52 protein-coding genes and 1 tRNA gene are annotated in these 55,294 nt (G+C 64.5%); 22 read left to right on the top strand and 31 right to left on the bottom strand.

Annotation, left to right across the window (positions count from 1 at the left end; translation table 11 throughout):
• Positions 1-213 precede the first annotated feature (213 nt).
• Positions 214-1,257, bottom strand: a complete 1,044-nt coding sequence (gene holA, locus FJW05_RS25145) for a DNA polymerase III subunit delta (RefSeq protein WP_140636571.1) — start codon at positions 1,255-1,257, stop codon at positions 214-216.
• A 450-nt stretch (positions 1,258-1,707) separates the two neighbouring features.
• On the opposite strand from holA, the gene FJW05_RS25150 reads away from it, so the two are divergent.
• The 4 genes from FJW05_RS25150 (at position 1,708) to lpdA (ending at position 7,005) form a co-directional block, all read left to right on the top strand.
• Positions 1,708-2,940 carry a 3-methyl-2-oxobutanoate dehydrogenase (2-methylpropanoyl-transferring) subunit alpha gene (locus tag FJW05_RS25150; RefSeq protein ID WP_140636573.1) on the top strand — a complete coding sequence of 411 codons (1,233 nt, stop codon included), beginning with the start codon at positions 1,708-1,710 and terminating at the stop codon, positions 2,938-2,940.
• Positions 2,941-2,942: 2 nt separating this feature from the next.
• Complete coding sequence (locus FJW05_RS25155) at positions 2,943-3,956, top strand: alpha-ketoacid dehydrogenase subunit beta (RefSeq protein WP_140636575.1); 1,014 nt, start codon at positions 2,943-2,945, stop codon at positions 3,954-3,956.
• Between the two features lie 17 nt (positions 3,957-3,973).
• Positions 3,974-5,350 carry a dihydrolipoamide acetyltransferase family protein gene (locus tag FJW05_RS25160; RefSeq protein WP_140636577.1) on the top strand — a complete coding sequence of 459 codons (1,377 nt, stop codon included), beginning with the start codon at positions 3,974-3,976 and terminating at the stop codon, positions 5,348-5,350.
• Positions 5,351-5,607: 257 nt separating this feature from the next.
• Complete coding sequence (gene lpdA, locus FJW05_RS25165; protein ID WP_140636579.1) at positions 5,608-7,005, top strand: dihydrolipoyl dehydrogenase; 1,398 nt, start codon at positions 5,608-5,610, stop codon at positions 7,003-7,005.
• 167 nt (positions 7,006-7,172) lie between these two features.
• Here lpdA and FJW05_RS25170 read toward each other — a convergent pair whose 3' ends face one another.
• Positions 7,173-8,276 (bottom strand): saccharopine dehydrogenase family protein, encoded by a 1,104-nt coding sequence (locus tag FJW05_RS25170; protein WP_140636581.1) that lies wholly within the window; start codon positions 8,274-8,276, stop codon positions 7,173-7,175.
• Positions 8,277-8,404: 128 nt separating this feature from the next.
• Here FJW05_RS25170 and FJW05_RS25175 point away from each other — a divergent pair, with 128 nt between their 5' ends.
• Complete coding sequence (locus FJW05_RS25175) at positions 8,405-8,833, top strand: Lrp/AsnC family transcriptional regulator (protein WP_140636583.1); 429 nt, start codon at positions 8,405-8,407, stop codon at positions 8,831-8,833.
• 215 nt (positions 8,834-9,048) lie between these two features.
• Here the strand turns inward: FJW05_RS25175 and FJW05_RS25185 are convergent, their stop codons facing one another.
• The 5 genes from FJW05_RS25185 to FJW05_RS25205 form a co-directional block, all read right to left on the bottom strand.
• Positions 9,049-11,082, bottom strand: coding sequence for an aldo/keto reductase (locus FJW05_RS25185; protein WP_140636585.1), 2,034 nt, complete (start codon positions 11,080-11,082; stop codon positions 9,049-9,051).
• A gap of 57 nt (positions 11,083-11,139) precedes the next feature.
• Positions 11,140-12,225 (bottom strand): sn-glycerol-3-phosphate ABC transporter ATP-binding protein UgpC, encoded by a 1,086-nt coding sequence (gene ugpC / locus FJW05_RS25190; protein ID WP_140636587.1) that lies wholly within the window; start codon positions 12,223-12,225, stop codon positions 11,140-11,142.
• Between the two features lie 66 nt (positions 12,226-12,291).
• Positions 12,292-13,128 carry a carbohydrate ABC transporter permease gene (locus FJW05_RS25195; RefSeq protein WP_140636589.1) on the bottom strand — a complete coding sequence of 279 codons (837 nt, stop codon included), beginning with the start codon at positions 13,126-13,128 and terminating at the stop codon, positions 12,292-12,294.
• On the bottom strand, positions 13,125-13,985 hold the full coding sequence (locus FJW05_RS25200) for a sugar ABC transporter permease (RefSeq protein ID WP_140546521.1): 861 nt from the start codon (positions 13,983-13,985) through the stop codon (positions 13,125-13,127). Before FJW05_RS25200 ends, FJW05_RS25195 begins: the two co-directional genes overlap by 4 nt.
• Positions 13,986-14,166: 181 nt before the next feature.
• Positions 14,167-15,435, bottom strand: coding sequence for an ABC transporter substrate-binding protein (locus tag FJW05_RS25205; protein ID WP_140546520.1), 1,269 nt, complete (start codon positions 15,433-15,435; stop codon positions 14,167-14,169).
• Between the two features lie 106 nt (positions 15,436-15,541).
• Between FJW05_RS25205 and FJW05_RS25210 the strand changes: the two genes are divergently transcribed.
• Positions 15,542-16,411, top strand: a complete 870-nt coding sequence (locus FJW05_RS25210) for a helix-turn-helix domain-containing protein (protein WP_140636591.1) — start codon at positions 15,542-15,544, stop codon at positions 16,409-16,411.
• Between the two features lie 196 nt (positions 16,412-16,607).
• Here the strand turns inward: FJW05_RS25210 and FJW05_RS25215 are convergent, their stop codons facing one another.
• The 5 genes from FJW05_RS25215 to FJW05_RS25235 all read right to left on the bottom strand — a co-directional run bounded on the left by FJW05_RS25215 (position 16,608) and on the right by FJW05_RS25235 (position 21,000).
• Complete coding sequence (locus FJW05_RS25215) at positions 16,608-17,996, bottom strand: HAMP domain-containing sensor histidine kinase (RefSeq protein WP_140636593.1); 1,389 nt, start codon at positions 17,994-17,996, stop codon at positions 16,608-16,610.
• A 45-nt stretch (positions 17,997-18,041) separates the two neighbouring features.
• Positions 18,042-18,719 carry a winged helix-turn-helix domain-containing protein gene (locus FJW05_RS25220; protein WP_140636595.1) on the bottom strand — a complete coding sequence of 226 codons (678 nt, stop codon included), beginning with the start codon at positions 18,717-18,719 and terminating at the stop codon, positions 18,042-18,044.
• Positions 18,720-18,870: 151 nt separating this feature from the next.
• Entirely contained in the window at positions 18,871-19,374 is a 504-nt protein-coding gene (locus FJW05_RS25225) for an SRPBCC domain-containing protein (protein WP_140546516.1), read from the bottom strand.
• Positions 19,358-19,717: a metalloregulator ArsR/SmtB family transcription factor gene (locus FJW05_RS25230; protein ID WP_140546515.1), complete on the bottom strand. Its 360-nt coding sequence runs from the start codon at positions 19,715-19,717 to the stop codon at positions 19,358-19,360. Before FJW05_RS25230 ends, FJW05_RS25225 begins: the two co-directional genes overlap by 17 nt.
• Before the next feature lie 503 nt (positions 19,718-20,220).
• A complete protein-coding gene (locus FJW05_RS25235) occupies positions 20,221-21,000 on the bottom strand; it encodes a hypothetical protein (RefSeq protein ID WP_140636597.1) in 780 nt (259 codons plus the stop codon).
• A gap of 199 nt (positions 21,001-21,199) precedes the next feature.
• On the opposite strand from FJW05_RS25235, the gene FJW05_RS25240 reads away from it, so the two are divergent.
• Positions 21,200-21,832, top strand: a complete 633-nt coding sequence (locus tag FJW05_RS25240; protein WP_140636599.1) for an isoprenylcysteine carboxylmethyltransferase family protein — start codon at positions 21,200-21,202, stop codon at positions 21,830-21,832.
• 419 nt (positions 21,833-22,251) lie between these two features.
• Here FJW05_RS25240 and FJW05_RS25245 read toward each other — a convergent pair whose 3' ends face one another.
• Together FJW05_RS25245 and FJW05_RS25250 are read right to left on the bottom strand one after the other, a co-directional pair.
• On the bottom strand, positions 22,252-22,461 hold the full coding sequence (locus FJW05_RS25245) for a hypothetical protein (RefSeq protein WP_140636601.1): 210 nt from the start codon (positions 22,459-22,461) through the stop codon (positions 22,252-22,254).
• Positions 22,458-23,213, bottom strand: a complete 756-nt coding sequence (locus FJW05_RS25250) for a COG4280 domain-containing protein (protein ID WP_140636603.1) — start codon at positions 23,211-23,213, stop codon at positions 22,458-22,460. The genes FJW05_RS25245 and FJW05_RS25250 overlap by 4 nt, the downstream gene beginning before the upstream one ends.
• 258 nt (positions 23,214-23,471) lie before the next feature.
• Between FJW05_RS25250 and FJW05_RS25255 the strand changes: the two genes are divergently transcribed.
• From FJW05_RS25255 to FJW05_RS25280, 6 genes are all read left to right on the top strand, one after another.
• Entirely contained in the window at positions 23,472-24,491 is a 1,020-nt protein-coding gene (locus tag FJW05_RS25255) for an LLM class flavin-dependent oxidoreductase (RefSeq protein ID WP_140636605.1), read from the top strand.
• A gap of 143 nt (positions 24,492-24,634) precedes the next feature.
• Positions 24,635-25,510, top strand: a complete 876-nt coding sequence (locus tag FJW05_RS25260) for an SDR family oxidoreductase (RefSeq protein ID WP_140636607.1) — start codon at positions 24,635-24,637, stop codon at positions 25,508-25,510.
• A 166-nt stretch (positions 25,511-25,676) separates the two neighbouring features.
• Entirely contained in the window at positions 25,677-26,642 is a 966-nt protein-coding gene (locus FJW05_RS25265; RefSeq protein WP_140636609.1) for a sugar ABC transporter substrate-binding protein, read from the top strand.
• Positions 26,643-26,780: 138 nt separating this feature from the next.
• On the top strand, positions 26,781-28,280 hold the full coding sequence (locus FJW05_RS25270; RefSeq protein ID WP_181165069.1) for a sugar ABC transporter ATP-binding protein: 1,500 nt from the start codon (positions 26,781-26,783) through the stop codon (positions 28,278-28,280).
• Positions 28,277-29,293, top strand: coding sequence for an ABC transporter permease (locus FJW05_RS25275; protein ID WP_140636613.1), 1,017 nt, complete (start codon positions 28,277-28,279; stop codon positions 29,291-29,293). The genes FJW05_RS25270 and FJW05_RS25275 overlap by 4 nt, the downstream gene beginning before the upstream one ends.
• A 12-nt stretch (positions 29,294-29,305) precedes the next feature.
• A complete protein-coding gene (locus FJW05_RS25280) occupies positions 29,306-30,304 on the top strand; it encodes a substrate-binding domain-containing protein (RefSeq protein ID WP_140636615.1) in 999 nt (332 codons plus the stop codon).
• Between the two features lie 539 nt (positions 30,305-30,843).
• Here the strand turns inward: FJW05_RS25280 and FJW05_RS25285 are convergent.
• Positions 30,844-31,902, bottom strand: a complete 1,059-nt coding sequence (locus tag FJW05_RS25285) for an ornithine cyclodeaminase (protein WP_140636617.1) — start codon at positions 31,900-31,902, stop codon at positions 30,844-30,846.
• 2 nt (positions 31,903-31,904) lie between these two features.
• Entirely contained in the window at positions 31,905-32,837 is a 933-nt protein-coding gene (gene rocF, locus FJW05_RS25290) for an arginase (RefSeq protein ID WP_140636618.1), read from the bottom strand.
• A 127-nt stretch (positions 32,838-32,964) separates the two neighbouring features.
• On the opposite strand from rocF, the gene FJW05_RS25295 reads away from it, so the two are divergent.
• Positions 32,965-33,405 (top strand): Lrp/AsnC family transcriptional regulator, encoded by a 441-nt coding sequence (locus FJW05_RS25295; RefSeq protein ID WP_095769871.1) that lies wholly within the window; start codon positions 32,965-32,967, stop codon positions 33,403-33,405.
• A gap of 178 nt (positions 33,406-33,583) precedes the next feature.
• Here FJW05_RS25295 and FJW05_RS25300 read toward each other — a convergent pair whose 3' ends face one another.
• The 6 genes from FJW05_RS25300 to FJW05_RS25320 all read right to left on the bottom strand — a co-directional run bounded on the left by FJW05_RS25300 (position 33,584) and on the right by FJW05_RS25320 (position 37,608).
• Positions 33,584-33,967 (bottom strand): hypothetical protein, encoded by a 384-nt coding sequence (locus FJW05_RS25300; RefSeq protein ID WP_140636619.1) that lies wholly within the window; start codon positions 33,965-33,967, stop codon positions 33,584-33,586.
• A 238-nt stretch (positions 33,968-34,205) separates the two neighbouring features.
• Positions 34,206-34,403, bottom strand: a complete 198-nt coding sequence (locus tag FJW05_RS25305) for a hypothetical protein (protein ID WP_140636620.1) — start codon at positions 34,401-34,403, stop codon at positions 34,206-34,208.
• A gap of 24 nt (positions 34,404-34,427) precedes the next feature.
• Positions 34,428-34,721: a hypothetical protein gene (locus tag FJW05_RS25310; protein ID WP_140636621.1), complete on the bottom strand. Its 294-nt coding sequence runs from the start codon at positions 34,719-34,721 to the stop codon at positions 34,428-34,430.
• A gap of 663 nt (positions 34,722-35,384) precedes the next feature.
• A complete protein-coding gene (locus tag FJW05_RS25315) occupies positions 35,385-36,992 on the bottom strand; it encodes a hypothetical protein (RefSeq protein ID WP_140636622.1) in 1,608 nt (535 codons plus the stop codon).
• A 43-nt stretch (positions 36,993-37,035) separates the two neighbouring features.
• Complete coding sequence (locus FJW05_RS27540; RefSeq protein ID WP_181165070.1) at positions 37,036-37,209, bottom strand: hypothetical protein; 174 nt, start codon at positions 37,207-37,209, stop codon at positions 37,036-37,038.
• 324 nt (positions 37,210-37,533) lie between these two features.
• Positions 37,534-37,608: transfer RNA gene (locus FJW05_RS25320), tRNA-Gly, on the bottom strand.
• A 262-nt stretch (positions 37,609-37,870) separates the two neighbouring features.
• Between FJW05_RS25320 and FJW05_RS25325 the strand changes: the two genes are divergently transcribed.
• From FJW05_RS25325 to FJW05_RS25340, 4 genes are all read left to right on the top strand, one after another.
• Positions 37,871-38,365 carry a prolyl-tRNA synthetase associated domain-containing protein gene (locus FJW05_RS25325; RefSeq protein WP_140636623.1) on the top strand — a complete coding sequence of 165 codons (495 nt, stop codon included), beginning with the start codon at positions 37,871-37,873 and terminating at the stop codon, positions 38,363-38,365.
• Between the two features lie 138 nt (positions 38,366-38,503).
• Positions 38,504-39,496, top strand: a complete 993-nt coding sequence (trxA, locus tag FJW05_RS25330) for a thioredoxin (RefSeq protein WP_140636624.1) — start codon at positions 38,504-38,506, stop codon at positions 39,494-39,496.
• A 273-nt stretch (positions 39,497-39,769) separates the two neighbouring features.
• On the top strand, positions 39,770-40,441 hold the full coding sequence (locus tag FJW05_RS25335) for an LON peptidase substrate-binding domain-containing protein (RefSeq protein WP_140544699.1): 672 nt from the start codon (positions 39,770-39,772) through the stop codon (positions 40,439-40,441).
• A 170-nt stretch (positions 40,442-40,611) separates the two neighbouring features.
• Entirely contained in the window at positions 40,612-40,857 is a 246-nt protein-coding gene (locus FJW05_RS25340; RefSeq protein WP_140636625.1) for a Trm112 family protein, read from the top strand.
• A gap of 275 nt (positions 40,858-41,132) precedes the next feature.
• Here FJW05_RS25340 and FJW05_RS25345 read toward each other — a convergent pair whose 3' ends face one another.
• The 3 genes from FJW05_RS25345 to FJW05_RS27850 are packed head-to-tail and all read right to left on the bottom strand — an operon-like array spanning position 41,133 to position 46,925.
• Positions 41,133-44,465 carry an error-prone DNA polymerase gene (locus FJW05_RS25345; RefSeq protein ID WP_140636626.1) on the bottom strand — a complete coding sequence of 1,111 codons (3,333 nt, stop codon included), beginning with the start codon at positions 44,463-44,465 and terminating at the stop codon, positions 41,133-41,135.
• Positions 44,462-45,952, bottom strand: coding sequence for a DUF6504 family protein (locus tag FJW05_RS25350; RefSeq protein ID WP_140636627.1), 1,491 nt, complete (start codon positions 45,950-45,952; stop codon positions 44,462-44,464). Before FJW05_RS25350 ends, FJW05_RS25345 begins: the two co-directional genes overlap by 4 nt.
• Positions 45,894-46,925 carry a hypothetical protein gene (locus FJW05_RS27850; protein ID WP_140636646.1) on the bottom strand — a complete coding sequence of 344 codons (1,032 nt, stop codon included), beginning with the start codon at positions 46,923-46,925 and terminating at the stop codon, positions 45,894-45,896. Before FJW05_RS27850 ends, FJW05_RS25350 begins: the two co-directional genes overlap by 59 nt.
• Before the next feature lie 184 nt (positions 46,926-47,109).
• Between FJW05_RS27850 and FJW05_RS25360 the strand changes: the two genes are divergently transcribed.
• On the top strand, positions 47,110-47,547 hold the full coding sequence (locus tag FJW05_RS25360) for a metallopeptidase family protein (protein ID WP_095769832.1): 438 nt from the start codon (positions 47,110-47,112) through the stop codon (positions 47,545-47,547).
• Between the two features lie 264 nt (positions 47,548-47,811).
• Here the strand turns inward: FJW05_RS25360 and FJW05_RS25365 are convergent, their stop codons facing one another.
• Both FJW05_RS25365 and FJW05_RS25370 read right to left on the bottom strand, forming a co-directional pair.
• Complete coding sequence (locus FJW05_RS25365; protein WP_140544689.1) at positions 47,812-48,018, bottom strand: DUF1737 domain-containing protein; 207 nt, start codon at positions 48,016-48,018, stop codon at positions 47,812-47,814.
• A gap of 29 nt (positions 48,019-48,047) precedes the next feature.
• On the bottom strand, positions 48,048-48,926 hold the full coding sequence (locus FJW05_RS25370; RefSeq protein ID WP_140636628.1) for a CoA ester lyase: 879 nt from the start codon (positions 48,924-48,926) through the stop codon (positions 48,048-48,050).
• Positions 48,927-49,613: 687 nt separating this feature from the next.
• On the opposite strand from FJW05_RS25370, the gene FJW05_RS25380 reads away from it, so the two are divergent.
• From FJW05_RS25380 to FJW05_RS25390, 3 genes are all read left to right on the top strand, one after another.
• Positions 49,614-50,312 (top strand): response regulator transcription factor, encoded by a 699-nt coding sequence (locus tag FJW05_RS25380; RefSeq protein WP_140636630.1) that lies wholly within the window; start codon positions 49,614-49,616, stop codon positions 50,310-50,312.
• Positions 50,300-51,871, top strand: a complete 1,572-nt coding sequence (locus tag FJW05_RS25385; protein WP_140636632.1) for a HAMP domain-containing sensor histidine kinase — start codon at positions 50,300-50,302, stop codon at positions 51,869-51,871. The genes FJW05_RS25380 and FJW05_RS25385 overlap by 13 nt, the downstream gene beginning before the upstream one ends.
• Positions 51,872-51,946: 75 nt before the next feature.
• Positions 51,947-53,113: an FAD-binding oxidoreductase gene (locus tag FJW05_RS25390; protein ID WP_140636634.1), complete on the top strand. Its 1,167-nt coding sequence runs from the start codon at positions 51,947-51,949 to the stop codon at positions 53,111-53,113.
• 157 nt (positions 53,114-53,270) lie between these two features.
• On the opposite strand, the gene FJW05_RS25395 is transcribed toward FJW05_RS25390, so the two are convergent.
• From FJW05_RS25395 to FJW05_RS25410, 4 genes are all read right to left on the bottom strand, one after another.
• On the bottom strand, positions 53,271-53,759 hold the full coding sequence (locus FJW05_RS25395; RefSeq protein ID WP_140636636.1) for an SRPBCC domain-containing protein: 489 nt from the start codon (positions 53,757-53,759) through the stop codon (positions 53,271-53,273).
• A 45-nt stretch (positions 53,760-53,804) separates the two neighbouring features.
• Positions 53,805-54,254: an SRPBCC family protein gene (locus tag FJW05_RS25400; protein WP_140636638.1), complete on the bottom strand. Its 450-nt coding sequence runs from the start codon at positions 54,252-54,254 to the stop codon at positions 53,805-53,807.
• Entirely contained in the window at positions 54,251-54,571 is a 321-nt protein-coding gene (locus FJW05_RS25405) for a metalloregulator ArsR/SmtB family transcription factor (RefSeq protein ID WP_095770025.1), read from the bottom strand. The genes FJW05_RS25400 and FJW05_RS25405 overlap by 4 nt, the downstream gene beginning before the upstream one ends.
• A gap of 256 nt (positions 54,572-54,827) precedes the next feature.
• Entirely contained in the window at positions 54,828-55,253 is a 426-nt protein-coding gene (locus FJW05_RS25410) for a GNAT family N-acetyltransferase (protein WP_140636639.1), read from the bottom strand.
• Between the last annotated feature and the right edge of the window lie 41 nt (positions 55,254-55,294).

The following is a 55,294-nucleotide window of genomic DNA, read 5'->3' on the forward strand; positions in this document are numbered from 1 at the left end:
TACATGACCGCTCCAGACTTACGCCGCTGCCGCCATTTTGCCTCTTGCCCAAAAGGGGCCGTCCATACATGACGAAGTCGGATCGGCGGGACAGCGCCCACTGGCCTGCCCGCCCTTCGCAGCAGCTGCGCTGCAGCTCCCGGAGGGAAGACCGGCCATCTCCTACAAGGAGGGAGGTCAGCTGTCGCCCCGGCCGTCGCCAATAGCCGGCGTTTACCTTTGCCCCAGCCTCGCGCTCTCGATCGCAATGCCAAGCAGCGCCTGCCGTGCCAGCGCTTCCGACAGGTCCGGGCGCTTGCGGGTCTGCAGCACCGCCGTCTGCAGCCGGCCGAGCGCACGTGCGAGCGCCTCGACGTTCCAGCGCTCGAGCGTCTTTTCCACCAGCTTGCGGCGCGAGAAGAACACCGGGGGGCGGGCGCCGGCGACGACCGAGGCGGCGTTGCGGCCGCCGGTCTCCATCTGAGCGCGCATCAGCTGGATCGCCTGCAATTGCCGCATCGCCGAGGACAGCACCAGGAAGGGATGGCCGCCCGATTGGCAGTGGCGGTTGAAGGCGATGTCGAAATCGCCGACCTTGCCGTCCAGCATGGCGTCGACCGCGGCATCGAAGGAAGCGCCGGAGACGTCGCCCGACAGCGCGTTGACGTCGTCGATGCCGATTTCCTTCCGGCCATGCGCATAGAGCACCAGCTTCTCGATCTCGCCGCGCGAGGCGAGGCGGTCGCCGCCGAGGTTGCGGCGCAGCGCTTGCCTGGCGTCCAAGGTCATCGACATGCCGGCCTTGCGCAATTCGTCGTCGATCACCGAATCCAGGTCGCGGGCCTCGTCGGCATAGCAAGGCAAGGCAATGGCGTTGCCGGCGGCCTCGACGATGGCCCTGAGGCCCGTGCCTTTCTTCAGGTCGCCGGCTTCGATGAGGATGATCGCGTCGCGCGCGGGCTCGGCGGTCAGCGCCTTGATGTCGTCGGCCAGCGCCTTCTGGCCGCTGGCATTGCGCACCCAAAGCAGCCGCCGGTCGGAAAACATCGGCACCGTGCGCGCTTCGTCGAGCAGGCGGCCTTCGTCGCGGTCGACTTCGGCGCCGTCCAGCCTGACGACCGAGAAGGGGTCGTCGAGCGGCAGCCCGGTTTTCGCGGCGAAGGTTTTCGCCCGCTCGGCGACAAGGCCGCGGTCGGGGCCGTAAAGCAGGACGATTCCCATGGCCGGATCCGGCTTCGCCAGCCACGAATCGACCTCGTATCCTTTCTTCTGTGCCATGCGGGGTGAGTTAGCACGGGGCGGGGTGACGGAACCAGAGTCTTCCCTTCTCCCCTTGTGGGAGAAGGTGGCCGCGAAGCGGCCGGATGAGGGGTGCTCCAGGGAAAGCCGGCGCCTCACTCCGCTGGAACACCCCTCATCCGTCTCGACGCTATCGCGCCGATCCACCTTCTCCCACAAGGGGAGAAGGGGAAGGCCGCGCCCGGGTCCGCCTCCCAATCGCATTTTCTGGCGGCAATCCCCCCGCAGACTTCCGCCAAATTGCGCGCCGCGCAAAAAGATCGACAAGAAATTTCGCCGCCATATCTGCATCTTGGCGCCTGCGTGCCGCATTGTTCAGCCGACCTGACGGCCCGGGAGGAAGGCCGTGGCCAGGCCCGGCGAATTGGCACTGGTCTGGCCGCGCGGATGTGCAAATATCGCACCGGCAACATTGGAGGATGTGAGCTCATGGCCGACGCTGGATTGTTGCGCTTCCATGTGCCCGAGCCCGAGGTGCGGCCCGGCGGCACGCCGGATTTCTCGAATGTGACCATTCCCAAGGCGGGCTCGGTGCCGCGTCCGGAGATCGAGGTCGATCCGCGCAGCATCCGCGACATGGCTTTCTCCATCATCCGGGTGCTGAACCGCGCCGGTGAAGCGGTCGGGCCTTGGGCCGGGCTGCTTTCGGACGAGGAGCTGCTCGAAGGCCTGCGCCATATGATGACGCTGAGGACCTTCGACGCGCGCATGCAGATGGCGCAGCGCCAGGGCAAGACCTCCTTCTACATGCAGCATCTGGGCGAAGAGGCGGTGAGCTGCGCTTTCCGCAAGGCGCTGGCGCCCGGCGACATGAATTTCCCGACCTATCGGCAAGCCGGCCTTTTGATCGCCGACGGCTATCCGATGGTCACCATGATGAACCAGATCTACTCCAACGAGGCCGATCCGCTGAAGGGCCGGCAGCTGCCGATCATGTATTCGTCGAAGGAGCACGGCTTCTTCTCGATCTCCGGCAATCTGGCCACACAGTATATCCAGGCGGTCGGCTGGGCGATGGCCTCGGCGATCTCCAATGATTCCAGGATTGCGGCAGCGTGGATCGGCGACGGCTCGACGGCGGAGTCCGACTTCCATTCCGCGCTGGTCTTCGCCTCGACCTACAAGGCGCCGGTCATTCTCAACGTCGTCAACAACCAGTGGGCGATCTCGACCTTCCAGGGCATCGCGCGCGGCGGCTCCGGCACATTCGCCGCGCGCGGGCTCGGCTTCGGGATTCCGTCGCTGCGCGTCGACGGCAACGACTATCTCGCCGTGCATGCCGTGGCGAAGTGGGCGGCGGAGCGGGCGCGAAAGAATCTCGGGCCGACGCTGGTCGAATATGTCACCTACCGCGCCGGCGCGCATTCGAGCTCGGACGATCCGTCTGCCTACCGGCCGAAGGCGGAATCCGATGCCTGGCCGCTCGGCGATCCGGTGATCCGGCTGAAGAACCACCTCATCCACAAGCAAGTCTGGTCGGAGGAGCGCCACACCCAGGCGGAGGCCGAGATCCTCGAAACGGTGATCGCGGCGCAGAAGGAGGCCGAAAGCCACGGCACGCTGCATGCCGGCGGCAAGCCGTCGACACGCGACATGTTCGAGGGCGTCTATGCCGAGATGCCGCCGCATCTCAGGCGCCAGCGCCAGCAGGCGGGGGTCTGACCATGCCGAGACGCACGATGATCGAGGCGATCCGTGACGCCATGGACGTGTCGATGGGGCGCGACAGCCAAGTCATCGTCTATGGCGAGGATGTCGGCTTCTTCGGCGGCGTCTTCCGCGCCACGCAGGGCCTGCAGGCCAAATACGGCAAGAGCCGCTGCTTCGACGCGCCGATCAGCGAATCCGGCATCGTCGGCTCGGCCATCGGTATGGCCGCCTATGGGCTGAAACCCTGCGTCGAAGTGCAATTCGCCGATTATGTTTATCCGGCTTACGACCAGATCGTCTCGGAGGCGGCGCGGCTGCGCTATCGCTCCAACGGCGACTTCACCTGCCCGATCGTGGTGCGCATGCCGACCGGCGGCGGCATCTTCGGCGGCCAGACGCACAGCCAGAGCCCCGAAGCGCTGTTCACGCATGTCTCGGGCCTGAAGGTGATCGTGCCGTCCAATCCGCACGACGCCAAGGGTCTGCTGATCGCGGCGATCGAGGACCCGGACCCGGTGATCTTCCTCGAGCCGAAGCGGCTCTACAACGGCCCGTTCGACGGCCACCACGACAAGCCGGTGACGCCGTGGTCGAAGCATGAGCTGGGCGAGGTCGCCGACGGCCATTACACGATCCCGCTGGGCAAGGCGGCGATCCGCAGGCCGGGATCGGCGGTCACGGTGCTTGCCTATGGCACGATGGTCTATGTCGCGCAGGCCGCGGCCGAGGAGACCGGCATCGACGCCGAGGTGATCGATCTCAGGACGCTGCTGCCGCTCGACCTGGAGGCGATCGTCGCCTCGGTGAAGAAGACCGGGCGCTGCGTCGTCGTGCACGAGGCGACGCTGACCTCCGGCTTCGGCGCCGAGCTGGCCGCGCTGGTGCAGGAGAACTGCTTCTACCATCTGGAAGCGCCGGTGGCGCGGGTCGCCGGCTGGGACACGCCCTATCCGCATGCGCAGGAATGGGACTATTTCCCCGGCCCGGCGCGGGTCGGGCGCGCGCTCGTCGAAACATTGGAAGCTTAGAGTGGGGGAGGCCTGAGATGGGCGAGCACGTTATCAAGCTTCCCGATGTCGGCGAAGGCGTCGCCGAGGCCGAGCTTGTCGAGTGGCACGTCAAGGTCGGCGACCTCGTGCGCGAGGACACGGTTCTCGCCGCCGTCATGACCGACAAGGCAACCGTCGAGATCCCCTCGCCGGTCGACGGCGAGATTCTCTGGCTCGGCGCCGAGATCGGCGACACGGTGGCGATCGGCTCGCCGATCGTGCGGCTGAAGGTGGCCGGCGAAGGCAATGTGAAGGCAGACTCGACGCTTGCGGACGTTACAGCGGAGGGTACGCCTGACGATGCGGCGGCTCGCCCGTCCTCGGGCCCGGCGCCGACATCGCCCAATCTGGCGCCGTCATCCTCGGGCTTGTCCCGAGGACCTGCCGTCCCCCATGCCGGGACCGATACCGGGAGGTCCGTAGATCCTCGGGACAAGCCCGAGGATGACGGCGCTAAAAAGGATCGCGCCATGCCCAGCCTTTCGGGCGCGCCGCGCGCGGAAGGCGAGAAGCCGCTGGCTTCGCCCGCCGTCCGCCTGCGCGCCAAGGAAGCCGGCATCGATCTTCGCCAGGTTGCGGGCAGCGGCCCGGCCGGGCGCATCAGCCATGAGGACATCGACGCGTTCGTGGCGCGCGGCCCGCAAGTCGCCCGCGCCACCGGACTTGCCCGGAAGGACGGCGTCGAGGACATCAAGGTCGTTGGTCTCAGGCGCAAGATCGCGGAAAAGATGGCGCTCGCCAAATCGCGCATCCCGCATATCACCTATGTCGAGGAGATCGACGTCACGGCATTGGAAGACTTGCGCGCCACGCTCAACAAGGAGAAGCGCGCCGATCGCCCGAAGCTGACGCTGTTGCCTTTCCTGATGCGGGCGATGGTCAAGGCGATCGGCGAGCAGCCGAACCTCAACGCCTTGTTCGACGACGATGCCGGCATCATCCACCGGCATGAAGGCATCCATATCGGCATCGCCGCGCAGACGCCCAACGGGCTGGTGGTGCCGGTGGTGAAACATGCCGAGGCGCGCGACCTGTGGGATAGTGCTGCGGAAGTCAACCGGCTGGCCGATGCGGCCAAGGCCGGCACGGCGAGCCGCGAGGAGCTTTCCGGCTCGACCATCACCATCACCTCGCTCGGTGCCATGGGCGGCGTGGCGACGACGCCGGTCATCAACTATCCGGAGGTGGCGATCGTCGGCGTCAACAAGATGATGGTGCGGCCGGTGTGGGACGGCACACAGTTCATCCCGCGCAAGATGATGAACCTGTCGTCGAGCTTCGACCATCGCGTCATCGACGGCTGGGACGCCGCGGTGTTCGTGCAGCGCATCAAGGCGCTGCTGGAGACGCCGGCGCTGATTTTCGTGGATTGAGGGGGATGGGGTTGATCTCGAACGTCGCCGCGCCGAAATGCGGGCTCCCCCTTCTCCCCTTGTGGGAGAAGGTGTCGCCGCAGGCGACGGATGAGGGGTGCTTCAGTGAATGCCGACGCTTCACTCCGCTCAAACATCAGCGTCTCACTCCGCTGGAACACCCCTCATCCGTCTCGGCGCTGACGCGCCGATCCACCTTCCCCCACAAGGGGGGGAAGGCAAGGCGCGCGCCGGCCATCGCCGAGAGGACAGCTGTCATGAAAGAAATCTCCTGCAAGCTGCTCGTCATCGGCGCGGGGCCGGGCGGTTATGTCTGCGCCATCCGTGCCGGCCAGCTTGGCGTCGATACCGTCATCGTCGAAGCCGGCAAGCCGGGCGGCACCTGTCTCAATGTCGGCTGCATCCCGTCCAAGGCGCTGATCCATGCGGCGGAGGCGTTCGAGAAGGTCGCGCATATGGCCGGCGGCAAGGATCCGCTGGGCATCAAGGTCGGCACGCCGACGCTCGATCTTGCGAAAACTGTCAGCTGGAAGGACGGGATCGTTAGCCGGCTCAACAGCGGCGTGACCGGATTGCTGAAGAAGGCCAGGGTGAAGACCGTGCATGGTTGGGCAACCTTCCGGGACGGCAAGACCGTCGAGGTCGAGACCGAGACCGGAACCCAGGTGATCCGCGCCGAGACCGTCGTCATCGCCACTGGTTCGGCGCCGGTAGAATTGCCGTTCTTCCCCTTTGGCGGGCCGGTGATCTCGTCCACCGAAGCGCTGGATCTCGGCGAAGTGCCGAAGAAGCTCGCGGTCGTCGGCGGCGGCTATATCGGGCTCGAGCTGGGCATGGCCTTCGCCAGGATGGGCGCGAAGGTCACCGTGTTCGAAGCCCTGCCGCGCGTGCTCGCGCAGTACGATGCCGAACTCACCCGGCCGGTGCTGAAGCGGCTGGGCGAGCTTGGCGTCGAGGTCATGGCAGGGGCGAAGGCCAAAGGCCTGTCGGCCAAGGGCGACGCGCTGCTGGTCGAGACGGCCGACGGCAAGAACGCCAAGATCGCCGCCGACAAGATCTTGGTCACGGTAGGCCGCAAACCGCTCACCGAGGGCTGGGGGCTGGAGCAGATCGACCTCGACAGGGCGGGAAAATTCATCCGCATCGACGACCAGTGCCGCACCTCGATGCGCGGCATTTTTGCCATCGGCGATGTCACCGGCGAGCCGATGCTGGCGCACCGCGCCATGGCGCAGGGCGAGATGGTGGCCGAGATCGTCGCTGGCCACGAAAGAAGCTGGGACAAGCGCGCCATCCCCGCGATCTGCTTCACCGATCCGGAGCTGGTCACCGCCGGCCTGTCACCCGAGGAGGCGAAGGCGCTCGCCGGCGAGATCAAGATCGGCCAGTTCCCGTTCGCCGCCAATGGCCGCGCCATGACCAGGCAGGGCGAGGACGGTTTCGTGCGGGTCGTGGCACGCGCGGACAATCATCTGGTCCTGGGCATCCAGGCGGTCGGGCAGGGCGTGTCGGAACTATCGGCGGCGTTTGGCCTGGCGCTAGAGATGGGCGCGCGGCTGGAGGACATCGCCGGCACGATCCATGCACATCCGACGCAGGGCGAAGGTTTTCAGGAAGCGGCGCTGAAGGCGCTGGGCCACGCGCTGCATGTTTGAGCGCTTCTTCCTTCTCCCCTTGTGGGAGAAGGTGGATCGGCGCGCAGCGCCGAGACGGATGAGGGGTGTTCCAGCGGAGTGAGACGCTGGCTTTCCCTGGACCACCCCTCATCCGTCGCCTTCGGCGACACCTTCCCCCACAAGGGGGGAAGGGGAGACGGCGCCCCTCAGCTCGCGAGCCGGCTTACCATCTCGTGCTGGGCATAGGCGCGGCCGAAGCGGTTGGCGAGGAAGGCGTCGAGGGCGATGTCTTCCTGGCGGACAAAACCCTTCGCCGGCAGGCTGCCGTCGGCCAGCATATCGAGCACGGCGCAGATGCCGGATGCGGTGGTGATCTGGATGGCGCTGCGCACGATGTTGCCGACGCGCTGCGAATAGATCTTGTTGGCGTAGGTCTCCTGCAGCAGGCGCCCGTTCCTGCGGCCCGAGACGGTGACGAAGACGATGACCACGTCCTGCAGCGTCGCCGGCAGGGCGCTCTCGAAAATGTCCTTGAGCACATCGCGGCGGTGGCGGAGCCCCAGATCGTTGAGCAAGGCCTTCATGATCGCGGCGTGGCCGGGATAGCGGATGGTGCGGTAGTTCAGCGTTCGCACCTTGCCCTTCAGCGTCTCGGCCAAAGTGCCCAGGCCGCCGGAGGTGTTGAAGGCCTCATAGGTGACGCCGTCGAGCGAGAATTCCTCGCGCTCCTCCAGCGGCGGCACCTCGATCAGCTCGCCCTCGACGATCGCCTCGCAGGGCTCGCAATATTCGTTGATGACGCCGTCGGTGCTCCAGGTGAGGTTGTAGTTCAGCGCGTTTGACGGATATTGCGGCAGCGCGCCGACGCGCATGCGCACGCTTTCCAGCGTGTCGAAGCGGCTGGCGAGGTCGTTGGCGACGATCGAGATGAAGCCCGGCGCCAGGCCGCATTGCGGGATGAAGGCGCTTTTGGCGTCAGGCGCCAGCTCCTTGACGCGGCGCGTCGAGACGACGTCCTCGGTGAGGTCGAGATAATGCACGCCGGTGGCGGCGGCCGCCTCGGCGATGCGGGTGGTGAGGTGGAAGGGCGCGGCGCTCAGCACGGCGAATTTGCCGGCGAGCACTTTTTCGAGCTCACCCGAGGCAGTGATGTCGAGCTCCTGCGTCGCAACGCCAGCCGGCAGTTCGGCGGCGGCAAGCTGGGCGGCCGAGCGGTCGACCAGCGTGACGCGGTAGTCGCCTGTGGCGTTCAGCATTTCAGCTATGGTCGAGCCGATCTTGCCGGCGCCGACGACAACGATGTTCTTCATGATCATATCCCCTGCCAATGCTGATTTCGATTTGGCGGGAATCTTCGCAGCTCGCCTGTCGAAAGGAAGCGTGGAATCTGGCAATATGAAGCTTAAGTTTGAGCGATATGCCGAAAGGTTTCGTCGAAATGATCAGTGAAGCCGAACAGGCGCTGCTTACACTGTTGCGCGCCAACGCCCGCGCCTCGACCGCCGAGCTGGCCAGACAGCTCGGCGTGTCGCGCACGACGGTGCAGAGCCGCATCGAGCGGCTGGAGCAGCGCGGCATCATCGCGGGCTATGGTGTGAGGCTATCGCCCGATTATGAGCAAGGGCTGGTCAAGGCGCATGTGCTGCTCACCGTGACGCCGAAGCTCGCCGACAAGGTGGTGCGCAGTCTCGCCGCGATGCCGCCGGTCCGGACAGTGCATTCGGTGAGCGGCAATTTCGACATGATCGTCATCGTCGACGCGCCATCGATCCGCGACCTCGACGCGCTGCTCGACCGGATCGGGGCGATGGAGGGCGTGGAACGGACGTCGTCGTCGATTATTCTGTCGACGCGGGTGGATCGGTGAAACTGTTGAGATGCGGGCGCGAGGCGCCCCCCTCTGTCCTGCCGGACATCTCCCCCTCAAGGGGGGAGATTAGATGTCACGCGGGATTTCGCTAATCGCCAACTTTGCATTAATGAGCAAGGCGCCGAAGCTGCCAATCTCCCCCTTTGAGGGGGAGATGCCCGGCAGGGCAGAGAGGGGGGCGAAGGAATGAGGCGTTTGTTTTTCCTCTCCGATCAAGCCCTGCGTCTCTCCGGTCCCTCGTCAAGCCACGCCACATCCTCCGGCGTCAGCTTGATATCCAGCGCCCTAAGGCTGTCCTCCAGCTCGTCCAGCGTGCGCGGGCCGATCAGCGGGACCGAGGGGAAGGGTTGCGCCAGGACATAGGCGAGCGCGACATGAATCGGGCTCTTGCCGAGTTTGCGTGCCAGTTCGATGGCGCGGTCGCGGCGGCCGAAATTCTTTTCCGAATACCAGACCCGCACCAACTCCTCATTGTCGGTGCGGTCGCGGCCGGCGCGGTCGGTGAAGAAGCCGCGGCCTTGGCTCGACCAAGCGAAGTTCGGCATCTGCCTCGCCGTCAGCCAGGCCTTCCAGTCATCCGTAGAAGAGGTGACGCAGCCGGGCCAGATCGGCTCCAGCATCTCAGCCAGCGAGAAATTGTTGGAGAGCGCGCCGGGCTTCTGCTTGCCGTTCTTTTCGGCATAGGCAATCGCTGCGTCCATGCGCTCCATCGTCCAGTTGGAGCCGCCGAACAGGCCGCGGATGCGGCCGGCCTTGGCCTCGGCGTCCATCGCATCGACGAACTCGCCGACCGGCACGTCCGGATTGTCGCGATGCATGAAATAGATGTCGACATGGTCGGTCTGCAGCCGGTCGAGCGACTGCGCCAGCTGCTTCGCAATCACATCGGGATAGCAAAGAGGCGAATGCGCGCCCTTGGCGATGATCACCGACTGCTCGCGCACGCCGCGGTTCTTCAGCCATTGGCCAAGCAGCGTCTCGGTGTAGCCGGCGCCATAGACATAGCCGGTGTCGAACAGATTGCCGCCGGCCTCGAAATAGGCGTCGAGCAGGATCGAGCCGGAGGAGAAGGTGCGGAAATCCTCGAAGCCGAGCGCCAGCAGCGACACCGCGCGCGGCAGGCCGGGAATGGCGCGCTTGCCGATGGCCTTGCCATCGGTCCGCAGCGGCCGGCCGGAGAGGGTGTTGACGCGGTTAGCCGGCGTTTCGATGTCATATTCCAGGCCGACCGCGGCACGCCATTTGTCGAGCACGCGCAGCGTGCCGAGGCTGTCGGCCCAGCCCATGCCCGGCCAGGCGAACTCCTGCCGTCCGGCCAGGATCGCTTCGCCGGCGGCATCGACCTCGAAGGAATAGACATGGCGGGTCTCGTCGAGGCTGATCACCTCGCGAGCCGCCCCGGACCGGATCACCTCGATCCGGCCCGGTCCGACGTCGCGGTTGCCACCGGCGAACCAGAAATCGGGCACCTCGATCTGACCCTTGGTGCCGAAAATGCGCAGCACATTGTCCTGGTTGAGCGAGATGCTGCAGGAGATCTCGGCGACGATGCCATTGGGGAAGGTGAGCAGGGCCGAGGCCCACTCGTCGACGCCCGATTGGCCGAGATGGGCGGCGCCGACGACCTTGTCCGGCTCGAGGAAAGGCTGCCCCGCGGCCGCACCGGCGATCAGCCGCGCCATCGACACCGGATAGCCGCCGACATCGAGGATGCCGCCGCCGGCCATGTCGTTGGCGTAGAGCCGATGTTCCGGCATGAAGCCCGGCATGGCGAAGCCGAAGCTCGACTTGATCATGCGCACCTCGCCGATGGCGCCCGACTTGATCAGCTCGACCAATTGCAGCGTCTGCGGGTGCAGCCGGTACATGAAGGCCTCGCCGAGAAACGTGCCGGCCATGCGCGCCGCATGCATCATGGCGTCGGCCTCGAAGGCGGTCAGCGCCAGCGGCTTCTCGCACAAGACGTGCTTGCCGGCTTCCGCCGCCTTGATCGCCCATTCGGCATGGCCCGGATGCGGGATCGAAATGTAGACGGCGTCGACTTGCGTGTCGGCAAGCAGCGCCTCATAGCCGTCGAGGACGCGCGTGCCCGGAAAGGTCTCGGCCAAGCCCGGCTTGGCGGGATTGCGGGCGCCGAGCGCCACCAGCTCGCCGTTGCGCGACCCCGCCACGCCGCCCGCAAAGGATTTCGCGATGCTGCCTGGTCCGAGGATGCCCCAGCGAATTCTCTTGGGTGAGGGTGTCATGTCTAATTCTCCATGGGTCGCCGCCACGCCTGGCGTGCCGGCAAAGAAATTTTCCGGTCAGCGGATCCTCGAGCCTGCCTTGTCGAAGAGCAGCGCCCGTTCCGCCTTGATCGAGACCTTGAAATGGTCGCCGCTGGCGCGCTGGCGCGAGGCCTCGCGCTCGACGATCAGCTCCTCGGGTCCGGCATTGGCGTAGACATAGCTGACGGAGCCCAGATGCTCGGCGACGTCGGCCTTGACCGGGATGTCGCAATCGCCCTCGCCGGCCTCGAAGAAATGCTCCGGCCTTACGCCGAGCACGACCTCGGCGCCGACGGCGGGAAAAGTCTCGCAAAGCGGCTTGCGCAATCTGGCGCCGCCATGATGGGCGAGCTCGATGATGGCTGCGCTGTTGGACGTTTCGACGACCTTGGCGCTGAGGAAATTCATCTTCGGCGAGCCGATGAAGCCGGCGACGAAACGGTTGGCCGGGTCGTCATAGAGATCGAGCGGTGCGCCGATCTGCTCGACATTGCCGGCTTTGAGCACGACGATGCGGTCGGCCAGTGTCATCGCCTCGGTCTGGTCATGCGTCACATAGATCATGGTGACACCGAGCTCCTTGTGCAGGCGTGAGATCTCGACCCGCATCTGGACCCTGAGCTCGGCGTCGAGGTTCGACAGCGGCTCGTCGAACAGGAAGACCTGCGGCTCGCGCACGATGGCGCGGCCGATGGCGACGCGCTGGCGCTGGCCGCCGGAGAGCTGCTTCGGCCGCCGCTGCATCAATTCGTCGATGCGCAGGATCTCGGCGGCTTTCCTGACCCGGCGCTCTGTGTCGGCCTTCGGATTGCCGTTCATCCTGAGGCCGAAGGAGAGGTTCTGCTCGACCGTCATGTGCGGGTAGAGCGCGTAGGACTGGAACACCATGGCGATGCCGCGGTCGGCCGGCTCGACGTCGTTCATCACCTTGCCGCCGATGGCGATGTCGCCGCCGCTGATGTCCTCCAGCCCGGCGATCATCCTCAGCAGCGTGGACTTGCCGCAGCCGGAGGGCCCGACGAAGACGACGAACTCGCCGTCGGCGATGTCGATGTTGGCGCCGTGGACGACTTCGAAGATGCCGAAGCGTTTGACGACATTGGTGAGGGTGACGGCCGCCATGTCAGAGCGAGATATGGCTAGGTTGGATCATTCTGTGTCCCAGTCTGCGAGGCATTTCGCGCTCTCCTATTTGACCGCGCCGGCGGCGATGCCGGCGATGAAATGGCGCTGCAAGAGCACGAAGACGATCAGCATCGGCACCGTCAGCATCACGGCGCCGGCCATGATGCCGCCCCACGAAACCTTGGTCAGGCCGATCAGCGTGCCTAACGCCACCGGCGCCGTCATCGCGCCCGGCTGGCTGTTGATCAGCAGCGGCCACAGGTAGTTGTTCCACGAGGCGAGGAAGAGGATAATCGCAAGCGCCGCCAGCATCGGGCGGGCCAGCGGCATCGCCACGAACAGGAAGATGCGCCATTCCTTGACGCCTTCGACGCGCGCCGCGTCGAACAGCTCGGCCGGCATCATCGAAAAGGCCTGGCGCATGAAGAGCACGCCCAGCGAGTTGAACAGCGGCGGCACGATCAGCGCGATCCAGGTGTTGGCCAAGGCGAAGTCGCGCGCCACCATGATGAATTGCGGGATGAGCACCACCGCGTACGGCAGCGTGATGGTGCCGAAGATGATGGCCACCACCGCGCCCTTGCCGTGGAATTCGTAGCGCGCCAGCGCCCAGCCGGCCATCGAGGTCAGCAGCACCGAAAGGATGGTGTAGGTCACCGCCACCGAGACCGAGATGCCGATGGCGCCGATGAAATTGGTGTCGCGCTGCAGGTTGGCGACATTGTCGAGGAAATTGTCATGCGGCAGGAGCTCGATGCCCGGGCTGAAGATGCCGTTGTCGGGCATGGTGGAGAACACCACCATCATCCACAGCGGGAACAGCCAGACCAGCGCCAGCGGCGTCAGGAAAAGATGCAGCGCAATGACGCGCCCGAGCCTTGCTTGCGAGCGCGAGATCATTTCGGCTCCCTCATCAGCCAGAGCTGCACCAGGGTGATGGCGATGGCCAGCCCAGCCATGGTGTAGGCGACGGCCGAGGCGTAGCCGAAATTGAGCGAGCGGAAGCCCTGGCGGTAGAGCAGCAGGCCGAGCGTCTCGGTGCCGCCGCCCGGTCCGCCGCGTTCGGTGATCAGGAACGGCTCGGTGAAGAGCTGCATGGTGCCGATGATCGACAGCACGGCGCAAAAGACGATCACCGGCTTCAGCAGCGGCAAGGTGATGTGAAAGAACTGCTTCACCCGGCTGACGCGGTCGAGCGTCGCCGCCTCGTAGACGTCTTCCGGGATCGACTGCAGGCCGGCCAGGATGATGATGGCGTTGTAGCCGGCCCAGCGCCAGGTCACCGCGATCATGATCAGCGCCATGGCCGGCGTGACGTTGGAGAACCAGTCGATCTTTGAGATGCCGACGCTGTTCAAGAGCTTGTTGACGATGCCGAAATCGAGGCTGAACATCAACCGGAAGACGGCGGAATAGGCGACCTCGCCAACCACGACCGGGGCGAAAAAGGCAAAGCGGTAGAGGCCGCGGGCCTTCAACAGCGGCGAGTTCAGAAGCACCGCCATGACGATCGCCAGCGCAATCATTACCGGCACCTGGATGACCAGGATCAGCAGCGTGTTCTTCAGCGCATTGTAGAAGGCGGGGTCGCCGATCAGGCGGCCCCAGTTGAAGGCCGGCGCGAAGCGCCAAGGCACGGTGCGCGTCGCCTGGAAGGAGATGATGAAGGAAGAGATGATCGGCCAGATCCAGAAGATGGCGAAGATCAGAAGATAGGGCGTGAGGAAGCGGTACGCGGTGGCGTTCTGGGTGCGCATCGGCTTCCTCCTTTCTCTGTCTTTCCCTTCTCCCCCTGTGGGAGAAGGTGGCCGCGAAGCGGCCGGATGAGGGGTGTTCCAGGGAACGCCAACGTCTCACTCCGCTGGAACACCCCTCATCCGTCTTGGCGCTGCGCGCCAATCCACCTTCTCCCACAAGGGGAGAAGGCAAAGTGGCGCTCTACTTCACCGGCAAACCCGTCGCGGCGGCGATCTGCTTGGCAGCGTCGTCGAGCGCGGCCTTGGCGTCGGGATAGCCGTTGGCCAGATATTTGGTCTGCACGGCGCGGACGATGATCTCGGCGTCGCTCTGGAACTGCGTTCCGCGGCTCGGCACCACCTTGGGCAGCGTCGCCAGAATGTCCTTCCACACCGCCTGGCCGCCCCAATAGGGCTGCGGCTGCGACACGTAAGGATCGTCGAGCGCCGAGATCAGCGACGGCACCAGGCCGAAATCCTTCAGCATGGTGATCTGGCCGTCATTGGTCTCAAGCGTGTATTTCAGATAGGCGTAAGCCGCTTCTTTGTTCTTCGAGGCCGAGGTGATGGCCAGTGACGAGCCGCCGAGATTGGCGGCGCGCGGGCCGTCGGCGGTCAGGCTCGGCATCAGGTAGACGCCCCATTTGCCGCTCTCCTTCGGCGATTCGGTGCGGATCGTGCCTTCATACCAGCCGCCATAGACCTGGCTGGCAACGGTGCCGGCGGTGTTGTTGGTGATCTTGGTCGACCAGTCCGCCGACGACACGATGCCGGCGTCCTTCATCTCCTTGACCTTGGTCATGGCGTCGACGCATTTCGGCTCGGCCACGGTGATCGACTGGCCATCCTCGGCGAAATAGGCGCAGCCCTGCTCGTTGGAGATCATGCGGAAGAATTCGGTGTCGCCGTTGAAATCGGCATTGGTCATCGTCACGCCCGGATTGGCGTCCTGGATCTTCTTGCCGGCGGTGATGAAATCGTCCCATGTCTTGATCGAGGCCGGGTCGACGCCTGCCTTCTCGTAGAAGTCGCGGCGGTAGAAGACGGCCACCGGGCCGGAATCCCAGGGCATGGCATAGGCCTTGTCGCCGACCTCGAGCTCGGTGCGCTTGAAATCGGGGAATTTCTTCTGGTCTTCTGCCGTGTAACCCAGCGTGTGCAGGTCGACGAAGCAGTCCGGGAACTGGCTCCAGTAATTCTCCGCCTCGCCGTTCTCGATCGAGACGATATCGGGCAGGCCGACGCCGCCGGCGGCGCAGCCGGCGATCGATTTGTCATAAGTGGGCTGGTTGCCGAGGTCCTGAACCGTGACCTTGATGTCGGGGTATTTCTTGTTGAAGCCCTCGACCGTCGCCTTCAATGACGAGGCGGCGATGTTCCAGCTCCAGATAGTGATCTCGCCGGACTGCGCCAGCGCCGGGCCGGAACCCAGGGCAAGCATAAGCGCGGCGCAGGTCAGTGTAGTGCGCATTGAAATCCTCCCATTTCATTTGCTCTCTCACTGTGAGCGTGGCTAGACTATGCGGCGCGGAAGGCTTGTCGCCGTCAGAGGGAATAAGAAGTTGGCGGAAAGTAAGATGCCGGGGCGTCCATTCTACCAGCCTGGGGCGAGCAGCGTCGAAGGACTGCCGCTTGTTTTGCAGATGTTCCACAACCACCCGTTGGTGATGCTGAAGCCGCACTGGCACGCCCAGGTCGAGGTGAATTTCATCGTGCAGGGCTCAGTGCATTACCGCATGGCCGAGCACGAGATCTCGCTTTCGGCCGGCGAGATGTGCCTGTTCTGGGGCGGCCTGCCGCACCAGATGGACGATCTCTCCGACGACGCCGTCTATGCCGGCGCGCATCTGCCGCTGGTGCATTTCTTCCGCCTGCATCTGCCGGCCGACATCCGCCATCGGCTAATGACCGGCGCGACATTGGTGACCAACGCCACCGACCAGTCGGACAACGACAATTTCAGGCGCTGGAACGAATATGCGCGCGCCGGCGATCCGGCGAGGGCCGAGCACGCCGTCAACGAGCTGCTCTTGAGGCTCGAGCGGGTGCGCTTCGAGCCTTACCGGCTGGTGCCGGAAAGGGTGGTCGGGCAAGGCGCCGGCAATGCCTTCGACCAGCAGTCCTCGCGCAATGTCGGGCGCATGTGCGATTTCATCGCCGAGAATTTCCTCTACGACGTCGACTGCGTGACCATCGCGGCTGCCGCCGACATCCATCCGAAATACGCCATGAGCCTGTTCAAGAAATCGACAGGCATGACGCTCAACGAATATGTCAATCTGCTGCGGTTGAGCTACGCCCAGGCGCTGCTGATGCATGAGGACGCCAATGTGCTGAGGGTCGCCATGGACTCGGGCTTCGGCTCGCTCAGCGCCTTCAACAAATCGTTCCGCAAGCTCGCCGGCATGTCGCCTTCCGATTTCCGCCGGGCGGGCGGAGCGCGGTAAAATGGCCGACGGTGGCCCAACGTTCGTCATTCTAGGGCGAGCGGGAAGCGAAGCGTACCGCGTGGACCCTAGAATCCATGCCGTGACGTTTAGGCGTTGCAGCGGTTACAGAATCTTCTGCACCGTCGCATTCCTCGGCAGAAGTCATGGCATGGATTCTAGGGTCTGCGCGCGTCGCTGCGCTCCTTGCTCCGCCCTAGAATGACGACGTCACCGGAGTTCGCACAGCCGGAAAGCTGACTGTAACGCCGAGACCCGGATTGCGGTCCTCGAGCGTTATCGCGGCGCCATGCAGGTCGGCCACCGCCTTGACAAGGCTGAGGCCCAGGCCGCTGCCCGGCGTCGTGCGGCTGGCATCGAGCCGATAGAGCCGGCGGAACACTTTCTCGCGCTCCTCGGCGGGAATGCCCGGGCCATTGTCGCGGACATGAATGAGGACGTGGTTGCCTGCCTTGGTCACCGAGAGCTCGATCGCGGTGCCCGGCGGGCAATGCCTGAGCGCGTTCTCGACCAGATTGGCCAACATCTGCATGAGCAGGTCGCGGTCGCCATGCACGTACCATTTCGTATCCGGAACGATCACGGTGGACAGAGACTTGCCGTCGTCCTCGGCGACATCGGCATAGACTTCGCCGATGGTCTCGACGACCGGCCCGACATCGAGATCGACGAAGCGCGCCTTGCGGGCGCCGGCTTCGATCTGCGCGATGCGCAGCAAAGCGTCGAACGTGCTGTTGATCTGCTGGCTCTCGGCGCGGGCGTCGGTCAGCTCGGTCGAGACATCCTCGCCCGACACCGTCTTGTCGGCGGCCGATTCCAGGATCATCTGCAACCGGTTGAGCGGCGTCTTCAGATCATGGGCGATGTTGGCGCTCACTTCGCGCATGCCGTCGACCAGGGCAGACAGGCGCTCGAGCGCGGAATTCACCTGGGCCGAGACGGCGTCGATGTCGTCGCCATTGCCGATCAGCGGGATGCGGGCGTCGAGCCGCCCATGCGAGACGTCGACCATGGTGTCGGCGATGCCGTCCAGGCGCCGCTGGACGCGCGAGGCAAGCATGGCGCCGCCGCCGATCGCCAGGACAGTGATGAAGAGCGTGGCCCAGCCGAAGCTCATCAGCACGATGGTTTCGAGATCCTCGGTTTCCGAGAGCGAGAAGGCGACCGTCAGCTTGCTGTCGCCGACCGTTCCTGAGTAAGCGCGGTATTCGGTATGGGGCGGGACACCCGGCAACTCGGCAGCGAACATCGAAAAACCCTCCGGTAGGCCGGAAGCGGTGAAATCCCCAGCGAGGCGGTTGCCGTTCCGATCGGTGAGGGAAAAGATCTGGTCCTTGTCCTGGCTGAACTGGGCATGGTCCCTGACGGTTGAAACGAGGTCTTCCTCGTCGCCCTCGGCATGGGTCGCCGCAATGAGCGAATAGGTCTCCTTGATCGACTGATCGAGCTGCCTGGCCAGCGAGGCGCTCATCAGCTGATAGACGATAGCGCCGGACAGGATGAAGGCCAGCAGGAACAGGAAGGCGAAGGTCAGCGCCAGCCGGAACGGCGTGCTGCGCAGCAGGCTGGAGCGCGTCCCGCTCATGCGATCGCGCCGGCGGTTGGCCGCCCCGCGATTGCGGAGGCAAGATCAGGCCGGGACATGCAGGCTGTAGCCGGTATTGCGCACGGTGTGGATCAGCGGCACGTCGAACGGTCTGTCGACCTTGGCCCTGAGCCGGCTGATATGCGTCTCGACGACACTGGTCTTGGGGTCGAAATGAAAATCCCACACGCGCTCGAGCAGCATGGTTCGGGTGATGACGCGGCCCTCGCCGCGCATCAGCACCTCGAGCAGGCTGAACTCGCGCGGCTGCAGGTCGATCGGTTGGCCCTGCCTGGTGACGCGGCGCTGGATAAGGTCCATTTCGAGGTCGGCGACGCGCAAAGTCGTCTTCTGCTCCTGCGCAGCCGGCCGGCGGCCGAGCGCATGGATGCGGGCAAGCAGCTCGGAAAAGGCGAAGGGCTTGACCAGATAGTCGTCGCCGCCGGCTTCGAGGCCCTCGACGCGGTCGTCGACGCCGCCGATCGAGGTCAGGAAAATAGCCGGCGTACGGATGCCGGCGGCGCGCACCGCCTTGATCATCGACAGGCCGTCGAGGCCGGGCACCATGCGGTCGGCGACGATCACGTCATAGGCGTTGCGGGTCGCGGCGAAGAGCCCGTCATGACCGTCGCGTAAGAGATCGCAGACATGGCCGGCCTCGGTCAGTCCCCTGACGATATAGTCCGCGGTTCTCGGATCGTCTTCAACAAGCAGAAGTCGCATCGCCCAGTGCTGTCCTTGCCGCCTCAACCATTTGTTTTTACGAGCTTTCGGACCGAGTGCCGCTTCACATTTTTGCGAGAGACAGCCGATATCCATCGCGGGCCGACGAGGGCAGTCGCGAAGAACCGGGCGGCCGGCGGTGAGAGCGACCTCATGGTCGTCCCGCGCTCGCGCCCAGCGTGAGGAGAAGCTCGTCCAGTTGCCCGAACGTCTCGCCCATCGCATCGGCCGCCCCGGTGCCGGCAGCGTCGAGAGCTTCTTTCGAGGGATAGAGCTCGTGCATGACCAACAGCGTCTTGCCATCCTTTTCCTCGAAGGTCACCGTGGTGACGGGTCCACCGTCGCCGCCTTCGTCGTTGGTCCAGGCGAGGCGCGAGTACGGTACCACTTCGATATACCTGCCGAAGAACTCAGCGGGGTTCGAGGCGTCGTGGCCGAACGCCAAACGGTACCCGCCCCCGACGCGAACATCCATCTCGCAGGAACGCAGGATCATCCCCATCGACTTCGGCGCCCACCACCGCTTGAACAGTTCGGGCTTGGTCCACGCCTCGAACACGATGCGCGCCGGGGCGTCGAAGGTTCGCGTAACGACCAGCTCACGGTCGGACCTCCGTTCTACCGTCGTGCGAGCAGGCTCACTCCGTTGTGCCATCGACTTCCTCCTTCCGTTTCAGGTCCTCGACAACCCTGTCCAGCTCTTCGAAGCGTGCGTCCCAAAGCCGGCGGTATCTCTCGATCCAAGCCGCCTCTTCCTCCAGTCCGCGCAGGCCGAGCCTGCACGTCCGCACCCGCCCGGCTTTCCGGGTGGTGACGAGCCCCGCCTGTTCCAAGACGCCGACGTGCTTCTTCATGCCCGTGAGGGTCATGTGGAATTTCTCGGCAAGGTCCGTGATCGAGGCTTCCGCGCGTCCGAGCTGCTCCAGAACGCCGCGCCGTGTGGCGTCCGAGAGCGCGGCGAACGAGACATCGAGGCTGGGTTTCGAATACTGAACCATTTGGTTCAGTATCTAACGCATCGATGAGCGGCGCGCAAGGGATAGCGGGCGTGCTGCGCCGCCGACCGCCTCCGCCCGGGCCCGTCTCGCTGCTGCAACTTATGGTGAATGTCGACATGCTCTAGTTCCCCGGACAGGGATTTTGAAAGGTTGGCGTTTGTCTTAGGGCAAGATTTCCGTTCACTTCGGTGAAATCAGCGCAAACGCCGGGGATTGGTTGAAGCCGCCCAACGTCATCATTCTATGGCGGAGCAAGGAGCGAAGCGACGCGGCGCAGACCATAGAATCCATTCCGTGACTTGGAAGCGCCGCCTCGGTGCAGAATTTTGCTCCGTTGCACGCCTTGGCGAAGGTAACGGCATGGATTCCAGGGTCTTCGCGACGGAGCTTCGCTCCTGCTCCGCCCTGGAATGACGGTCGCGATGGGCGTTTCGGCCAATCTCCAACGCATGCCACCTGCCAACACAAACAGAGCCGACCGGTCAAAATCCTGTGCGGCGCCTCTAGTCGAGGAGCGCCAGCTCGTCTTCGTCGATCAGCTTTCTCAGCGTCATATGGAGAACGATGGCCACGATGCAGCCGAGAAAGGTCAGGCTGGTGAAGGTGACGCCGAAGCCCAGCCCGCCATATCCGGCCGGATGCGAGAGCAGGTCGCCGAAGGAGGCGCCGAACGGCCGGGTCAGGATATAGGCGAGCCAGAAGGCGAGGACGCTGTTCAGGCCGAGGAAGAACCAGGCAAAAGCGATCGCCGCGATCACGCCGCCGAAGATGAGGCCGGTGGCGAGATAGCCGATATCGAAGCGCTCGGCCACCAGATCGCCGGCAGCCGTGCCGAGCGAGAAGGTGAAGAGGATCGCCAGCCAATAGAAGATCTCGCGCCTGGCGGTAAAGATGGTGTGGATCGAGAGGGTCCTTTCGCTGGCGTACCAGACCGCGAAAGTCAGGGCTAGGGCGACCGAGAAGACGATGGTCGTCGTCTCCAGCCGCACGCCGAAATCATCGACGAGGTTGTCGGCGACCAGGGTGCCGACGACGCTGATCAGCACGACCGCGAGCCAATAGGCCCAAGGTACATAGCGTTTCTGCGCAAACTGCAGGACGAGCGCGACGATGAGGATGCCGCCCATGATCAAGGACGTGACGGTAAGGCCGAGGCCGATATTGACGGCGAGGTAGTCGGCCGCCGTCTCGCCCATGGTCACCGCCATGATCTTGATCAGCCAGAAATCGATCGTGACGTCCGGGACGCGGTTGGGCGCGAGGCTGTCGGCTTGAGAGATCATGGCGCGATCCGTTGTTCGTTCGAGCCACCTCGAATTCCGTATGGCGGCGACGCCCAAATTAAGCAGGCGAATTCACCGCGGCCTGTCCGCGTTCTTACAAATTCGTAAGATTGGCCAAAAACATCCGCGGGGCCTCGCCATCACGCGGCAGAGAAGCTAGACAAGCTTGGCGCGCCTTCTTGGCGTCGGAACGGTGAGAATGGCCTACACATCCCTCAAATCGGCGCCGAAGGCGTTCGACCAGCACAAGCGCCTGATCGTCGTGCAGGCGGCCGCGGTGATGGCTATCGTCCTGTTGCTGTTTTCCAAGCCGTTCCTCAGCGAGGGCTCGAACGGGCACGAGCTGATGGAGACGGTCGGCTTCGGCCTGGTGCTCGTCTGTTTCCTTGGTCGGCTGTGGAGCATCCTCTATGTCGGCGGCAAGAAGAACAACGAACTGGTCGTCGCCGGCCCGTTCTCGGTGACCCGCAATCCGCTCTATTTCTTCTCGACCCTCGGCGCGACTGGAATTGGGCTGATGTTCGGGTCGGTGCTGGCGGCCGTCATGCTCGGCCTGGCGAGCTATCTCGTCTTCCGCTTCACCGCGCGTAAGGAAGCCGAATACCTCGCCGGCAAGTTCGGCGCGGCTTATGCGGCCTATGCCAACCGCACGCCGCGCTTCTGGCCCAACCCGCTGCTTTACCACGACGAGGCGCAGTGGCTGTTTTCGACGATGGCGTTGCGGAATACGTTTCGCGACGGGCTCTATTTCCTGGCTTTGTTTCCGGTGATCGAGGCGGTCGAGTATTTGCGCCTCAGCGGCGACCTGCCGACGCTTTTCACGGTTTATTAGTTGGGCGGCGGGCCATGCCGGCACGCAGCATGCCTTGGAGACTAGCCGAAATGCCCATCGCTATCGTCATTCTATGGCGGAGCAAGGAGCGAAGCGACGCGCGAAGACCATAGAATCCATTCCGTGACGTCGAGGCGTTGCCACGGTGTAGAATTCTGCTCCGCTGTGCCCTTCGATCAAGGTAACGGCATGGATTCCAGGGTCTTCGCGACGGAGCTTCGCTCCTGCTTCGCCCTGGAATGACGAGGTTGAGAGGCTTCCGCCAGTCTCCAGCGTTTGCGCTGCGTTTCCACGGCCAAAGTCACGGAATGATCCTCGGGTCTGCGCTCCGCTTCGCGTCGCTACGCTCGTGGATGACGAGGTTCGGGCGGCTCCACCGATCTCCAGCGGTTGCGCAGCTTCACCTGAATGAACGCCGATTAACGCGTCCTGCCGCGCGCGGCGCGGCGCGTGCTCTGCACGAGAATTGCCAGGCAGCCGGCGAGAAGCAGTAAGCCGCCGATGAGCGGCGGCAGCGCCAGCAATTTTACCGCCGCGGCGATCAGAGCGATCAGGATCAGCGTCAGCAGCGCAAGGCTGCCGTCGTCGACGAACATGCCGACGAGTTCGTTGAAGACCAGACGGATCATCGGACTACTCCTTCGGCGGGCGCCGGGTAGGCGCCGCGCAGCCAGCGCACGATGGCGAAGGATGCGGCGGCAATGACGACGAAGATGGCGAGCAGAGCGAGGTCGGCGCCCGGCCACTCGGCGCCGAGGCCTTCGCCGGTCCAGAACACGCCGAAGCTGGTCAGCATCAGGCCGACGACGAATTTCAGCGCATTCTCGGGCACGCGGGCCAAAGGACGATGCACGGCAAGGCCGATCAGCATCACCAGCACGAAGGCCGCCAGCGCGCCGAGGCCGGCATAAAGCGTCTGGCCGTGCGCGGCGCCGACGGCAATGACGATGAACACCACTTCGACGCCCTCGAGCAGCACCGCCTTGAACGACGCGACGGCCGCCAGATACTCGGCGCGGCGGTCGGCGGCCTGCCGCTGCAAGGCGGCCGTCTCCCTGGAAAAGGCCTGCTCCTCGTCATGCAGCGCGATCACGCCGACGCTGCGCAGGATCGCCTTTCTCAGCCAGCGCATGCCGAACAGGATCAAAAGCACGCCGACCACGAATTGCAGGACGGTGATGGGGACGAGCGCCAGCAGCGGCCCGAATGCCAGCACCAGCGCCGCAAGCAAGATGAGCGCCAGGGCCGCGCCGGTCAGGGCCGGGCGCCAGCTGCGCGTCACGCCGACGGCGAGCACGATAGTGAAGGCTTCGACCACTTCGACGAAGGATGCCAGGAAAGAGGCCGTTACGGTGGAAAATATGGGGGTCAGGCCATGCATGCAGGCTTCGTCCAATGCTCGGGAATCATCGGGTAGCGTGAACGATACAGCGCTTTGGCGGCGCAGAGAATGCCAGGGATGAGGCGATCGGCGCCGCCTCCGGCCCAATCACGCCCTGACGCGAGGGCGGACATTCGCAGAACGCATTGACGGTCTGTATCCGTTCGGTGTCCGTTGTATCGCAGCACTGCCCTGGCTATCTGCTGGAGCAACAAGAAGTTCAAGCGGTCGATGGGCCGCTCCAGCAGGAATGGAGCCATGAAGAAGATCGGATTTCTGTCGTTCGGGCATTGGTCGCCCTCGCCGCAATCGGGCACGCGCTCGGGCGCCGACGCGCTGCTGCAGTCGATCGACCTCGCGGTCGCGGCCGAGGAGCTCGGCGCCGACGGTGCCTATTACCGCGTCCACCATTTCGCCCGCCAGCTCGCTTCGCCGTTTCCGCTGCTTGCCGCGGCCGGCGCCAGGACCAAGCGTATCGAGCTCGGCACCGCCGTTATCGACATGCGCTACGAGAACCCGCTCTATATGGCCGAGGATGCGGGCGCCGCGGACCTGATTGCCGGCGGGCGTCTGCAGTTGGGCATCAGCCGCGGCTCGCCCGAGCAGGTGATCGATGGCTGGCGCTATTTCGGCTACGTGCCTGAAGAGGGCAAGAGCGATGCCGACATGGCGCGCCGGCACTCGGAGATATTCCTCGACCTGTTGCGCGGCGAAGGCTTCGCTCAGCCCAATCCGCGGCCGATGTTCCCCAACCCGCCCGGCCTGCTCAGGCTCGAACCCTTCTCGGCGGGCCTGCGCGAACGCATCTGGTGGGGCGCGGCCACCGACGCCACGGCCGTGTGGGCGGCCAAGCTCGGCATGAATCTGCAAAGTTCGACGCTGAAGTTCGATGAGACCGGCGAGCCGCTGCATGTCCAGCAAGCCAAGCAGATAAGAGCCTACCGCGCCGCCTGGAAGGAAGCCGGCCATGCCAGGGAGCCGCGCGTCTCGGTCAGCCGCAGCATCTTCGCTCTCGTCAACGACATGGATCGCGCCTATTTCGGCGGCAGCGAGGGCGAGGACCATTTTGGTTATATCGAGCCGGAGAAGCGCGCCGTGTTCGGCCGCACCTATGCCGCCGAGCCGGATGTGCTCATCGAGCAGTTGAAGGAGGACGACGCGATCGCCGAGGCCGACACGCTGCTGCTCACCGTGCCCAACCAGCTGGGCGTCGACTACAACGCCCATGTCATCGAGTCGATCCTGAAGCATGTCGCGCCGGCGCTGGGCTGGCGGTGACGCTTGATCCAGCCGCGGCCGACCCGGGTCGCGGCCGGTAAATTTTTTTCGACAGTCGAGAATCCTTTTCATCCGCCGTCTCGTCTTGGCAGGGCGAGGCGTTTTGCCGGGCGGATTCGGCCGGCCGTGAAAAGGAAAGACGGATGATATTGGTGACGGGCGCGACCGGCTTGAGCGGTCAGATAATTGTTCGTGAGCTGGCGCAAAACCATGTGCCGGCGAGGGCTTTGGTAAGAAGCGCTCACAAGGCGTCGGCCGCCGGTCTCGACAAGCTGCCGGGCATCGACGCGATCGAAGGCGACATGCGGGCTGGAGACGATGTCAAGACCGCGCTTGAGGGCGTCACGCGGGTGTTGCTGATCTCGTCGGGGACACCGGATATGCGCGAAACGCAATGCAACTTCATCGATCTGTGCCGGCAGGCCGGTGTCCAGCATGTCGTCAAATTTTCCGGAGCTGAGTCCGGGATCGGGTTCGATCCGGCCAAATTCCGGTTCACGCGCATGCATGAAGAGATCGAAGACCATCTCGAAGCGGCAGGCCCGGCATGGACGCATCTTCGGCCTTCGCAGTTCATGCAGGTCTATCTCAGGGAGGCTTCGACCATAAGCCGGGACGGCGAGTTGCGGTTGCCCTTCGCCGGCATTGAGCTTGCGCCGGTGGCCATCGAGGACATCGCGAAGGTCGCCTGCCGGCTGTTGCGGGACGGCGGCCACCAGGGCGAGAGCCTGGACATGACAGGGCCGGAAGCGCTGACGATGCACGAGCTGGCTGAACGGATATCGGCCGCGATTGGAAGGCCGGTGAGATATGTCCCGGTCAGCTGGGAAGAACGCCGCCGCACGCTGCTCGGTAGCGGTGCCCCTGCGGATTTTGTCGATGCGCTTGGCGAGCAGTTGCAAGAGCGTCTTAGGCGGCCGAAGTCCCGCGTCCATCTCGCCACGCACGACGCCTTCGGTGTCCGGCCGACCAGTTTCAGGGAGTTCGCCCGGACTTACGCACGGGCATTTTTCGGATAGGATTTCACGCGCTCACCTTCAACCAAGTGGTTGAAGACGCGGATGAATGCGGCCAACCCTCCAGTCGGGGGCTGCTCCTGATATTGACACTTTCCAAATTCGCGCTCTACTCTCCGGCGTAATCGGTTACGTAACCGATTACGGCTCAATCAAGTGGAGGAGACTAATGAGCAAGATTTCGAACACGCATGGGCTTGGCTCGTTCTCGCGCCGCCAATTCCTTAAGACCAGCGCCTTGGCCGCCGGCGCGCTCGCTTTGCCGCTCGGGCCGGTTCTCGCCGCCGACAAGCCGAAGGTCGGCCTGGTCATGAAGTCCCTGGCCAACGAGTTCTTCAAGCAGATGCAGGCCGGCGCGGAGGAGTATGCGGCGAAGAACAAGGACAAGTTCGACTTCGCCGCCGTCGGCATGAAGGACGAGCGCGACTTCGCCGCGCAGGTCGACGCGATCGAGAATTTCATCACCCAGAACTACAACATCATCGTCGTCGCGCCGGCCGACTCGAAGGCCATGGTCACGCCGATCGCCAAGGCGCTGAAGGCCGGCATCAAGGTCATCAACATCGACGTGGCGCTCGACACCGAGGCCAAGAAGAAGGCCGGCATCGACCTCGCCTTCTTCGGTCCGGACAACCGGGCCGGCGCCAAGCTGGCCGGCGACGCGCTCGGCAAGGCGCTGGGCAAGGGCGGCAAGGTCGTCATCCTCGAGGGCAATCCCGAGGCCGACAACGCCAAGCAGCGCAAGCTCGGCTTCGACGATTCGGTGAAGGAGTACAAGCTGAAGCTGCTCGACTCCAAGACCGCGCATTGGGAAACCGAGGAAGCCAACACGCTGATGACCAACTTCCTCACCCAGCATCCCGACATCCAAGGCGTGATGGCGGCCAACGATTCGATGGCGCTCGGCGTCGTCAAGGCGATCGACGCTGCCGGTAAGTCCGGCCAGATCAAGGTCGTCGGCTTCGACAACATCCCGGCCGTCGGTCCGCTGCTGAAGGAAGGCAAGATGCTCGCCACCGTCGAGCAGTATGGCGCGAAGATGGCGGCGATGGGCATCGACTACGGCCTGCGCGAGCTCGCCGGCGAGAAATTCTCCGGCTGGGTCAAGACCGACGTCAAGCTGGTCACGGCATGAGGAGAGCCTAGGCGCCGGCACTCCCTTCCGGCGCCAGGCTTTGTCTCTCTCGTCACCGCCGCCGCCAGTTCCGGCGGCGGTGACGAGCGTCCGCGCCGCTATCGTCGCCGACGGGCACGGTTTAGGATTCTGCCGCCCATGGATGCGATTCTCTCTCTTGAAGGGGTCGGAAAGACCTTTCCCGGCGCCATCGCGCTGAGCGAGGTGTCGCTATCGATCGCGCGCGGCGAGACCCACATCATCCTGGGCGAGAACGGCGCCGGCAAGTCGACGCTGATCAAGCTGCTCGCCGGCATCTACCAGCCGGATTCGGGCTTGATCGCCTTCAACGGCCAGCCCTACCGGCCGAAGACGCCGCATGACGCGCAGCAGAGCGGCATCCGCGTCGTGCATCAGGAGCTGAACCTGTTGCCCTATCTCAGCATCGCCGAGAATCTGATGCTGGAAAACCTGCCGCGCCGCGCTTTCGGCATCGTCGACCGCAAGGCGCTCAACAGCCGCGCGCTGGTGCTGCTCAAGGAAGTCGGCCTCGACATCGATCCGCGCATACGCGTCGAGGCGCTCGGCGTCGCGCAGATGCAGCTGGTCGAGATCGCCAAGGCGCTGAGCTACGACTCGAAGCTTCTGGTGCTGGACGAGCCGACGGCGACGCTGACGCCGCCGGAGATCGAGCGGCTGTTTTCCATCATCAAGCGGCTGAAGGCCAAGGGCGTCACCATCATCTACATCTCGCACCGGCTGCATGAGGTGTTCGAGATCGGCGACCGGGTGACCATTTTGCGCAACGGCAGACTGGTCGCGACGCGCGACCTGCACGGCCTCACCGTGCCCGACCTGGTGCGCATGATGATCGGCCGTGACATCGCCGACGAATATGGTTTCGACGCTTCGATCGTGCTGGGCAAGGTCGCGCTCAGCGTCGCCAATCTGAAGCGCGACGTCTCCACCCCGGACATCTCCTTCGCCGTGCGCCATGGCGAGATCCTCGGCGTCGCCGGCCTGGTCGGCAGCGGCCGCACGGAAGCGATGCGGGCGCTGTTCGGCGCCGATCCGAAGCTCGACGGCGTCGTCGAGATCGACGGCAAGCCGGTGGCGATCGCCGCGCCCAAGGATGCGGTGCGGCATGGCTTGAGCCTGCTCACCGAGGACCGCAAGGGCCAAGGCCTGCTGCTCGACATGGCCGTCGACAAGAATATTACCATCACCGATCTCAGCAAGATCTCGCGCAACGGGCTGCTCAACCGAAAGACGGAGGCTGCGGCCGCCAACGATCTCGTCGGCCAGCTGCGCGTCAAGGCGAGCTCGATCGAGCAGGCGGTGCGCAATCTCTCCGGCGGCAACCAGCAGAAGGTGGTGCTGGCCAAATGGCTGTTCCGCGGCACCTCGACGCTGATCCTGGACGAGCCGACGCGCGGCGTCGACATCGGCGCGCGGCGCGAGATCTACCAGCTGCTGTGGATGCTGGCGGCGCGGCAGAAGGGCATCATCATGGTGTCGTCCGATCTGCCTGAATTGATGGGCATGTGCCACCGCATCATCGTCTTTTCGAAAAACAAGATCGTCGGCGAGGTGCCGCGATCCGACTTCGACCAGGAGCGCATCCTGTCGCTCGCCTATCAGGAGTATGTGCGACCATGAGCGAGACGTCCGAGATAGCCGTGGCGGCGCCTGTTTCTCCGGGCCGGGCGAAATTCCTGCGCTTCCTGGTGCGCGATGCCGGTGTGCTCTTGGCGCTGGTGCTGATCACGCTGTTCTTCTCGGCCACCGCCCCCTATTTCGCTACCTCCGGCAACGCGCTGAAGATCTTCGTCCAGATCGCCATCAACACGGTGCTGGCGGCCGGCATGACCTTCGTCATCCTCACCGGCGGCATCGACCTTTCGGTCGGCTCGGTGCTGGCGCTGTGCACCGTGGTCGGCGCCACCGTCATGATCAACGAGAGCCTGTCGCCGGCCGCGGCAATCACGCTGGCGCTGCTTGCCTGCATGGCGACGGGTGCGGTGTGTGGCTTCCTCAATGGCTGGATCTCGACGCGCTGGAAGATCCCTTCCTTCATCGTCACGCTGGGCATGCTCAACATGGCGGCGGGCGCCGCGCGCGTGGTCAGCGACAATTCCACCATCACCGGCCTTCCGCAGAGTTTTGTCGATTTCGGCAACCTGATCATCGGCGGCTTCCTGCCGTCGATCTTCCTGGTCGCGGTGCTGGTGATCGCCGCCGGCTGGTTCGTGCTGCGCTTCACCGTCTTCGGCCGCATGATCTTTGCCGTCGGCACCAATGATGAGGCGGTCCGGCTGTCGGGCCACAATCCGGATTTCTACAAGGTAGCCGCCTTCACCATCAGCGGGCTCACCGCCGGCATCGCCGCAATGGTCTATCTGTTGCGCCTCAACATCGGCAGTCCGATCGCCGGCGTCGGCTATGAGCTCAATGCGATTGCCGCCGTCATCATCGGCGGCACCAGCCTCAGCGGCGGCAAGGGCTCGATCATCGGCACGCTGGTCGGCGCCTGCATCCTGCAGGTGCTCTCCACCGGATTGCAGCTGCTCGGCGTCGGCGACAATTTCAAACCCATCGTAATCGGCCTTGTCATCGTGCTCGCGGTCATCCTAGACGCGTATCGGGAGAGGCTGTTGCGGAGAATCCGCTGAGGGGAACGGGCCATGACGACGATCGCCGATGTTGCGCGCCATGCGGGGGTGTCCGTCGCCACCGTCTCGCATGTGATGAACCATACGCGTCACGTCGAGCCGGAAACGGCCGAGCGCGTGCGCGCCGCGATCGCGGCGCTGCGCTACAGCCCGAACTCGGTGGCGCGCAGCCTCAGGCGCGGCGAAACCAAGACCATCGGTCTTTTGCTCCCCGACAATTCCAATCCGTTCTTCGCAAGCGTGGCGCGGCAGATCGAGGACGCCGGCTTCGTTTCCGGCTACACGGTGATCCTGTGCAACTCCGACGGCAATGCCGAGAAGGAGGAGCGCTATCTCTCGGTCTTGATGGCCAAGCAGATCGACGGGCTGATCTTCGCCGGCTCGTCCGACCATGCGCGGGTGTTCGCCCGCCTCTTGCCCAGCGTGCCGGCGGTGCTGCTCGACCGCGAGATCCAGTCGGTCAATGTCGATTCGGTGCTGGTCGACCACGACCATGGCGGCTATCTCGCCGGGAAATACCTGGCCGGGCTCGGCCACAGGAAGATCGGCGTCATCGGCGGTCCGCGCGATTCGAGCTCCAGCCCGGCCCGCCTGCGCGGTTTTGCCCGCGCGCTTGGCGAGGCAGGCGTGGAGCTGCCGGCGTCGTCGATCGTCGATTCCGACTATCATTTCGCCGGCGGCCGCCTGGCGATGGATCAGTTGATGGCGCAGGCGTCCGGCATCACCGCGGTGTTCGCCTGCAACGACCTGATGGCGATGGGCGCGGTCACCGCGCTGCGCTCGCGCGGCATGCACGTTCCCGACGACATGTCGATGATCGGCTTCGACGACATCCCCTACGCCGTCACCACCTGGCCGCCGCTGACGACGATCGCGCAGCCGGTGGAAAAGATCGGCACGCTGGCGGTGAGCCTGCTGCTCGAGAGGCTGGGCGAGCCGGAAGCGCCTTCAAGGCGCGAGGTGCTGGCGCCGGTTCTGGTGGAGAGGGAAAGCTGCGCGGCACGGGGGTAGCCTGGCAATTGTCGATGCGGGCGCTGCCCCGCTCCGTCTCGGCGCTGCGCGCCGATCCACCTCTCCCCCATTTCATCCACGGCATGCACATTTCCAAGCGGCCGGCTTTTGGCGATAGCGTGCATGGCAGCGCGCTGATCGACCCCCACTCCGTCTCGGCTTCGCCGAGCCACCTCTCCCCCGATCGACGGGGTAGAGGAAAGGGGCCAAGCTTTTTGCCGTCAACGCCAGTCCAGCAACGCTCCCTTCCTTTCCCTCCGGAGGGGGGAAAGGTGGCGCTGCGAAGCAGCGACGGATTGGGGGAACCACCTGGCAATCAAGCCTCAGGTCGATCAGTCGCGCCAGTCACAGAAGATGTGTGCATAGCGTAGCCCGTTTCTGGGGAGAGGAAACGCTAATCGCCGAGGGCACGGCCTTCGCAAGCTTGGGTTCCTCGCCCCCGCCAGAGGCGGGGGAGAGGTGGCTCGGCGAAGCCGGGACGGAGAGGGGAGCGCCCTATGCGATTATCCCGCCGTATGAAATCGCCTCAACGAACTCCCTCACGCCGCCGGCTGTATGGCCGCCCTCTCCAGCATGCCGAACAGGTCGCGCGGCTCGTCGGGGTCGGCGAGCAGGTCGAGCTCCTCATAGAGGCCGGTGGCCTGGAGCTGGTCGCGGACGTAGCGCAGCGCGGAAAAATCTTCCGTGGCAAAGCCGACGGAATCGAACAGCGTGATCTGCTCGGCCGACTTGCGGCCCTCGGCCTTCCCGGTCATCACCTGCCACAGCTCGGTCACCGGATGATCGGCGTCGAGCTGCTGGATCTCGCCCTCGATGCGCGTCTGCGGCGGGAACTCGACGAAGATGTCGGAGCGCAAGAGGATGTCGCGGTGCAGCTCGGTCTTGCCGGGGCAGTCGCCGCCGACGGCGTTGATGTGGACGCCGGAGCCGACCATGTTGTCGGTGAGGATCGTGGCGTACTGCTTGTCGGCGGTCACCGTGGTGATGATGTCGACGCCTTCCACGGCATCCTGGCCGGTCGAGCAAATGGTGATATCAAAACCCTTGCCGGCGAGGTTGCGGGCGCATTTTTCCGAGGCCGAGCGGTCGATGTCGTAGAGCCGCAGCCGGTCGATGCCGATGAGCGCCTTGAAGGCAATGGCCTGGAATTCGGACTGGGCGCCATTGCCGATGATGGCCATGGCGCGCGAACCCTTCGGCGCCAGGTATTTGGCGGCGACGGCCGAGGTGGCGGCGGTGCGCAGCGCCGTCAGGATGGTCATCTCGGTGAGCAGCATCGGATAGCCGGAGCCGACATCGGCGAGCACGCCGAAGGCAGTGACGGTCTGGCGGCCCTCGCGCATGTTCTTCGGGTGGCCGTTGACATATTTGAAGCCGTACATCTTGCCGTCGCTGGTCGGCATCAGCTCGATGACGCCGTCATGGCTGTGCGAGGCGATGCGCGGCGTCTTGTCGAACAGCTCCCAGCGGCGGAAATCCTCCTCGATATAGGCGGCGAGCTCGGTGAGGAAGCGCTCGACGCCGATGGCGAGCACCAGCTTCATCATGCGGTCGACGCTGACGAAGGGAACGATGGCGAGGCGCGAAGGCTGGGTCATGATCAGAGGCTTCCGGAATGGCTGCGGGTCGGGCGGTCCATGATGCGGCGGCCCATCAGGCTGGCGGTGAGGTCGACCATCAGGGTGGCGGTGCGGCCGCGCTCGTCGAGGAACGGGTTCAATTCGACCAGGTCGAGGCTCGAGACGAGGCCTGAATCGGACAGCATCTCCATCACCAGATGCGCCTCGCGGAAGGTGGCGCCGCCCGGCACGGTGGTGCCGACGGCGGGCGCGATCGAAGGATCGAGGAAATCGACGTCGAGGCTGACATGCAAGAGCCCGTTCTCCTTCTCGACACGGGCCAGGAAGGCGCGCAGCAGCGGCGCGATGCCGTGCTCGTCGATGGCGCGCATGTCGTGCACGGTGATGCCGGCTTCAGTGAGCGCGCGGCGCTCGGCCGGGTCGACGCTGCGCAGGCCGATGGCGCAGATGCGGGCCGGGTCGACTGCTTGCGGCAGATCCGGGAAATAGCCCTTGAAGCCGGCCTGGCCGCTGGCATAGGCGAGCGGCACGCCGTGCAGATTGCCGCTGGTGGTGGTGTCGAGCGTGTGGAAATCGGGATGCGCGTCGAGCCACAGCACGAAGAGCGGCCGGCCGCGCTCGGCGGCGCGGCGCGCCACGCCGGACACGGTGCCGGCGGAGATCGAATGGTCGCCGCCGAGGAAGATCGGCATGGCGTCCCGCGACGCCGTGTAGGCGGTCTCGGCGATCGCCGCCGTCCAGGCGGAGATCTCCGGCAGCGCCTTCAGCGCGAGATTGCCGTGCACCACCGGGCGCGCCGCGGCCTTCTCGACCGCGCCCCAGTCCTCGACCTCATGGCCGAGCTCGGCCAGCACCGAGACCAGCCCTGCCGTGCGCAGCGCGCTCGGCCCCATTTCGCATCCCATCCTGCCCGCGCCGTCCTGCACCGGCGCGCCGACGATCCTGCAGCGCATTTTTCTCACCTTGCGATTGATTGGAAGAGTGAACCATCAGCCGCTGGCGGTTTGAACAGCGAAAATTGGCATTTCGAGAAGACTAATCTATCATATTGACCAGATGATTTGATCGAAATGGAAAGCCATGGACGCTCTCGACGAGAAACTGGTGACGCTGCTGAGGCACGATGCGCGGCGCAGCGTATCCGACCTCGCCATCGATCTCGGCGTGTCGCGCGCCACGGTCAGGTCGCGGATGGAACGGCTGGAAAAGTCCGGCGAGATCATCGGCTACACGGTGGTGCTGCGCGCCGACGCGGTCGATCAGAAGATACGCGGCGTGATGACGATCGAGATCGAGGGCCACGCCGCCGACCGCGTCGTCAAGGCGCTCGGCGGCCTCGCCGAGGTCTCGACCATCCACACCACCAACGGCCGCTGGGACCTGGTGGTCGAGCTCGGCACCGCCACGCTAACGGATTTCGACGCGGTGCTGCGCCGCATCCGGCTGATCCCCGGCATTACGGGGAGCGAGACAAGCCTGCTGCTGGCGACGCCGAGGACGACACGGGCGCGGCTGGCGTAGCGGCAGGATCGGTGACGGCAGCGCCAAGGCGTGAAGCGGTTCGGTGATCTTGCGAAACGCCGGGCCGCTTCAGGTCCTTACTTCGTGCGATGCGGGCCGAAGGCGACGGCGCCGGGCCGCGATCCGGCTTTCCCGGAATTGCTCCATGACTGCCGCATCGCACCGCTCATGCAGGCGGTCAGCCGTTCGGATAATAGCCGCCGTCCGAGCCGTCGCCCATATAGATTCCCTGGCCGGTAACGTTTCGGAGCCGCTGGTCCAGCTCATTGACCCGCCCGATCGCAGAACGGCCGCCGGCGGGCTGGATGCTATCGGCCTGCCGCATCAGGTCGCGGGCCTGTTCCTGCGTGATCTTGCCGGCCTGCCTGGCCGCACGGATACCTTGCTTCACGCCAAGCAACTGCTGCGTCGCGGCTCTCGCTTCAGGCTCCGCCGGCACCGACGCCGTGGTCATTGTGTCGACCTGCGCCCTATGGTGGCGGTGCACGGCATAGGCGCTCGAAAGCGGTATGGCCGCGAAGATCGAGGCGGCCGCGATGAGTTTTGGGGTGAAAGAACGCATGATGACATCTCCTCGTGATGGAGGAAGCGGCAAGACCGCTTTTTCCGAAAACGGGCCGTCCGGTCGCGTCGTGTCGCGGTGCTGGCCATTCGCCGCCGGCGGATCTCGGCCCAGAAACGACATATAGAAAGCCGCCCCGGTGTTGAAACGGAGGTGGAACGCAAATGTTATCCAATGTGATCTGGGGTTGAATCGCCGATGCGCGGTCGGCGAGGCGGGTCGCCGAGGCCGGGCGCCTTCAGGCGACGCTGGCGAATGGGACCGGCCAATTGATGGCCTGCCCGATTGGCTCGGCATTGGCCCGATCGGCAAGTTGCTCGGCTTCGCGTTGCGTCAGCCCGATCAGCAGCCGGCCTGCTATCTCCGCCGGGAGATCGGAAACCAGATCGCAGACAAGCCAGTCGTCGCAGGGATCCTGCATTGCCGCGAATCTCATGGGCGCTCCTTGTTTTAGCGCAAGCTAAATTTCCGATGATGCCCAATCGTTCCATCGCGGGGCGATCAAATATCGAGAAAGAGGTACGGCGGAGCGCGGCACCGAGAGGATTTCATTTGCCTGCCCCGCGAGCTGCTGCGCCTCCTCGCGAGTCGGGCCAAGCAGCAGCATGTTCGGTATTCGCGCCGGGAAACCGGACCGCAAATCAAACACCATCCATTGGCCGCACGGATCCTGTAAGGATGTGAACCTCATGGCCGACGTATCTTTGCTTTGACGCAATTCCGAACGGAAGGCTACGGCGAAGTCGTCGACCACAACCGCTCACACTTTCCTGGAATTGCTCCAGCTATGCCCCAACGTAACGACTTGCGGGAATGCCTCCCGCGAGACTGCCCGGCCGGATTAATTCCAGCACTTTCACACAACATATAGTTGTCGGGCACCCGGCAAAAGAGGCTCTACAGTCCCTTCGGCATGCGACTCAAGTCCGATGGGCAGCGGATACTTTCCGGGCGGCGAACGTGGCTGTTTGAAGGAAAATATCGCGTGAACCATCTGCTGGATGTTTTGCGGGAGATCCGTGGGATGCGGCAATGCGCGTTGCCGACGGTCCAGACGTAACTGCGGCCCGGGTTTCCCGCAGGCCACAAATGCGAAAAAGCCGCGGAGACCGCGGCTTTTCGTTTGCTTGAAGGAACTGGAGCGGGTGAGGCGAAGGCGGAAGCGGCGAAGGTCGGTCTGTGGGTTGGCAAGCTCGATGTGCTATGGGACTGGCGTGCTTCGCACGCCGACGGCGCGGTGCCGGCCAGCCGGCCGTTCGGCATCGTCAGCCGCAAGCTGGTCGCTCAGAGCGGCTATTCCAGCGAGCCGCCGCGAACGTGCAAGCTGGTCAGCTCGTGCGATGAGGCCCAAAGGCATCTGCAGAACTGCTCGTGGGGTGGAACTGGATCGCGACGGCGTGACGCGCGAGACGCTATGCTAATATCCCGCGAAGTCGATGTTGCCGCGAAGTTTTGGGTAGTATTCTCGATCATCGGCAATCGCTGCCATCTCCTGCTTGTAAGGCCCGTCCGGATTAACCAGATCGTGGGCGCGGCTCACGGCAAATCCGGGCGCGTGGAAGAAAAGGCGACTGTCGTCTCCCATATTTTTCGCCGTGGCGTCGACGACGCAATGTGCAAAAATCCGCCGCTGGAACTTGTCGGCATGTGAAAAAGAAATTCGCGTGCCAAACTCGGTTACCCATACATAACGAGGCAATTCGGTTGCTCTTGCGAGAGATTTTGTCGCGTCGGTGAGATTATTGCGAAGCATCCGATGTTTGTATTTCCACCCATACGTTAGGTATGTTCTTGCTATCACTTCGTTTTGCTGAAATTGGTGGGTGAACCCGTCTCCCAAAGCGACGCTATGACCGAGATCGTTTGCGTAGTCTTGCCGCAGCTGTGGCCATGCCGCGGCGTACATCTGCAGAAAGTCCCAGGCGAATGCTTCTGCCTTCTCGGCCGGAACGAAGACTTTGTCAGGCAACGGAATAATCAGTGAAATCACGTTGGCGTGGACATTGTAAGGTGTCTCCCCGAGCGCGTTCCCGACGGCAACAGCCATTCGTCGATTGGGACCCTGCTGGTCATCGTTGACATAAAACGCGGAGCAGAAGGCAGCGCGGGTAGGGCGTACCGGTAATGCAGCGGCGGGCATTCCATGGGAAAAGACTTGACCAGATGCGACAACAGCGTGGCCGATGTCAGCGCCAAGATTGCCCAGTCCGACGATAACTGGAATGCCTGAATCAATGTAACGATTGATCACATCGGTTGGTCGAATTCCCTGCCAGTTCGGTGGATTGCTGCCAATCGTTGCGGCGTATGTCAGCGGCTTTCTGCCTGCAGCCCTCAGTGCTGAAACCATCCCGTTTAAGCTTAGGAACTCAGAGCCGTTGGGGATTGTGGAAGCAACACTGGCCCACTCCCCGGTCATAGCGGCCTCCGTGATCCCGACGGTAGATATCCAGGGACCTTTGTGGCGCGCATGGAAATGGCGCGCCACAGTCCAGATCGCCGCCTGAGCGCACGCACCGATCCGCTGGTCCTGTTGGGTCATTGGAAGGGTATCGATAGCGAACTCGGCCCCTAGGACGTGAGCCTGATATCTCGCTCGGACAAGAACATGTCCCTCTGAATTCGCAGGAGTGTCGGGCGCCTGCAAGACGGCTTGCGCCAAAGGAGCCTCGTGAATTGGGCGGAGCACCACGAAGCCCAAGTAATCCGTCGCGCACTCCTGAAGTTGGAGCGCGATATCAGTAGGAGATGCGAGCCCAACTATTTGCGTCAGGTCGCTTCGAAAAAAATGTAACCGCTTGCATAGCTTGCTGTGACGCTTGAATAGCCGTGCATAATAGGCCGCGAAAGCTTCTGTAAAATCGCGATCCAGGTATTCGTCTTCAAGCAACACGGTCTGCGCGGCAAGAGCTCGCAGGTGCGTAACAATGTTGCCAACAATGTGAGGATTGGCCTGCCCAGCCTGCAGAATAGTTTCAATCTGCGTCCAGCCGGCAGCGTCGAGCAAAATTGCCGATACCGCCATCTAAGTTCGACCCTCCCCAAGCCGAACCCAATATGCAAGGCAATTAGCCTACTAGCAAGTACCCGCTCTTTTGCTCGGCGGTCCGGATGTTGGCGTCAATCTGCTTGAGCGCTTCACGCGTTTCCGGAGAAATCTTCGTGTTAAGAGGGGGAATAGGACGCAGCCCTGGCTTCTTTTCCCCACGCTGCGCCGAATCATCCAATTTCTTGATTTCCATCGCGCGACCTCGGCTCCCACCCATTAAGTTGTTGATGTGACTCCCAATTTCAAGCTTGGAAGCATGAAAAGGAGATCAATGTAATCAAACACTTAAAGCCTGTGCCTTAAGAGTATGCACATAAACGAAGTCCAATCCACTATTTTCCTTGACAGGCTCAGAGTTTCCGCAGGTCTGATTCTTCCCCGCAATTTCGAGTGGGCGGACGCCCGTGACGACAGTTGTTCCTACGCTACGGGGTGCCCTGGTGCCGCCCGGCGCAAATGGAAAAGGCCGGATTGATCCGGCCCATTTCGATAAGCGCTTAATTTCCTTAAAGGAAACTGGAGCGGGTGAAGCGATTCGAACGCTCGACCCCAACCTTGGCAAGGTTGTGCTCTACCCCTGAGCTACACCCGCTCGCGCGGCCTTGGGCCGCAAGCCGCGCCTATATGGCCGAAGAGCGCGCCGATTGCAACAGGGAAATGACGGTCTTTTTTGGCGCGAATTCTTCCCGCGGCGACATTCGCTTCAAAAGCATCGAAGCGACGCCAAGCCGGACCGGTCGCAAATCCGCACGCGCCGCCGCCGCCCGCTTTGGCCGGAATGCGTCGGCGGCCTTGCCCCGACGCCACGGTTGGCCGTAAACGGCATGACCCCTTTTTTGACCGCGCGAGGACCGATGCCGAAGACCGAAGCCGATCTCAACGAATTTCTTGCCGATCTCGGCATTTCCGTCTCGACGGTGCGGCACCCGCCGCTGTTCACGGTCGCCGATTCTCAAGACCTGCGCGGCGAGATTCCCGGCGGCCACACCAAGAACCTGTTCCTCAAGGACAAGAAGGACAATTATTTCCTCGTCACCGTCGGCGAGGACGCCGTGGTCGACCTGAAGCAGATCCACCACCTGATCGGCGCCGCCGGCCGGGTGTCCTTCGGCAGGCCGGAGATGCTGATGGAGCTGCTCGGCGTCACCCCCGGAGCGGTCACCGTTTTCGGCCTGATCAACGACACGGAAGGCAAGGTCAAGATCGTGCTCGACGAAGCGTTGATGAGCCACGCCGTCATCAACGGCCATCCGCTGACCAATGAGGCGACGACCTCGATCGCCGCCGCCGACCTGATCAGATTCGTCGAGGCAACCGGCCACGATCCTGTTATCCTGAAGGTCTCATGACCTTGAAGGTGCCCTTGCCTTGAAGGCCTTATTGCCTTGAAACTCGGGGGCTGATCGCCACATGGAAGGCGGTTTCCGAAATCCGACAATGACGCGCCGGGCGCCGACGCCTGAGAGCGTGACCGAAAGGGCGAGAAGATGAGTGACGAGAATCCGTATAGCGGCGCGTTTGGCGGCAATGGCGGCCAGTATGCCCAGACGGTGCAATATGGCGGCGGCGACCGCGCCAAGGTCTCGCTCGGCGACGGGCCGGCGGCGGCCGACCTGATCAAGGACACCACAACCGCGACTTTCGCCGCCGACGTCATCCAGGAGTCGCGCCGCCAGCCGGTGCTGGTCGACTTCTGGGCGCCATGGTGCGGGCCTTGCAAGCAGCTGACGCCGCAGCTCGAAAAGGCGGTGAAGAACGCCGGCGGCAAGGTCAAGCTGGTCAAGATGAACATCGACGATCACCCCTCGATCGCCGGCCAGCTCGGCATCCAGTCGATTCCCGCGGTCATCGCCTTCAAGGACGGCCAGCCGGTCGACGGTTTCATGGGCGCGGTTCCGGAAAGCCAGGTCGCCCAATTCATCGAGAAGGTCGGCGGCAAGGGCGGCGGCGCGCCGCAGATCGCCGACGCGCTTGCCGCGGCGGCCGAGGCGCGTACAGCTGGCGACGTTCAGACCGCGGCCGACATCTACGACGCGGTCCTCGACCAGGCGCCGGAGACGATCGAGGCGGTCGCAGGTCTGGGTGAGATCCTGTACGATGCCGGGGACGTGGAAGGCGCCGAGGCCGTGCTCGCCCGGGCGCCCGAGGACAAGAAGGACGCGCCGGCGCTGGCCGCACTGCGCGCCAAGATGACGCTTGCCGCGGCAGCGGCCGCGCTCGGCAATCCGGCCGAGCTCGAGCGCCGGCTCGCCGCCGACCCGGCCGACCATCAGGCGCGCTTCGATCTGGCGATGATCCAGAACGCGCGCGGCGAGCGCGACGCGGCCGCCGACAATTTGCTGGCGATCGTCAAGGCCGACCGGACCTGGAACGACGACGGCGCCAGGGCGCAGCTGTTGAAGCTGTTCGAAGCCTGGGGAATGACCGACGAGGCGACGCTCGCGGCACGCCGCAAGCTCTCGTCGCTGCTGTTCTCGTAGAACGGTTTCGGCAATTCACAGAGCCGGCGAACCGCTTTAAGTTCGGTTCGCGCAATTCCGGACGGAAGGCTGCGGCGAAGTCGCCGAGCCAACTGCATACTTTTCCCGGAATTGCCGTGAATTTTTTTGCCGGCTGTCGCAGCCGGCAGGCTTGCGCAGCGGGACGTCAGCGCCAGATAAGGGCGGGGCCGGATGCAGATCGTGACGAATTTGCCGATGCGAGAGGAGATTGCAGCTTGATACGCTTGCCGGCGTTGCTTTGGGAGGGTTGCGGTGCGCGTCGGTAACGCACTTTACAGGCTTGCCAAGGATCTGCCGGCGGCAATCCCGGTTTTCCCGCTCGCCGGAGCGCTGCTTCTGCCGGGCGGCCGCATGCCGCTCAACGTTTTCGAGCCGCGCTATCTGCAGATGATCGACCTGGCGATGGCCGGCTCGCGGCTGATCGGCATGATCCAGCCCAGCCTCGACGGCGCATTGCGCGACGACGGCGAGCCCGAACTGTGCAGCGTCGGCTGCGCCGGGCGCATCATCTCGCTCGCCGAGACGGGCGACGGGCGCTATTTGATCTCACTGCAGGGCGTGTGCCGGTTTCGCATTGTGCAGGAGCTCACGGCGAAGGCGCCGTTCCGGCAGTGCAAGATCGCGCCGTTTCTCGCCGACCTCGAGGAAGACCCGGCCGGCGCCGAGGTCGACCGGCCGGCGCTGCTCAAGGCCTTTCGCTCCTATCTGCAAGCCAACGACCTCGAGGCCGACTGGGAAAGCGTCAGCCGCGCCGAAAACGGCATGCTGGTCAACGCGCTGTCGATGATGGCGCCCTACGGGCCGGCCGAGAAGCAGGCGCTGCTGGAAGCGCCGGACCTGAAGACGCGCGCCGAAACGCTGATCGCCATCACCGAAATGACGCTGGCGCGCGAGGATGATGAGTTTGGCTCGAGTCTACAATAAGTGTATTGATATTCAGGTGAGCCCGGCCTGCGAACGGCAGCTTCCTGCGCTTCCGGTGCTCACGTACGTTAAGTACGCTCCGCTCCGGTTCTCGGAAGCCACCGTTCTCGACTCGGCCTGACCTGAATCTCAACACACTTAGACCGTGTAGAGGACAAGGGAAGAGTGCGATGGCGGCGGACGGACGGGACGGACGAAAAGCCACGGTCGACCCGAAGCTGCTGGAGCTGCTCGCCTGCCCGCTGACCAAGGGACCGCTGACCTGGGACCCCGAGCGCAACGAGCTGGTCTCGCGCGTGGCGAAGCTCGCCTATCCGGTGCGCGACGGCATCCCGATCATGCTGCCCTCCGAGGCGCGCACGATCTCGGCCGAGGACATGCTGACCCCGCCGCCGCGGCTCGGCGGGCCTTCGTGAAGCAGGGCTTGCGCTGTCATGCGGCCTTCGAGATTGGCGGGACGTTCTTACGTCGTCATTCCAGGGCGAAGCAGGAGCGGAGCTCCGTCGCGGAGACCCTGGAATCCATGCCGTGATCTTGATCGAAGGGCGCAGCGGAGCAGAATTCTGCACCGGAGTGGCGCTCCTAGGTCACGGCACGGGTCTGCGCGCGTCGCTTCGCTCCTTGCTCCGCCCGTGGATGACGAAGGCGCTTTTCGCCCCTGCTGCGTTCCCTATTGTGCTGGAAATCGCTGCTACTGAAAATTCCGCCCTTTGGGCATGACTTGTTGCGCGGCACCCGACAGGGCCTCGATCTCCTGGCGGACCGGCTGGCCGCGGCTTGCGGCGGCTCCAACCGGCCGTTCGGCGGGATTATGCTCGATGACCGGCCGATTGGTGGACTCCAGCAGCACGCTCAGCCAGGACGTCAAATCCTCGATCCGGTCGGCGACGATGTGGATGACGTCCGATTCATGCTGCAGCTTACCGGTGACGCGGATGAGGCGCGCGCCCATGACCACCGGGCGGAAGCGGTCGAAGACGCGTGGCCAGATGATGACGTTGGCGATCGACTTTTCGTCTTCCAGCGTTAGGAAAATGGCATTGCCCTTGCCCGGACGCTGGCGCACCAGCACCAGCCCGGCGACGGAAACGCGGCGGCCGTCGCGCACAGACGGCAGGCGGGCGTTGGGGGTGACGCCGGCGCGATCCAGCCGCTCGCGCAGGAAGGCGACGGGATGCTCCTTCAGCGACAGGCCGAGCGAGCGGTAGTCGTGCACGACATGCTCGCCGAGCGGCATTTTCGGCAGTCTCGTTTCCGGCTCCAGCTCGCGCAGGCGAAGCGACGGCTGATCGAACAGCGGCAGTTTCTCGGCGGCGCTCTTGCCGTCAAGGGCGCGGACTTCCCAGAGCGCGGCACGGCGGTCGAGGCCGATCGAGCGGAAGGCGTCGGCTTCAGCCAATCTTTCGATCTCGCCGACATCGAGGCCCGAGCGCAGCCAGACGTCCCTGACCGAGCGATAGCCGTCGCCGCGGCGGACAATGGCTATATCCATGCGCTCTTCGGACAGGCCCTTGACCTGGCGGAAGCCGAGGCGGACGGCGTGAGCCGTCTCGATGACGCCGCGCATCGAGGCGTGGCGCTCGAGGATGCGGGACGGATCCAAGGCGGTTTCCTCCAGCGTGCAGTCCCAGACGGAATGGTTGATGTCGACTTCGCGCACCTCGACGCCATGGTCGCGCGCATCGCGCACGAGCTGGGCCGGCTGGTAAAAACCCATCGGCTGGGAATTCAGGATCGCGGCGCAGAACACGTCCGGATAAAAAGTCTTGAACCAGCAGGAGGCGTAGACAAGCAGCGCGAAGGAGGCGGCGTGACTTTCAGGAAAGCCATATTCGCCAAAGCCTTCGATCTGCTTGAAGCAGCGCTCGGCGAACTCCCTGGGATAGCCCTTCTTGACCATCCCCTCGACCATTCGCGTTTCATAGTTTCCTATCGTGCCGGTGCGTTTGAAGGTCGCCATGGCGCGGCGCAACTCGTCTGCCTCACCCGGCTTGAAGCCGCCGGCGACGATGGCGATCTTCATCGCCTGCTCCTGGAACAAAGGCACTCCAAGGGTCTTGCCGAGAATCTCCTCCAACTCAGGCTTGGGGTATTCGGCCTTCTCCTTGCCCTGCCGCCGGCGCAGATAGGGATGCACCATGTCGCCCTGGATCGGGCCGGGGCGCACGATCGCCACCTCGATGACGAGGTCGTAGAAATTTGCCGGCTTGAGGCGCGGCAACATCGACATCTGCGCACGCGACTCGATCTGGAAGACGCCGAGCGTATCGGCTCTTTGGATCATGGCGTAAACGCGCCTGTCCTCTTCGGGAAGGGTCGCGAGCACATAAGGCTGTCCAAACGGATCGCGCGCCCGCGGATAATGATCGGTGAGCAAGGTGAAGGCGCGCTTCAGGCAGGTCAGCATGCCGAGCGCCAGCACGTCCACCTTGAGGATCTTCACCGCGTCGAGATCGTCCTTGTCCCACTCGACCATCTTGCGCTCCTCCATCGCCGTCTTGACGATGGGCACGACCTCGTCGAGCCGGTCGCGGGTGATGACGAAGCCGCCGACATGCTGGGAAAGATGGCGGGGAAAGCCCATGATCTCGTTGGCGCGTTCCAGCACCTGACGTGACAGCGGATCGGTACGATCGAGGCCGCCGGCATTGGCTTCCCTTTCGCCGAGCTCGGAGGTCGACCAGCCCCAGATGGTGCTGGACAGCGCGCTGCGGACATCCTCCGACAAGCCCATGGCCTTGGCCACCTCGCGCAAGGCGGAGCGGCCGCGATAGCTGATGACGGCGGCGGCCAAAGCGGTGCGCTTGGCGCTGTATTTCGTATAGATGTACTGAATGACCTCTTCGCGCCGCTCATGCTCGAAGTCGACGTCGATGTCGGGCGGCTCGTTGCGTTCCTCCGAGATGAAGCGCTCGAACAAGGTGTCGATGCGCTCGGGTCCGACCTCGGTGATGCCGATGCAGAAGCAGATGATCGAATTGGCGGCCGAACCGCGGCCCTGGCAAAGGATGCCCTGGCTGCGGGCGAATTTGACGATGTCATGGACGGTGAGGAAATAGCGGGCATAGTTCAGGCGTTCGATCAAAACGAGCTCGCTGTCGATGCGTTTCAACACATCCTTGGGAACGCCGGCCGGATAGCGAACGGCCGCGCCTTCCCGTGCCAATCGTTCGAGCTCGGCCTGCGGTCCAAGCCCGGATTCGGTCGGCTCGTCCGGATAATTGTATTCGAGGTCGCTGAGCGAGAAGGCGAGCTCGTCGGCGAAGCGCAGCGTCTCGGCCAGCGCCTGCGGGTGACGGCGGAAAAGCCGCGCCATCTCCAGCGGCGGCTTCAGGTGGCGCTCGGCATTGGCCATCAGCTCCAGCCCGACCTCGGAAACCGGCGTGTTGAGGCGGATTGCGGTCAGCACGTCCTGCAGCGGACGGCGATCGGCGGCATGGTAGAGCACGTCGTTGGTCGCCATCAGCGGGACGCGGGCATGCTCGGCCATCGCGGAAGCCTGCTCGATGCGGAAACGGTCGTTGCCGGCATAATCCGGCGCCACGGCCAGCCGGAGCGCCGCGCCGAAGCGATCCTTAAACCGGCTAATGAATGCCAGGTTGTCTTCCGCGCCTGCCGACAGATCGGGCAGGATCGCCAGCGACATCCGATCGCCCCATTCGAGCAGGTCGCTCAGCTGGAGCAGCGTCGCGCCCTTCTCGTTCTCGTCGCGCAGATTGGCTTGCGTGAGCATGCGGCAGAGATGCCCCCAGCCCTGGCGGTCGCGGGGATAAGCGAGGATATCCGGCGTGCCGTCGCCAAACACCAGGCGGCAGCCGGGATGGTAGGCGAGCTTTTCCACCCTGGCCTGTTGCCAGGCGCGCACGACGCCGGCGACCGTGTTGCGGTCGGCAAGGCCGATCGAGGCAAAACCGTAGAACTTCGCCGTCACCACCAGCTCCTCGGGTTTCGAAGCGCCGCGCAGGAAGGAGAAATTCGAGCTTATGCCGAACTCGGCATAGGGGATGACGGTCAGCGCATTCATGCGAACACCCCATGCATGAACCAGCGCGGCGGCGCGGCCTGCGGCGCGCTGCTGTAGAGGCCCTGGCGGTAGAGCCAGTAGCGGCGCCCCTCGCTGTCCTCGATGCGGTAATAGTCGCGGGTCGGCGCTTCTTCCTCGCCGGGCAGCTGGCGCCACCATTCGGCGGCGATGCGCTCCGGCCCTTCGGCGCGGGCGACACGGTAGAGCGCGCGCCGCCAGCGGAAATTCATCGGCGGTCCCTCCGGGATCTCGGTCGCCGGCACCTCGATCGGCTCGGGCGAGCGGAACAGGCGCACCGGCCGCTCCGGCGGGTAAACGGTCATCGGTGGCGCTGTTCGGGGCGGCGGCGTCCGTCCGGCCGCCGGGGCGCGCCTTTGCGGCGCTTCGGCGAAAGGCACGGTCTTGACGGCGCGCTCCGGCAGATGGCTTTCGACGATCACCGGCTTCAGTACGGCGGCCTCGCCGAGACGGGCGCGGACGCGGTCGGCAAAGAGCGCGATGTCGGCGTCATCGTCGTCCGTCTCGCCGGTGAGGTCGCCCTGAACCAAGTCGAAGGCCGCGACCGACAGCACGGACAGCCGCACGAGGTCGAAGCCGAAGCCGGCGTCGATGCTCTGCTCCAGCGCGGTGAGCCGTTCGTGGAACAGTCTTTGGATCAGCCGCGGCTCGCGCATCGGGCGCGAGGTGCCGACGGCGATGCGGTTGACGGCGCCGTCGACGCGGAAGAGAAGCAGCGCCAGCGTCCTTGCGCCCTCGCCGCGACGTTCGAGATCGGTCTTCAAGGCGATCGCCAGCCGGCTCACCAGCCGCTCGATGTCGTCGGTGAGCACGACCGGCTCGGCAAGATGGCGCTCGACCGAGAGCGGCGCGACGGGGAGGCGCGGCGACACGGCCTCGTCGAGGCGGCCGAGCGCCTGGTCGAGGCGCAGAAGCAAGGTAGCGCCGAAGCGGCGGGCGAGCGGTGCGCGGGGGGCTGCCATCACCGCGCCGGCGGTGCGCAGGCCCACACTTTCCAGGCTGGCGCGGGTCTCCGGCGCGATGCGCAGCGCCGACAAGGGCAACGGCGAAAGCAGCGCCTCTTCCTCGCCGCCGGCCACGATGCGATCGCCATGGAAGCGCGCCGCCGCCCAGGCGGCGCCCGGCGTCGAGGCCAGCCCGGCGCGGACATCGAAGCCCTGCTGAAAGAAGCGGGCGAGGATCTCGTCCTGCATGGCGCGCTCGCCACCGAACAGATGCGTGCAGCCGGTGACGTCGAGGAACAGCCCGTCCTCGCCGTCGATCGCCACCAGCGGCGTGTAGCGGTCGCACCAGTCGGCAAGGCCTTCGAGCAGGCGGCGGTCGGCTTCCGGGTCTGCCTCGACCACATCGATCGAGGGATGCATGGCGCGCGCATCGGCGATGCCCATGCCGCGCTTCAATCTGAGCGCCTCAGCCCGCTCGTCGAGGGCTGCGATGCGCTGGGTGTTGTTGTCGCGATGGCTGATCACCAGAGGCGGCTGAGGCGACGGCAGGCGATGCGAGGGCCGGGAACGCCAGGACCGCCCCAGACGCTGGCGCAGGATCCGCTCCGCGGCCAGATGCTGAAACCACAGCGACAGAATTCTCTGTTCTTTCTGCAAAAGCGTGCTCATTGGGGTTCCACTCCAGTGTGAACTGTCCAGGCAGGGCCGTGCGGCTCTTGCCGATATCGACTTTGAAGGCGGGGCGGCCGATCGAGCCGGCGAGCGGCCCGGCGAGGGTCTCGCGGCTTGCCGCGGGCGCCGCCGAAACGATGAGGCGCACCGGAGCGGCGGTGGGATCGGCCTCGCCGGCCTGGCGCAGCAACAGCAGCGGGCGGCCGGCGCTCCGGGCCCGCGCATGCAGCCGGCGCGTGGCGGTGAGGTCGAGAAGCCGCGGACTGCCGCGGATCTCGAGGATGACCGCGGCAAAGGCCGTCATGCGGGCGGCCTCCTCGGCGATCCACAGCGCGTCGAGCAGCTTCGGCGCCTCGGAAAACAGCAATTGCCCGGGCTCGACGCCGAACAGGGCGTGAAGGCCCCTGGCATAGGGCATGCCGGCCTCGTGGAAGATTTCCGTCGTGCCGACCCAGAGGATCGGCAGACCCTGCTTTTCCCTGAGGACCAGACTTACGAGCGACAGCGCGAAGCCGGCAACGGCGCCGGCATCGCGGGTCTCCAGACCATGGATTTCGCTGAGCGCCGCCTTGGGCAGGCCGCCGCCGAGCGCTGCGTCGAGGCGATCGATGCCGGTGTGGAGGAAGGCGTCCGCCGAAGCCACGGCAAGGCCGGGCCGGACAATCGTCATGTCCGGCCCGGCGGCATCGCTGGATGTTTGGTTTTGCGCAATTCCGGGCGCGCACCCCGGTGGCGCCTGCAGGCGCTCGGGCAGCGTTCCCTCGATCTTCGCGATCTGGCGGCGCAGGGCAAAAACAGTGTCCCGCGCCACGGCGCTCACCGCCATGACGTTCACTTCCAGCAGCAATTGTTCCTGTTATGTTCCTATAGATTCCAGAGGCGCCCGGAAGAGTCAAGCAGAGTCACAAGGAATTTATTCCTTCGTCTTTTACCCTGAAAGCGAACACCCCAGCCGGTCCATTTGCCTCAATCGGCGTGAAAGCCTATATGCCGGGATTAAAGGACGTTTCATGGCCCGCATCTACAAGACCCGCACCTGGCACGACCAGCTCTCGCCGTCGATGGACGAGATGGAGCTTCTGGCGCTGGAGGCCTATGCCCATCTGCCGGACGAGTTCCGCAAGCTCACCGGCGAGATCATCATCCAGATCGCCGAGTTCCCGACCGACGAGATCATGGACGATCTGTCGCTGGAGACGCCCTTCGACCTGCTCGGCCTGTTCGAGGGGCGTGGCATCGCCGAGCGCTGGAACCCGCAGACCGGCGAAGGTCCTAACCGCATCACGCTCTACCGCCGCGCCATCCTCGACTACTGGGCCGAGAATGAAGAGACGATGGGCGACATCGTCACCCATGTGCTGATCCATGAGATCGGCCACCATTTCGGCCTGTCGGACGACGACATGGAGCGGATCGAGGAAGCGGCGGAGCAGGCGGCGGCTGGGTGAGAGCCACATCGCCATCCCAGGCACTCGTCATCCTAGGGCGGAGCAAGGAGCGAAGCGACGCGCGTAGACCCTAGGATCCATGCCGTGACATGTGAACGTTGCAGCGGTTCAGACGTTGTTTTACCTTACGAGAGCATCCCAGAACGGGTTTTTATTCTCGATCGCAGCACTCTTCGGCAGACGTAACGGCATGGATCCTAGGGTCTGCGCTCCGCTTCGCGTCGCTCCGCCCTAGGATGACGAAGTCGGAGGGGCGCCGCCCTTTTACCAGTCGCTGAGCTTGGTGTCCGGGCCGTAGTCCTGGCCTTCGACATCCTTCACCACGGCCTGGCCGCAGCGCATCGACTTGGTTTTTTTGTCAAAGGCATAGGTCGGCGAGCCGAACAGGTGCCAGCCCTTGTTCAGGGCTGCCGTCACCTTGTGGCAGAAAGTCGAATCGTCCGGACCGGACAGAAAGCGGTAGAGTTTCATTTATCGAGCCTATCTTGAATACCGGTGCATCATGCGCCGATGATCGTGGCCTTCGCCAGAAGTTTCTCGGCTTCCGCCAGATGCAGCCGTTCGACCATGCGGCCGTCCATCGCAATCACGCCCTTGCCGGCATTCTCGGGCCGCGCGAACGCATCCTTGATCGCACGGGCCGCAGCCAGCCTCTCGGGCGACGGCGAAAAGGCGCGGTTCGCCGGCTCGATCTGGGCGGGGTGGATCAGAGACTTGCCGTCAAAGCCCATGGCGGCCCCGTCGGCGCATTCGCCGGCAAAAGCGTCGAGATCGCGAAAATCATTGGCGACGCCGTCGATGACGTCGAGGCCGCCGGCCCGCGCCGCGAGCACCAGCTGCATCAGCCACGGCATCAGATAGCGCCGATCGGGTGTCGCCAGGATGCCGGTCGCCTTCATCAGGTCATTCGTTCCGGTTACGAAACAAGCCAGCCTCGAAGCCGGATCGCGGCCGAGTTCGGCAATGGCGCCGATGTTGAGCAGCGCCCTGGGCGTCTCGACCATCGCCCATAGTTTCACGCTGTCCGGCGCGAAATTGTCGTCGAGCAGGTCGCCGGCCTCGAGGATATCGCGCGGCGTGGCGATCTTGGGCAGAAGAATGCCGTCGGGCTCGGCTTTGGCCACTGCCAGGAGGTCATGGGTGCCCCATTCGCTGGCCAAAGGATTGATGCGCACCACCATCTCGCAGCGCCGTTCGCGCCCGGCGAGAATGCCGGCGACCTTGTCGCGCGCGGCTTTTTTGCCGGCGGGCAGGACGGCATCCTCGAGATCGATGATGACGGCGTCGCAGGCCAAGGAGCCGATCTTGGCGAGCGCCTTGTCGTTCGAGGCGGGAATGTAGAGCACCGAACGGCGCGGGCGGTAGGGTTCTTGAGCCATGGCCGATCTATGCCGGGTGAGTTCAAGCGAAGCAAGTACGCAGGCTATCTGCCGAAATACCTGCGCTGCCCCTCATCGCCCTGCCGGGCACTTCTCCCCGTATAGTGACGGGAGAAGGGGCTGGCCGCAGCCTCGCCGCTCTCCTTGCAACGTTGACGATTGGCGAAATCGGCGGCGGGAGTGTTCCCCTCTCCCCGTCACTATACGGGGAGAGGATGCCGGCAGGCAGGTGAGGAGCAGCGCCAATATCTGGCGATTGCCTCTGCACCAAATCTGCAAATTCTTGCTGAAAAGCTCCGGGATTCCGCCGCGCGCTTTCCGCATGGGCCGGCGAAACCGGCGGCATGCGAACGCCTCATAAATCCCGCTGGTCGCTGCCGCGCCGGCTCCGCAACGAAGGCTGGTGGCTCGTCGAGCCGCAAAGGCCATGCCATGAGGCAGGCATCCTGCTTTTCGCCCCGAGGTCGCTCCGCATGGTGGGAGCGGACGTTCCGAGGACGGCCCGGCGATGACGCTCTTTGCCAGCTTGCCATGGGCTCTGCCCAGGCATGCGCAAATGCCCCGAAGCCTTTGTCGATTCATCTCCTTGTCCCGATGCAGCTCCGGACCGAAAACAATTTCGCACTTTTGCCTGGAATTGCTCTAATCCTGCCGTCATCCAACCTTACGCGCTGGGCCGCTGACTTCATGCCGCACAACATCCTTGTCGCCGACGACGACCCGCATATCCGCGAGATCATCTGCTTCGCGCTGGAAAAGGCCGGCATGAAGACGGCCGCCGTCGCCGACGGCGCAGCGGCGCTGCAAGCGGTCGAGCGCCGCGCGCCCGACCTCATCGTGCTCGATATCGGCATGCCGGAGATGGACGGGCTGGAGGTCTGCCGCAGGCTGCGGCAAAAGTCCGATGTACCGGTGCTGTTTTTGTCCGCGCGCGATGAGGAGATCGACCGGGTGCTCGGGCTGGAGATGGGCGGCGACGATTATGTGACGAAACCGTTCAGCCCGCGCGAGCTGGTCGCCCGCGTCAACGTCATCCTGCGGCGCGCGCGTCCGGCGCCGGTCGAAGAAGAAGCCGACGACCGTCAATTCGTGCATGGCAAGCTCATGCTCGTCCCGTCAAGCCATGAAGCGAGCTTCGAAGGCAAGCCGCTCACCTTGACGGCGATCGAATTCGCGATCCTGAAAGGCTTCCTCGCCCGCCCGCAGCATGTGCTTGGCCGCGAGGCGGTGATGGCCAATGCCTATGCCTCGAACATCCATGTCTCGGAGCGCACGGTCGACAGCCATATCCGCAATGTGCGGGCCAAGCTGGCGGCGGTCGGCTGTCTCGATGCGATAGCCACGGTGCACGGCGTTGGTTTCCGGCTCGGCCGATGCGGTGGTTGAGCAAGGAGAAGTGGCGGCCCAGGCTTGCCACCGTCGTTGTCGTCATCCTCATCCTGGTGATGGCGCTGCCGCTGGTCGGGCTGTTCTTCTTCCGGCTCTATGAGAACCAGCTGATCCGCCAGACCGAGGGCGAGCTGATCGCGCAAGGCGCGGTCGCCGCCGCCGTCTATGCCCGGGAGGTGCGTGCTGCCGGCATTCCCCAGGAAAAACTGGGGTCGCCGATCTCGGCCGATCCGGCAAGGGACAACAACTATCCCTATGATCCGATCGAGCCGCGCCTCGACCTTGCCTCGGACGATGTCATGCCGACGCGCCCGGCGGCGCTTCCCGCCACCGCCGATCCGACCTTCGCGGCAATAGGCGCGCGGCTCGACGGCATCCTCGACGAGACGCAGAAAACGACGCTTGCCGGCTTCCGCCTGCTCGACCCGCGCGGCGTGGTGATCGCCGGCGGCGACGAGGTCGGCCAGTCGCTCGGCAAAATCGAAGAGGTGCGGACCGCGCTTTCAGGCGCCTATGCTAGCGCGCTCAGGCTGCGCATTCCCGACCAGCCGCCGCCGCCGCTCTACTCGGTGAGCCGCGGCACCAGGGTGCGCGTCTTCGTCGCCCTGCCGGTCGAGCTCGACGGCCGGGTCGCGGGCGTGGTCTATCTGTCGCGAACGCCGAACAACATCGTCAAGCACCTCTATGGCGAGCGCGGCAAGGTGACGTTGGCGGCGATCGCCATCCTCGGCGGCACGCTGTTGATCGCGCTGGTGTTCATCCGCACCGTCAGCCGGCCGATCTACGCGCTGATCGAGCGGACGAAGCGCATCGCCGCCGGCGACCGCGAGGCGATCCGGCCGCTCGCCCATCACGGCACGCGCGAGATGGCAGCGCTCTCGGCGGCGTTCCTCGACATGGCGCAAAAACTGCAGGCGCGCTCCGACAGCATCCAGACCTTCGCCACCCATGTCTCGCATGAGCTGAAATCGCCGCTGACGGCGATCCAGGGCGCGGCGGAGCTGCTTCGCGATTCCGGCGGCGCGATGGACGAGGCCGAGCGCAAGCGTTTCTCCAACAACATCGTCACCGACGCCGGGCGGCTCAATCTCCTGGTGCGCCGGCTGCTTGACCTGGCGCGCGCTGAAAATCTGGAACCGAGCGGCGAAAACACGACGCTTCATGCCGCGTTGGCATCCTTGCCGGTCGACACAAGGCTGGAAGCGCGGCTTGACGGCGGCGGCGATATCAGGCTCGGCATCTCGGCCGAGAATCTCGGCATCGTGCTCGCCAATCTCATCGACAATTCGGCACGACATGGCGCCCGACAGGTGGCGATCCATGCTTCAGCCGATAGCGAGCGCGCGTCGGTCCAGATCGGCGACGACGGCGACGGGATCTCGGCCGCCAACCGCGCCAGGATCTTCGAGCCCTTCTTCACCACGAGGCGCGAGACCGGCGGCACCGGCATGGGGCTCGGCATCGTGCTGGCCCTCCTGAAAGCGCATGATGGCACGATCAGGCTGGTTGACTCCGAGCGCGGCACGCGCTTCGAGATCGATTTGCCGGTCGTTTGAATTCGAGCGTGATCCTGTCCGAAGAACCGGTGCCTGCGTCGCAGGATCATGCCCTGGAACTGGAGAGCCGAAAGCGTGCGCTACGATATCGTCATCATCGGCGGAGCCATCGTCGGGTCCTCGGTCGCCTATTATTTGCGCGAGGAGGGCTTTGCCGGGTCCATCGCGCTGATCGAACGCGATCCGCAATTCTCGCATGCGGCGACGACCTTGTCCTGCGCCTCGATCCGCCAGCAATTCTCGATCCCTGAAAACATCCGCCTGTCGCAGTTCACGCTGAAACTGTTCCGGCGGCTGAAGGAAACCTTCGGCGCCGACGCCGATATCGGCTTTCGCGAGGGCGGCTATCTCATCCTCGCCGGCGAGGCCGGGCTGCCGATCCTCAAGGCCAATCACGAGACGCAGGTCGCCGAGGGCGCCGACATCCTGCTGGAGGATGCCGGGCAGCTGACGCAGCGTTTCGCGTGGCTGTCGACCGAAGGTATTTCCGCCGGCGCCTTTGGCCGCAGCGGCGAGGGCTGGTTCGACGCGCATGCGATGCTGACGCTGTTCCGCAAGGCGCTGCGCGACAAGAAGATCGATCTCATCACCGCCTCCGTCACCGCCATCGCGCGTGACGGCAACCGCGTCACCAGCGTAAGCCTCGACAATGGCGAGACGCTGGAAACCGGCATCGTCGTCAACGCGGCCGGCCCGAACGCGGGCAAGGTGGCGGCTTTTGCCGGGCTGGCGCTGCCGGTCGAGCCGCGCAAGCGCAACGTCTTCGTCTTCGAGGCGCGCGACAAATTCGCCGACATGCCGCTGCTGGTCGATCCGTCCGGCATCTATGTGCGGCCCGAAGGCTCGGTCTACATCACCGGCGGCGCCGAGCCGGAGGAAGGCGATCATGCGCCCGATCCGACGGATTTCGAGGTCGAGTGGCCGCTGTTCGAAGAGGTGATCTGGCCGGTCCTAGCCACCCGCATCCCGGTCTTCGAGGCGATCAAGCCGACGCGCGCCTGGGTCGGGCATTACGACTACAACACGCTCGACCAGAACGCGGTGATCGGCCCGCATCCGGAGGTCGAAAACTTCCTGTTCGCCAACGGCTTCTCCGGCCATGGCCTGCAGCAGGCGCCGGCGGCGGGGAAGTCGATCGCCGAGCTCATCGTGCATGGCGGGTATCGGACGGTGGATTGCAGGGCATTCGGGTATGAGCGGGTGGCTGAGGGACGGGCGTTCAGGGAGCTGAATGTGATCTGAGGGCTCCCCCTTCCCCCCTTGTGGGGGAAGGTGTCGCCGAAGGCGACGGATGAGGGGTGTTCCAGGGAAAGCCAACGTCTCACTCCGCTGGAACACCCCTCATCCGTCTCGGCGCTGCGCGCCGATCCACCTTCTCCCACAAGGGGAGAAGGTGGCGCTAAGCCGCCTGCCGTCCGTCACTAAAATATGTTTGCAGCCACCCAAGCACCCGCGCCCATCCCTCGGCATGTTCCGCCGCGGCGTCCGGGAAACCTGCGAAGCCGCCATGGCAGATGATGAGCCGCGTGCCGCCAGCGATCGGCTCCAGCAGATAGGCGAGGGTCGTTTCGCGCCGGCCGAGCGTCGGATGATCCCAGTCGTAGCGCCGCGTCTGCACGATCCGGCGCGGCATCTCGATTTCGAGAAACTCTCCGCCGGCGGGCAGGTGCCTGCCGTCGGCGGTTCGCACCGTGACACGCCAGCTTCCGCCGACGCGCAGATCGGCGTTCCAGCCGGTCATGCGGTAAGTTTCGGGCGAACCCCACCAGCGCTCGACCTCGCTGGTTATCAGCGCGGCGCCAACCTGGTCCGGCGAGGCGGGAAGCTCGGCCGAGGCCATGACCGTGTCCGCATTCGCCATGGCCTGCGGCAAGGATAATTGAAGCATCGAATCCACCTCTGCCGACAATTGTCTCGTATCCGAAACGAACCTTTAGTCTTTCGACGGCGGGCGCTCGAAACCCTTGCCGGTCTCGAGCAGGCTCTTAAGGCTCGCCAGCACCAGCGGCCAGCCCTTGGAGACGTTCTGGATCAGCCTGTGCGGGCCGTCGGCCTCGTGGGTGACGGCGAGCTTCATCAATTCGCCGTCGGGCTCGATGGTGAAAGTGCAGCGCGTGTAGCCGTCCTCCTTCACCTCGGGCATCCATTCGTTGCGCCATTTGATCACCAGACGCCGCGGCGGGTCGATCTCGAGGATCTCGCCGGAATCGGCGATGCGGCCGTCGGGGAAGACCAGCTTCCAGCTCGAGCCGACCTTCCAGTCGCTCTCCTGATGGGAGCTGAGGAAGAACCGCCGGTTGAATTCCGGATCGGTCAGCGCCTGCCAGAGTTTTTCAGGCGTGGTGCGGATGTAGGTAACATAGACAAAACTGTTCTCGCTCACGGCTCTTCCCTTTCAAGGCGTTGCTTCAGGTCGCTGAGAGCGGCAAGCCGCCCCCGCTCGAACTTGCCGATCCAGCGCTCGGCGATCTCGTTGATCGGAACGGGGTTGAGGTAGTGCTCCTTCTCGCGGCCCCGGCGCATGGTGGTGACGAGGTTCGCCTCCTCGAGGATCGCCAGATGCTTGGTCACCGCCTGGCGCGTCATCTCCATGTGCTCGCACAGCGCGTTCAGCGTCTGCCCGTTCCGGGCATGGAGACTGTCCAGCAATTGCCGGCGGGTCGGGTCGGCCAAAGCGCGAAAGACGGCATCCATGCTCATGGCTTTAATATGCAACCATTTGGTTGCCTGTCAAGCGGTGGCAAAAATATTCTGCCGCCTGATGACTGCTCGCCTAAGTTTCTTGCCGGATTGTGCCTTGAGGTGGCTTCGCTTTTTGAGCAGCGCCTTCCCCCACCCCGTCGCTGCTTCGCAGCGCCACCTCTCCCCCCTCCGGAGGGAGAGGAAGGGAGCCAGGGTCGATCTGGCTCGCCGGTTCCAGGCAGAAGTCGGCTCCCGATATCGGTGGCGGTTCAGGTCAGCGCTTGCGGGAGAACCAGAAAGCGTCGGTCATGCGCGTCATGCCGATGCGTTCGTAGAAGCCGACGGCGTCGGGCACCGAGATCAGGCCGATAGCGACCGATGGCCCGAGCTGGCGGCGGGCCTCATCCATCAAGCCCCTGCCGACGCCGAGACGCTGTCCCGTGGCGGATACGGCGAGCTCGGAGATGTAGCAAACCCAGGAAAAATCGGTGATGCCGCGCGCGACGCCGATCAGCGGCTTGCCCTCGATATCGAGCCGCGCTGTCAGCACCAGATTGGCGTTGCCGAGCATTGTCTTCAGGCGCGCTTCGTCATCGACGGGTCGTGTTTCACCAAGGCCGGATTCGACCAGCACACGGCGGAATTCAGCGACGTCGAGAGCGGGCTCGCTGGCGTACAGGATTTCGGTGGGCTCAACCATCCCCGCCAAATTGCCTCAGCCAGCCGCGTTTTGAAAGCCAA

The organism is Mesorhizobium sp. B2-9-1, assembly GCF_006439455.1.
Classification (GTDB): domain Bacteria; phylum Pseudomonadota; class Alphaproteobacteria; order Rhizobiales; family Rhizobiaceae; genus Mesorhizobium.

What these genes read in the sequence shown, in the direction of transcription:
- holA (WP_140636571.1), bottom strand. Translation starts at nt 1,257, where the DNA reads ATGGCACAGAAGAAAGGATACGAGGTCGATTCGTGGCTGGCGAAGCCG.
- FJW05_RS25150 (WP_140636573.1), top strand. Translation starts at nt 1,708, where the DNA reads ATGGCCGACGCTGGATTGTTGCGCTTCCATGTGCCCGAGCCCGAGGTG.
- FJW05_RS25155 (WP_140636575.1), top strand. Translation starts at nt 2,943, where the DNA reads ATGCCGAGACGCACGATGATCGAGGCGATCCGTGACGCCATGGACGTG.
- FJW05_RS25160 (WP_140636577.1), top strand. Translation starts at nt 3,974, where the DNA reads ATGGGCGAGCACGTTATCAAGCTTCCCGATGTCGGCGAAGGCGTCGCC.
- lpdA (WP_140636579.1), top strand. Translation starts at nt 5,608, where the DNA reads ATGAAAGAAATCTCCTGCAAGCTGCTCGTCATCGGCGCGGGGCCGGGC.
- FJW05_RS25170 (WP_140636581.1), bottom strand. Translation starts at nt 8,276, where the DNA reads ATGAAGAACATCGTTGTCGTCGGCGCCGGCAAGATCGGCTCGACCATA.
- FJW05_RS25175 (WP_140636583.1), top strand. Translation starts at nt 8,405, where the DNA reads ATGATCAGTGAAGCCGAACAGGCGCTGCTTACACTGTTGCGCGCCAAC.
- FJW05_RS25185 (WP_140636585.1), bottom strand. Translation starts at nt 11,082, where the DNA reads ATGACACCCTCACCCAAGAGAATTCGCTGGGGCATCCTCGGACCAGGC.
- ugpC (WP_140636587.1), bottom strand. Translation starts at nt 12,225, where the DNA reads ATGGCGGCCGTCACCCTCACCAATGTCGTCAAACGCTTCGGCATCTTC.
- FJW05_RS25195 (WP_140636589.1), bottom strand. Translation starts at nt 13,128, where the DNA reads ATGATCTCGCGCTCGCAAGCAAGGCTCGGGCGCGTCATTGCGCTGCAT.
- FJW05_RS25200 (WP_140546521.1), bottom strand. Translation starts at nt 13,985, where the DNA reads ATGCGCACCCAGAACGCCACCGCGTACCGCTTCCTCACGCCCTATCTT.
- FJW05_RS25205 (WP_140546520.1), bottom strand. Translation starts at nt 15,435, where the DNA reads ATGCGCACTACACTGACCTGCGCCGCGCTTATGCTTGCCCTGGGTTCC.
- FJW05_RS25210 (WP_140636591.1), top strand. Translation starts at nt 15,542, where the DNA reads ATGCCGGGGCGTCCATTCTACCAGCCTGGGGCGAGCAGCGTCGAAGGA.
- FJW05_RS25215 (WP_140636593.1), bottom strand. Translation starts at nt 17,996, where the DNA reads ATGAGCGGGACGCGCTCCAGCCTGCTGCGCAGCACGCCGTTCCGGCTG.
- FJW05_RS25220 (WP_140636595.1), bottom strand. Translation starts at nt 18,719, where the DNA reads ATGCGACTTCTGCTTGTTGAAGACGATCCGAGAACCGCGGACTATATC.
- FJW05_RS25225 (WP_140546516.1), bottom strand. Translation starts at nt 19,374, where the DNA reads ATGGCACAACGGAGTGAGCCTGCTCGCACGACGGTAGAACGGAGGTCC.
- FJW05_RS25230 (WP_140546515.1), bottom strand. Translation starts at nt 19,717, where the DNA reads ATGGTTCAGTATTCGAAACCCAGCCTCGATGTCTCGTTCGCCGCGCTC.
- FJW05_RS25235 (WP_140636597.1), bottom strand. Translation starts at nt 21,000, where the DNA reads ATGATCTCTCAAGCCGACAGCCTCGCGCCCAACCGCGTCCCGGACGTC.
- FJW05_RS25240 (WP_140636599.1), top strand. Translation starts at nt 21,200, where the DNA reads ATGGCCTACACATCCCTCAAATCGGCGCCGAAGGCGTTCGACCAGCAC.
- FJW05_RS25245 (WP_140636601.1), bottom strand. Translation starts at nt 22,461, where the DNA reads ATGATCCGTCTGGTCTTCAACGAACTCGTCGGCATGTTCGTCGACGAC.
- FJW05_RS25250 (WP_140636603.1), bottom strand. Translation starts at nt 23,213, where the DNA reads ATGCATGGCCTGACCCCCATATTTTCCACCGTAACGGCCTCTTTCCTG.
- FJW05_RS25255 (WP_140636605.1), top strand. Translation starts at nt 23,472, where the DNA reads ATGAAGAAGATCGGATTTCTGTCGTTCGGGCATTGGTCGCCCTCGCCG.
- FJW05_RS25260 (WP_140636607.1), top strand. Translation starts at nt 24,635, where the DNA reads ATGATATTGGTGACGGGCGCGACCGGCTTGAGCGGTCAGATAATTGTT.
- FJW05_RS25265 (WP_140636609.1), top strand. Translation starts at nt 25,677, where the DNA reads ATGAGCAAGATTTCGAACACGCATGGGCTTGGCTCGTTCTCGCGCCGC.
- FJW05_RS25270 (WP_181165069.1), top strand. Translation starts at nt 26,781, where the DNA reads ATGGATGCGATTCTCTCTCTTGAAGGGGTCGGAAAGACCTTTCCCGGC.
- FJW05_RS25275 (WP_140636613.1), top strand. Translation starts at nt 28,277, where the DNA reads ATGAGCGAGACGTCCGAGATAGCCGTGGCGGCGCCTGTTTCTCCGGGC.
- FJW05_RS25280 (WP_140636615.1), top strand. Translation starts at nt 29,306, where the DNA reads ATGACGACGATCGCCGATGTTGCGCGCCATGCGGGGGTGTCCGTCGCC.
- FJW05_RS25285 (WP_140636617.1), bottom strand. Translation starts at nt 31,902, where the DNA reads ATGACCCAGCCTTCGCGCCTCGCCATCGTTCCCTTCGTCAGCGTCGAC.
- rocF (WP_140636618.1), bottom strand. Translation starts at nt 32,837, where the DNA reads ATGCGCTGCAGGATCGTCGGCGCGCCGGTGCAGGACGGCGCGGGCAGG.
- FJW05_RS25295 (WP_095769871.1), top strand. Translation starts at nt 32,965, where the DNA reads ATGGACGCTCTCGACGAGAAACTGGTGACGCTGCTGAGGCACGATGCG.
- FJW05_RS25300 (WP_140636619.1), bottom strand. Translation starts at nt 33,967, where the DNA reads ATGCGTTCTTTCACCCCAAAACTCATCGCGGCCGCCTCGATCTTCGCG.
- FJW05_RS25305 (WP_140636620.1), bottom strand. Translation starts at nt 34,403, where the DNA reads ATGAGATTCGCGGCAATGCAGGATCCCTGCGACGACTGGCTTGTCTGC.
- FJW05_RS25315 (WP_140636622.1), bottom strand. Translation starts at nt 36,992, where the DNA reads ATGGCGGTATCGGCAATTTTGCTCGACGCTGCCGGCTGGACGCAGATT.
- FJW05_RS27540 (WP_181165070.1), bottom strand. Translation starts at nt 37,209, where the DNA reads ATGGAAATCAAGAAATTGGATGATTCGGCGCAGCGTGGGGAAAAGAAG.
- FJW05_RS25325 (WP_140636623.1), top strand. Translation starts at nt 37,871, where the DNA reads ATGCCGAAGACCGAAGCCGATCTCAACGAATTTCTTGCCGATCTCGGC.
- trxA (WP_140636624.1), top strand. Translation starts at nt 38,504, where the DNA reads ATGAGTGACGAGAATCCGTATAGCGGCGCGTTTGGCGGCAATGGCGGC.
- FJW05_RS25340 (WP_140636625.1), top strand. Translation starts at nt 40,612, where the DNA reads ATGGCGGCGGACGGACGGGACGGACGAAAAGCCACGGTCGACCCGAAG.
- FJW05_RS25345 (WP_140636626.1), bottom strand. Translation starts at nt 44,465, where the DNA reads ATGAATGCGCTGACCGTCATCCCCTATGCCGAGTTCGGCATAAGCTCG.
- FJW05_RS27850 (WP_140636646.1), bottom strand. Translation starts at nt 46,925, where the DNA reads ATGGCGGTGAGCGCCGTGGCGCGGGACACTGTTTTTGCCCTGCGCCGC.
- FJW05_RS25360 (WP_095769832.1), top strand. Translation starts at nt 47,110, where the DNA reads ATGGCCCGCATCTACAAGACCCGCACCTGGCACGACCAGCTCTCGCCG.
- FJW05_RS25365 (WP_140544689.1), bottom strand. Translation starts at nt 48,018, where the DNA reads ATGAAACTCTACCGCTTTCTGTCCGGTCCGGACGATTCGACTTTCTGC.
- FJW05_RS25370 (WP_140636628.1), bottom strand. Translation starts at nt 48,926, where the DNA reads ATGGCTCAAGAACCCTACCGCCCGCGCCGTTCGGTGCTCTACATTCCC.
- FJW05_RS25380 (WP_140636630.1), top strand. Translation starts at nt 49,614, where the DNA reads ATGCCGCACAACATCCTTGTCGCCGACGACGACCCGCATATCCGCGAG.
- FJW05_RS25385 (WP_140636632.1), top strand. Translation starts at nt 50,300, where the DNA reads ATGCGGTGGTTGAGCAAGGAGAAGTGGCGGCCCAGGCTTGCCACCGTC.
- FJW05_RS25395 (WP_140636636.1), bottom strand. Translation starts at nt 53,759, where the DNA reads ATGCTTCAATTATCCTTGCCGCAGGCCATGGCGAATGCGGACACGGTC.
- FJW05_RS25405 (WP_095770025.1), bottom strand. Translation starts at nt 54,571, where the DNA reads ATGAGCATGGATGCCGTCTTTCGCGCTTTGGCCGACCCGACCCGCCGG.
- FJW05_RS25410 (WP_140636639.1), bottom strand. Translation starts at nt 55,253, where the DNA reads ATGGTTGAGCCCACCGAAATCCTGTACGCCAGCGAGCCCGCTCTCGAC.